Annotated in this window: 51 protein-coding genes and 1 rRNA gene (1 of these 52 cut by a window edge); 35 read left to right on the forward strand and 17 right to left on the reverse strand. The window is 70.5% G+C overall.

From position 1 onward, the window contains the following. Positions 1-144: 144 nt before the first annotated feature. From rrf to ABD785_RS10925, 4 genes are all read left to right on the forward strand, one after another. Positions 145-261, forward strand: a 5S ribosomal RNA gene (rrf, locus tag ABD785_RS10910). Positions 262-480: 219 nt separating this feature from the next. After that, positions 481-1701, forward strand: coding sequence for a CmpA/NrtA family ABC transporter substrate-binding protein (locus ABD785_RS10915; RefSeq protein WP_344825655.1), 1221 nt, complete (start codon positions 481-483; stop codon positions 1699-1701). Next, complete coding sequence (gene ntrB / locus ABD785_RS10920) at positions 1698-2663, forward strand: nitrate ABC transporter permease (protein ID WP_344825657.1); 966 nt, start codon at positions 1698-1700, stop codon at positions 2661-2663. Before ABD785_RS10915 ends, ntrB begins: the two co-directional genes overlap by 4 nt. Further along, positions 2660-3436 carry an ABC transporter ATP-binding protein gene (locus ABD785_RS10925; protein ID WP_344825659.1) on the forward strand — a complete coding sequence of 259 codons (777 nt, stop codon included), beginning with the start codon at positions 2660-2662 and terminating at the stop codon, positions 3434-3436. The genes ntrB and ABD785_RS10925 overlap by 4 nt, the downstream gene beginning before the upstream one ends. A 23-nt stretch (positions 3437-3459) precedes the next feature. Here the strand turns inward: ABD785_RS10925 and ABD785_RS10930 are convergent, their stop codons facing one another. Further along, positions 3460-5511 (reverse strand): serine/threonine-protein kinase, encoded by a 2052-nt coding sequence (locus tag ABD785_RS10930; protein WP_344827070.1) that lies wholly within the window; start codon positions 5509-5511, stop codon positions 3460-3462. Between the two features lie 31 nt (positions 5512-5542). Beyond that, positions 5543-6106 carry a DoxX family protein gene (locus ABD785_RS10935; RefSeq protein ID WP_344825662.1) on the reverse strand — a complete coding sequence of 188 codons (564 nt, stop codon included), beginning with the start codon at positions 6104-6106 and terminating at the stop codon, positions 5543-5545. Between the two features lie 138 nt (positions 6107-6244). Here ABD785_RS10935 and ABD785_RS10940 point away from each other — a divergent pair, with 138 nt between their 5' ends. The 5 genes from ABD785_RS10940 to ABD785_RS10960 all read left to right on the forward strand — a co-directional run bounded on the left by ABD785_RS10940 (position 6245) and on the right by ABD785_RS10960 (position 12131). After that, the gene (locus ABD785_RS10940) at positions 6245-8665 is read left to right on the forward strand and encodes a glycoside hydrolase family 2 protein (protein WP_344825665.1); all 2421 of its coding nucleotides are present in this window, start codon (positions 6245-6247) and stop codon (positions 8663-8665) included. Continuing rightward, complete coding sequence (locus ABD785_RS10945; RefSeq protein WP_344825668.1) at positions 8662-9711, forward strand: LacI family DNA-binding transcriptional regulator; 1050 nt, start codon at positions 8662-8664, stop codon at positions 9709-9711. Before ABD785_RS10940 ends, ABD785_RS10945 begins: the two co-directional genes overlap by 4 nt. Positions 9712-9832: 121 nt before the next feature. Then, positions 9833-10477: a formylglycine-generating enzyme family protein gene (locus ABD785_RS10950; protein WP_344825671.1), complete on the forward strand. Its 645-nt coding sequence runs from the start codon at positions 9833-9835 to the stop codon at positions 10475-10477. 2 nt (positions 10478-10479) lie between these two features. Beyond that, positions 10480-10971: a DUF1877 family protein gene (locus tag ABD785_RS10955; RefSeq protein WP_344827074.1), complete on the forward strand. Its 492-nt coding sequence runs from the start codon at positions 10480-10482 to the stop codon at positions 10969-10971. Then, positions 10971-12131, forward strand: a complete 1161-nt coding sequence (locus ABD785_RS10960) for a damage-control phosphatase ARMT1 family protein (RefSeq protein ID WP_344825673.1) — start codon at positions 10971-10973, stop codon at positions 12129-12131. The genes ABD785_RS10955 and ABD785_RS10960 overlap by 1 nt, the downstream gene beginning before the upstream one ends. Before the next feature lie 7 nt (positions 12132-12138). On the opposite strand, the gene ABD785_RS10965 is transcribed toward ABD785_RS10960, so the two are convergent. The 6 genes from ABD785_RS10965 to ABD785_RS10990 all read right to left on the reverse strand — a co-directional run bounded on the left by ABD785_RS10965 (position 12139) and on the right by ABD785_RS10990 (position 16790). After that, positions 12139-12720, reverse strand: coding sequence for a suppressor of fused domain protein (locus tag ABD785_RS10965; protein ID WP_344825676.1), 582 nt, complete (start codon positions 12718-12720; stop codon positions 12139-12141). Between the two features lie 120 nt (positions 12721-12840). Then, positions 12841-13233 carry a SigE family RNA polymerase sigma factor gene (locus tag ABD785_RS10970; protein ID WP_344825679.1) on the reverse strand — a complete coding sequence of 131 codons (393 nt, stop codon included), beginning with the start codon at positions 13231-13233 and terminating at the stop codon, positions 12841-12843. Positions 13234-13267: 34 nt separating this feature from the next. Then, entirely contained in the window at positions 13268-14512 is a 1245-nt protein-coding gene (locus tag ABD785_RS10975) for an MFS transporter (RefSeq protein ID WP_344825682.1), read from the reverse strand. A gap of 31 nt (positions 14513-14543) precedes the next feature. Beyond that, positions 14544-15491, reverse strand: coding sequence for an AIM24 family protein (locus ABD785_RS10980; RefSeq protein WP_344825685.1), 948 nt, complete (start codon positions 15489-15491; stop codon positions 14544-14546). A gap of 1 nt (position 15492) precedes the next feature. After that, complete coding sequence (locus ABD785_RS10985; protein ID WP_344825688.1) at positions 15493-16143, reverse strand: AIM24 family protein; 651 nt, start codon at positions 16141-16143, stop codon at positions 15493-15495. Positions 16144-16145: 2 nt separating this feature from the next. After that, a complete protein-coding gene (locus ABD785_RS10990; protein WP_344825691.1) occupies positions 16146-16790 on the reverse strand; it encodes an AIM24 family protein in 645 nt (214 codons plus the stop codon). A gap of 117 nt (positions 16791-16907) precedes the next feature. Here ABD785_RS10990 and ABD785_RS10995 point away from each other — a divergent pair, with 117 nt between their 5' ends. Then, positions 16908-17300, forward strand: a complete 393-nt coding sequence (locus ABD785_RS10995) for an ABC transporter permease (RefSeq protein ID WP_344825694.1) — start codon at positions 16908-16910, stop codon at positions 17298-17300. A gap of 85 nt (positions 17301-17385) precedes the next feature. Further along, a complete protein-coding gene (locus ABD785_RS11000) occupies positions 17386-18522 on the forward strand; it encodes an EAL domain-containing protein (protein WP_344825697.1) in 1137 nt (378 codons plus the stop codon). Positions 18523-18546: 24 nt separating this feature from the next. Here ABD785_RS11000 and ABD785_RS11005 read toward each other — a convergent pair whose 3' ends face one another. Continuing rightward, positions 18547-19326: a VOC family protein gene (locus tag ABD785_RS11005; protein WP_344825700.1), complete on the reverse strand. Its 780-nt coding sequence runs from the start codon at positions 19324-19326 to the stop codon at positions 18547-18549. 191 nt (positions 19327-19517) lie between these two features. Between ABD785_RS11005 and ABD785_RS11010 the strand changes: the two genes are divergently transcribed. From ABD785_RS11010 to ABD785_RS11035, 6 genes are all read left to right on the forward strand, one after another. Beyond that, positions 19518-21116, forward strand: a complete 1599-nt coding sequence (locus ABD785_RS11010) for an ABC-F family ATP-binding cassette domain-containing protein (protein ID WP_344825703.1) — start codon at positions 19518-19520, stop codon at positions 21114-21116. Between the two features lie 115 nt (positions 21117-21231). Further along, a complete protein-coding gene (locus tag ABD785_RS11015; protein WP_012852589.1) occupies positions 21232-21444 on the forward strand; it encodes a helix-turn-helix domain-containing protein in 213 nt (70 codons plus the stop codon). Between the two features lie 142 nt (positions 21445-21586). Further along, positions 21587-22348 (forward strand): enoyl-CoA hydratase/isomerase family protein, encoded by a 762-nt coding sequence (locus ABD785_RS11020; protein WP_344825706.1) that lies wholly within the window; start codon positions 21587-21589, stop codon positions 22346-22348. An 87-nt stretch (positions 22349-22435) separates the two neighbouring features. Beyond that, positions 22436-24322: an ABC transporter ATP-binding protein gene (locus ABD785_RS11025; RefSeq protein ID WP_344827077.1), complete on the forward strand. Its 1887-nt coding sequence runs from the start codon at positions 22436-22438 to the stop codon at positions 24320-24322. A gap of 65 nt (positions 24323-24387) precedes the next feature. Next, positions 24388-24822, forward strand: coding sequence for a hypothetical protein (locus ABD785_RS11030; RefSeq protein WP_344825709.1), 435 nt, complete (start codon positions 24388-24390; stop codon positions 24820-24822). A gap of 117 nt (positions 24823-24939) precedes the next feature. After that, a complete protein-coding gene (locus tag ABD785_RS11035; protein ID WP_344825712.1) occupies positions 24940-25068 on the forward strand; it encodes a hypothetical protein in 129 nt (42 codons plus the stop codon). On the opposite strand, the gene ABD785_RS11040 is transcribed toward ABD785_RS11035, so the two are convergent. Next, positions 25050-26009 (reverse strand): sulfotransferase family protein, encoded by a 960-nt coding sequence (locus tag ABD785_RS11040; protein ID WP_344825715.1) that lies wholly within the window; start codon positions 26007-26009, stop codon positions 25050-25052. The genes ABD785_RS11035 and ABD785_RS11040 overlap by 19 nt on opposite strands. 88 nt (positions 26010-26097) lie before the next feature. Between ABD785_RS11040 and ABD785_RS11045 the strand changes: the two genes are divergently transcribed. The 3 genes from ABD785_RS11045 (at position 26098) to yczE (ending at position 28151) form a co-directional block, all read left to right on the forward strand. Continuing rightward, the gene (locus ABD785_RS11045) at positions 26098-26958 is read left to right on the forward strand and encodes a DUF1444 domain-containing protein (protein WP_344825718.1); all 861 of its coding nucleotides are present in this window, start codon (positions 26098-26100) and stop codon (positions 26956-26958) included. Positions 26959-27031: 73 nt separating this feature from the next. Then, the gene (locus ABD785_RS11050; protein ID WP_344825721.1) at positions 27032-27460 is read left to right on the forward strand and encodes a CBS domain-containing protein; all 429 of its coding nucleotides are present in this window, start codon (positions 27032-27034) and stop codon (positions 27458-27460) included. Positions 27461-27518: 58 nt separating this feature from the next. After that, positions 27519-28151, forward strand: coding sequence for a membrane protein YczE (yczE, locus tag ABD785_RS11055; RefSeq protein ID WP_344825724.1), 633 nt, complete (start codon positions 27519-27521; stop codon positions 28149-28151). A gap of 8 nt (positions 28152-28159) precedes the next feature. Here yczE and ABD785_RS11060 read toward each other — a convergent pair whose 3' ends face one another. The 5 genes from ABD785_RS11060 to ABD785_RS11080 all read right to left on the reverse strand — a co-directional run bounded on the left by ABD785_RS11060 (position 28160) and on the right by ABD785_RS11080 (position 34270). Next, complete coding sequence (locus tag ABD785_RS11060; protein ID WP_344825727.1) at positions 28160-29929, reverse strand: SDR family oxidoreductase; 1770 nt, start codon at positions 29927-29929, stop codon at positions 28160-28162. 168 nt (positions 29930-30097) lie between these two features. Next, positions 30098-31012, reverse strand: coding sequence for an SDR family oxidoreductase (locus ABD785_RS11065; RefSeq protein ID WP_344825730.1), 915 nt, complete (start codon positions 31010-31012; stop codon positions 30098-30100). Next, on the reverse strand, positions 31009-31593 hold the full coding sequence (locus ABD785_RS11070) for a TetR/AcrR family transcriptional regulator (protein WP_344825733.1): 585 nt from the start codon (positions 31591-31593) through the stop codon (positions 31009-31011). The genes ABD785_RS11065 and ABD785_RS11070 overlap by 4 nt, the downstream gene beginning before the upstream one ends. Before the next feature lie 115 nt (positions 31594-31708). Beyond that, positions 31709-32617: a metal-dependent hydrolase gene (locus tag ABD785_RS11075; protein ID WP_344825736.1), complete on the reverse strand. Its 909-nt coding sequence runs from the start codon at positions 32615-32617 to the stop codon at positions 31709-31711. A 144-nt stretch (positions 32618-32761) separates the two neighbouring features. Continuing rightward, positions 32762-34270 (reverse strand): peptide MFS transporter, encoded by a 1509-nt coding sequence (locus ABD785_RS11080; RefSeq protein ID WP_344825739.1) that lies wholly within the window; start codon positions 34268-34270, stop codon positions 32762-32764. A 184-nt stretch (positions 34271-34454) separates the two neighbouring features. Here ABD785_RS11080 and ABD785_RS11085 point away from each other — a divergent pair, with 184 nt between their 5' ends. Next, the gene (locus ABD785_RS11085) at positions 34455-36284 is read left to right on the forward strand and encodes an AMP-dependent synthetase/ligase (protein WP_344825742.1); all 1830 of its coding nucleotides are present in this window, start codon (positions 34455-34457) and stop codon (positions 36282-36284) included. Positions 36285-36369: 85 nt separating this feature from the next. On the opposite strand, the gene ABD785_RS11090 is transcribed toward ABD785_RS11085, so the two are convergent. After that, positions 36370-36891 (reverse strand): DM13 domain-containing protein, encoded by a 522-nt coding sequence (locus tag ABD785_RS11090; RefSeq protein ID WP_344825745.1) that lies wholly within the window; start codon positions 36889-36891, stop codon positions 36370-36372. 79 nt (positions 36892-36970) lie between these two features. On the opposite strand from ABD785_RS11090, the gene ABD785_RS11095 reads away from it, so the two are divergent. From ABD785_RS11095 to ABD785_RS11130, 8 genes are all read left to right on the forward strand, one after another. Next, the gene (locus tag ABD785_RS11095) at positions 36971-37600 is read left to right on the forward strand and encodes a trimeric intracellular cation channel family protein (protein ID WP_344825748.1); all 630 of its coding nucleotides are present in this window, start codon (positions 36971-36973) and stop codon (positions 37598-37600) included. Between the two features lie 108 nt (positions 37601-37708). Then, a complete protein-coding gene (locus ABD785_RS11100; RefSeq protein WP_344825751.1) occupies positions 37709-37981 on the forward strand; it encodes a GlsB/YeaQ/YmgE family stress response membrane protein in 273 nt (90 codons plus the stop codon). Between the two features lie 138 nt (positions 37982-38119). Next, positions 38120-38764, forward strand: coding sequence for a VC0807 family protein (locus ABD785_RS11105; protein WP_344825754.1), 645 nt, complete (start codon positions 38120-38122; stop codon positions 38762-38764). 59 nt (positions 38765-38823) lie between these two features. Further along, entirely contained in the window at positions 38824-39972 is a 1149-nt protein-coding gene (locus tag ABD785_RS11110; RefSeq protein ID WP_344825757.1) for a L,D-transpeptidase, read from the forward strand. 192 nt (positions 39973-40164) lie between these two features. Further along, positions 40165-41469, forward strand: a complete 1305-nt coding sequence (locus ABD785_RS11115; RefSeq protein ID WP_344825760.1) for a L,D-transpeptidase — start codon at positions 40165-40167, stop codon at positions 41467-41469. Next, positions 41466-42818, forward strand: coding sequence for a L,D-transpeptidase (locus tag ABD785_RS11120; protein WP_344825763.1), 1353 nt, complete (start codon positions 41466-41468; stop codon positions 42816-42818). The genes ABD785_RS11115 and ABD785_RS11120 overlap by 4 nt, the downstream gene beginning before the upstream one ends. Before the next feature lie 288 nt (positions 42819-43106). Next, the gene (locus ABD785_RS11125; protein ID WP_344825766.1) at positions 43107-44060 is read left to right on the forward strand and encodes a GNAT family N-acetyltransferase; all 954 of its coding nucleotides are present in this window, start codon (positions 43107-43109) and stop codon (positions 44058-44060) included. A 32-nt stretch (positions 44061-44092) separates the two neighbouring features. Then, positions 44093-47320 carry a S41 family peptidase gene (locus ABD785_RS11130; protein ID WP_344825769.1) on the forward strand — a complete coding sequence of 1076 codons (3228 nt, stop codon included), beginning with the start codon at positions 44093-44095 and terminating at the stop codon, positions 47318-47320. A gap of 160 nt (positions 47321-47480) precedes the next feature. Here the strand turns inward: ABD785_RS11130 and ABD785_RS11135 are convergent, their stop codons facing one another. Next, positions 47481-48644, reverse strand: coding sequence for an ROK family transcriptional regulator (locus tag ABD785_RS11135; protein WP_344825772.1), 1164 nt, complete (start codon positions 48642-48644; stop codon positions 47481-47483). A gap of 232 nt (positions 48645-48876) precedes the next feature. On the opposite strand from ABD785_RS11135, the gene ABD785_RS11140 reads away from it, so the two are divergent. The 6 genes from ABD785_RS11140 to ABD785_RS11165 all read left to right on the forward strand — a co-directional run. Continuing rightward, positions 48877-50193 (forward strand): ABC transporter substrate-binding protein, encoded by a 1317-nt coding sequence (locus ABD785_RS11140; RefSeq protein WP_344825775.1) that lies wholly within the window; start codon positions 48877-48879, stop codon positions 50191-50193. A gap of 5 nt (positions 50194-50198) precedes the next feature. After that, positions 50199-51155, forward strand: a complete 957-nt coding sequence (locus ABD785_RS11145; RefSeq protein ID WP_344825777.1) for a carbohydrate ABC transporter permease — start codon at positions 50199-50201, stop codon at positions 51153-51155. Beyond that, the gene (locus ABD785_RS11150) at positions 51148-51987 is read left to right on the forward strand and encodes a carbohydrate ABC transporter permease (RefSeq protein ID WP_344825779.1); all 840 of its coding nucleotides are present in this window, start codon (positions 51148-51150) and stop codon (positions 51985-51987) included. The genes ABD785_RS11145 and ABD785_RS11150 overlap by 8 nt, the downstream gene beginning before the upstream one ends. A 58-nt stretch (positions 51988-52045) precedes the next feature. Continuing rightward, a complete protein-coding gene (locus ABD785_RS11155; protein WP_344825781.1) occupies positions 52046-53386 on the forward strand; it encodes a GH1 family beta-glucosidase in 1341 nt (446 codons plus the stop codon). A gap of 58 nt (positions 53387-53444) precedes the next feature. Next, positions 53445-56003, forward strand: coding sequence for a discoidin domain-containing protein (locus tag ABD785_RS11160; protein WP_344825784.1), 2559 nt, complete (start codon positions 53445-53447; stop codon positions 56001-56003). Positions 56004-56082: 79 nt separating this feature from the next. Beyond that, on the forward strand, positions 56083-57472 hold the 5' portion of the coding sequence (locus tag ABD785_RS11165; protein ID WP_344825787.1) for a discoidin domain-containing protein. The gene runs 740 nt beyond the window's last position; 1390 of the gene's 2130 nt are visible here — the first part of the coding sequence; it begins with the start codon at positions 56083-56085; the stop codon falls past the right edge of the window.

Here is a 57472-nt window from a genome sequence, read left to right on the forward strand (position 1 = left end):
AATAGGCCGAGCGACTTAACCTCACACATCCCAACCTAGTCTTGCTTGTGTGCTCGCGTCCCTGTGCGGTTCCCAGAAAACAGCTGGCAACCGTCACAACAAATAACTGAATTCCGCGTTATCGCGTCGAGTTCCCCTGGAACTTGCGGCGGTTTTGGCGGAGGGGAGACACCCGGTCCCATCTCGAACCCGGAAGTTAAGCCCTCCAGCGCCGATGGTACTGCACGGGAGACTGTGTGGGAGAGTAGGACACCGCCGCAATCAACATGCTGAAAGGCCCCGGACAAATGTCCGGGGCCTTTCGCATTTCTGGTGTGTTGCCGCTGTGTGGCGGGTGTGTGTCGCGGGGCCGGGTTCGTGGGCGGCGAAGTGGTGCGCAGGAGGCCGCGCGAATGTCATTTGGAAGGAATGCGCAAGTGGTGACGAGGCGTTGACGGCCCCGCAACGGCGGCGTCTCTGCGGCTTCCTATCTTCCTCGGCATGGACATCGAATTCGGACGCAGGTCGTTCCTGCGGGTGAGTGGCGGCGCGACGATCGCTGCTGGTCTTGCGGGCACCCTCACGGCTTGTGGTGGCGAGTCCGGCGTGACCGCTGACGCGCTGCCGAAGGTCAAGCTCGGTTTCATCGCCCTGACGGACTGCGCTCCCCTGGTCATCGCCAAGGAGCAGGGGTTCTTCAAGGAGAAGGGCCTGGACGTCGAGCTGATCAAACAGGCGAACTGGGCGGCGACACGGGACAATCTGCTGAACGGCCAGATCGACGGAGCGCACTGCCTGTTCAGCATGCCGTTGTCGGTGGCGGCGGGCGTGGCGGGAGCGGGAACCACCGATCTGAAGATCGCAATGGTGCTGAGCAACAACGGCCAGGCGATCACGCTCAAGAAGGAGTTCGCCTCCGCCGGCTACAACGATCTCGCGAAGGCGAAGGCTCTGCTCGACGGGAAGCCGACGACCCTGGCGATGACGTTCCCCGGCGGTACCCACGACGTGTGGCTGCGGTACTGGTTGAAGGCGACCGGAGCCGACACCTCCAAGGCGAAGATCATCACGATTCCGCCTCCGCAGATGGTGCAGAACATGACCGTCGGCAACATGGAGGGGTACTGCGTCGGTGAGCCTTGGGGCGCCGTCGCCGTCCAGAAGGGCATCGGCTTCACGACGATCGCCACGCAGGACATCTGGGACAACCATCCGGAGAAGGCCCTGGTCGTCGGGAAGACGTTCGCGGCCGATGCGAAGCTCGAGAAGGTCGTCGCTGCGATCCTCAAGGCGCAGAAATGGCTGGACGACCCGGGGAACCGCGTCAAGGCCGCTGAGATCATCGGAGCGCCCGGCTATGTCAGTGCCCCGGCGAAGGAGATCGAGGGCAGGCTGACCGGCAAGTACGAGCTGGGTGCGGGGCTTCCGGCGAAGGATTTCGCCGGACACCAGATGCAGTTCTTCCGTGAGGGCGAGACGCCGTTCCCGCGCAAGGCGCACGGCCTGTGGTTCCTCGCCCAGTACAAGCGGTTCGGCCTGATCCCCGCGGAGGCCGACTACACGAAGATCGTGGACGCGATCTTCCTCCAGGACCTCTACACCAAGGTCGCCAAGGCCGAGGGCGTCTCCGTCCCCGACGACGACATGAAGCCGTTCAAGGTGCAGCTCGACGACAGCGAGTTCGATCCGGCGAACCCGTCCAAGGAGGCAGTGCGCGCATGACCAAGATCGCTTCCACGTCCGGTGGCGCCGCGCCGCCGGAGACGGAGGCGGCCGTCCCCGTGGCCGGCCTGGACGATGTCCAGGCCGCTCCGGCGGCCCCCTCCGGCACGTCAGAGTCCCCGTCCGCCGTGGTGACCGCCCGGGCGGAGAGGGCGGGTGCCGCGGGGCGGCGCCGGATGCTCCGTGTGCTCGGCTCCACCGCCAGGACCCTGGGATACGCGCTCGCCGGGCTGCTGATCTTCGGGATCGGCTGGCACTTCGCCTCGGCGTCCTCGGAGCTGCCGGGGCCGAAGGATGGGCTGGGCGCGTTGAAGACGCTGCTCTCCGACCCGTTCTACGATCTGGGCCCCAATGACAAGGGCGTCGGGCTGCGCGTCTACATCTCGCTGAAGTCGGTGTTCACCGGCTTCCTCCTCGCGGCGCTGGTGGGCGTCCCGTTCGGGATGGCGCTCGGTTCGAGCAAGGTGGCGTGGCAGACCTTCAATCCGCTGGTGCAGGTGCTGCGGCCGGTCTCGCCGCTGGCGTGGTACCCGATCTGGCTGACGATCCTGAAGGACACCCCGCACGCGGTCGTCACCGTCATCTTCATCACCGCGCTGTGGCCGATCATCCTCAACACCGCCTCCGGGGTCGCCGAGGTGCCGCACGACCAGAAGAACGTCGCGCTGGTCTTCCGGTTCAGCCGGCTCACCTACGTGCGGCATGTGCTGCTGCCGAACGCGATGCCCTCGATCGTGTCGGGGTTGCGGCTTTCGATGGGCGTGGCGTGGATGGTGCTGGTCGCGGTCGAGATGCTCTCGGCCCAGCCGGGCATCGGCGGGTTCGCCTGGGAGTCCTACAACACCGGCAACCTGCACGACACCGAGGCTGCGATCATCCTGATCGGCGTGGTCGGCCTGCTGCTCGACACGGTGCTGCTCCGCCTGGCGCGGCGGGCGGCCGTCCAGGAGGTGCGCACATGAGCTCCATCACGATCACGGGAGTCAGGAAGACCTTCGCGGCGCAGAGCGTGCTGCGCGGGATCGATCTGGAGATCGGGGACGGCGAGTTCGTCTCGTTCATCGGCCACTCGGGCTGCGGGAAGTCGACGCTGCTCAACGTCGTCGGTGGGCTGCTCGCCGCCGACGAGGGGACGGTCCTCCTGGACGGGGTCCCGGTCACCGGTCCCGGGCCCGACCGGGCGATGGTCTTCCAGAACTACTCGCTGCTGCCGCGGCTGAGCCTGCGGGCCAACGTCCGGGAGGCCGTCAGGTCGGCGCGGAGGGACTGGGACCGTGCGACGGTCGACGAGCACGTCGAGCGCTACCTGACGGCCGTCGGGCTGTGGCCGCACCGGGACAAGCGGCCCCACCAGGTCTCCGGCGGCATGGCCCAGCGGTGCGCAGTCGCCCGCGCCTTCGCCGTCGGGCCGAAGACGATGCTCCTGGACGAGCCGTTCGGCGCCCTGGACGCGCTGACCCGGGCCCGTCTCCAGGAGCAGCTCGTCCATCTGTGGGAGAGCGAGTCCGAGACCGAGACCATCCTCATGGTCACCCACGGGCTCGACGAGGCGATCCTGCTGTCCGACCGGATCGTGGTCATGGCGAATCCGCCGGGACCGTCGATCAGGGAGATCATCGACGTTCCGATCGCGCGTCCCCGGGACCGGGCGTCGATCGTCAAGGATCCGGTGTACGCGGAGATCCAGGCCAGGCTGGAGGCGCTGCTCGCGCACGACCGGGTCTCGGTCAGCTGACCGTCGTCGCGGCGTCCCGTCGCTCAGCAGGCGGGGATCGGGACGCCGCCGTCGGCGTAGGCCTCGTCGTCGCCGTGGTCCTTGAGGAAGTAGGCGGAGAAGTAGCCCTCGGCGCCGTCCTCGGTCGTGGTGCGGAGCCACCAGTGGTTGTGGGCCTCCCCGACGCGGACCTCGGGGCCCTCGACCTTGCAGAGGACGTCGTGGCGGCCGGCCTTGTAGGAGGCGAGCCGCCGGGCACCGGGCGCGGGCCGTTCCCGGACGGGCGCCTCGCCGAAGGTCGTGACGCGCAGCCGGGCCGTCGGAGGGGGAGGGGTGGCCGCGGTGCCGCCGGCCGCGGGGGCGGTACCGGTGACGAGGGCGAGGACGCCGGGGGAGAGGAGGTCCGCCACCCGGTCGAGCGGAACGGTCACGAGCTTCTTGGTCTGTTCGGCGCCCTCCGCCCCCTGGTTGCTGTGCCAGCCGATGAGCAGCTCGGCCGGGGTGAAGGCGAGCTGGAGCCCGGCTTCGAGCAGGGGCTTGCGGGCCAGGCCCTGGTGTTCGAGGGTCTCCCAGCCGAGGAACGGCTCGTCCCGGGGACCGCGCAGTTTCCCGGGGGCGGGGACGCGCCGGGACAGCTCGGCGACGCCGGACGTGGGGAAGAACGTCTCCTGGTCGAGGAGCCGCCCGGTGGCGAGGTCGACGTTGACGGAGCGGTAGAGGCTGGAGACGGCGCCGAGCTGGAGGATCGCCGGGGTGGTGAGGTCGTACATGACCGAGACGATCCGCGGCCCGCGTGAGGCGATCCGTGCCTTCATGCGCAGGGGACGGTCCTCGGCGAGGGTCGTCAGCCAGTTGTTCCTGACCTCCCGGCTCCGCTCGTCCTCGAACGCGGCCCGCCAGAAGGCGAGGGCCTCGTCGACGGGGGAGCGCAGCGCCTGGTTGACCCGCTCCTGGACGGCCGGATCGGGGAGCCCGCTGACCCTGACGATCTCGACGGCGTCCTCTCTGAATCCGATCTCCGGGTACTCGGTGGACTCCGGGGCCAGCGCGACCTGGACGGCCGCGGGAGCCGTCCGCACGGCGGGCTTCCGGGGAGCGTCGTCGCGGGCGACGTAGACGCCGGCCGTCCCGGCGACCAGGACCGAGGCGCCCGCGACGATCGCCACGCCCGTTCCGCCGATCTTGGCCAGCACGCCCGTCTTGACCGCGGTCGAGGCGAGCTGGGTGGTGGCGGCCGGGGCGAGCGCGGCCCCACCGGCCCCGCCGCCCGCCGCGAGCAGCGACGCCATCGGGGCCGCCGCGGAGAACACCGCGAGCGCGGCGATCCCGCGGTCCTCCCAGGCACCGCCGTAGGCGCTCGCGGCCAGGGTCTCGAGCTCGCCGACGAAGGCCGCCGCGTCGCCGGGACGTTCGGCGGGGTCCTTGGCGAGCCCCGCGACGATCAGGGGCCGGAGTTCCTCGGGGACGTCGTCGAGCGGAGGCTCCGCTGAGAGATGGGCGGACTCGTCGCCGCCGAAGGGAGTCCGGCCCGTCAGGCACTCGAAGAACACGCACGTCGCCGCGTAGACGTCGGCGGCGGGCCCCGCGGGCTCGCGCCGCCACTGCTCGGGCGACATGTAGGCGGGGGTGCCGACGCGGCCCGCCGCTCCCGTCCACGCCGCCACCCCGAAGTCGATCAGCTTGCCCTCGCCGGTGGGCGGCACCATGACGTTCGCGGGCTTGTAGTCGCGGTGGGTGACCCCGGCCGCGTGCGCGGCGCCGAGGCCGAGCAGCGATCCCTTGAGCACCGTGAGCGCGCCGACCGGGCCGAGCCCCTGGGCGCGGCCGTCGAGCACCCGCCGCAGGGTGACGCCCTGGACGTACTCCAGGACGAGCGCCGCACGGCCCTCGTCCTCGACGACCCGCTCGAGCCGCACCACATGGGGGTCGTCGAGCAGCGACAGGAGTTCGGCCTCGCGCCGGAACAGCTCCAGGCCCCGCTCGTCGAGGGCGGACAGGTACTTCACCGCGACCTCGCGGCCGCCGGTGTCGCGGGCCAGCACCACCCGGCCCTGGGCGCCCGTTCCCAGCACGCCGAGTTCCTCGTAGCCGGGCAGCGTCTAGTCGCTCATGGAGGCGACAATACGGTCATTCCTTGTCGTCGAGGGGGCGTCCGGCCACGACCACGTCGGACGGCAGTTCCTTCGCCGGGGGCTCCTCGGGGAAGCGGGTCTCGTCGTCGTCGGCGGGCGGGAAGGGCTCGTCGTCCTCGGGCGGGAGGAACGGCTTGTCGTCGGGCTCCTCCTCGCGGCGGCGCGGGAACAGGGCGCGGTCGAGGGTGTAGCGGCCACCGCCGCCCGCGGCGAACAGCAGGCTCGCGAACCCGAGGACGAGCACGAGCTCGAAGCCGTCGGGGGCGGTCAGGCCCTGGTCGTAGCTGACGAAGGCGAAGGCCCCCGCCATGTCGAGGAACAGCAGGGTCCCGGCGACGGGGAGCCCGAGGCCGATGATGATCGCGATACCGCCGAGGAGCTCGGTGAAGGTCGCGTAGGTCGCCGCGGCCGCGGGGAGCGGAACGCCCAGGGCGTCGAAGGAGTCGCCGGTGGCGGTGAGACCGTCCTGGATCTTCAGCCAGCCGTGGGCGACGAACACGACGCCGACCGCTGTCCGGGCGAGCAACGCGATCACGTCGTAGAGGGGCCGTCTTCGCATGGGTGTGATCCTTCCCCGGACATCTCGGTCGGAACGCATTATCGCGGACCGGGGTCGAGGGCGGTCCACTGTCTGGTTTAGGGTATTTTCTAAACGTTTAGTGGTTTCACTGAAGTGATCGAGCCGGGGGACAGCGGGTTGACGAAGCAGAGCACGCCGATGAGCGAGGGCTGGACCCTCGGAACCGCCTCCGGCCCGATTCCCGCGCAAGTGCCGGGGTGCGTCCACGTGGATCTCCTGGCCGCGGGGCTGATCGAAGATCCCTATCTGGACGCCAACGAGCTCGGCGTCGCCTGGGTGGGGCGCGAGGACTGGCGGTACACGACGGTCCTGCCCGCGCCGCCGGACGGGTTCGAGCGCACCGACCTCGTCTTCGACGGCCTCGACACCGTCGCGGCCGTCGAGCTGGACGGGGCGGTGCTCGGCCGGACCAGGAACATGCACCGCTCGTACCGCTTCGATGTGACGGGCCGGGCGGGCGCCGCGCTGTCGGTGCTGTTCACCTCGGCCTACACCGAGGCGGAGGGGCTGCGCGAGACCCTCGGTGCGCGTCCCAACGCCTATCCCGAGCCGTTCAACTTCATCCGGAAGATGGCGTGCTCCTTCGGCTGGGACTGGGGACCCACCCTGGTGACGGCCGGCCTGTGGCGCGAGGTCCGGCTGGAGAGCTGGAGCACCGCCCGTCTGGCGGCGGTCCGGCCGCTGGTGACTGTCGAGGGCACCACCGGGCGGGTGGAGGCGCACCTGGACCTGGAGCGGACGGAGTCCGGCGCCGGCCGCGAGCTGCTCGTCACCGTCGAGGTGGGAGGGCGTTCCTCGACCACCACGGCCACCGGCGCCGCGGCCGTCGCGGTCCTGGAGGTCCCCGGGCCCGCGCTCTGGTGGCCGCGCGGCTACGGGGAACAGCCGCTCCACACCTGCACGGTCACCCTGTCCGACGGCGGCACGGTCCTGGACCGCTGGGAACGCCGGATCGGCTTCCGCACGGTCGAACTCGACCAGGCGAAGGACGCCCACGGGACCGCGTTCACCCTGAAGGTCAACGGGACGCCGGTCTTCGCCCGCGGCGTCAACTGGATCCCCGACGACGCACTGCCCGTCCGGGTCACGCCCGAGCGGTACCGCCACCGGCTGACCCAGGCCGCCGACGCCGGGGTCGACCTCGTCAGGGTCTGGGGCGGCGGCATCTACGAGGACCGCGCCTTCTACGACGTCTGCGACGAACTGGGCCTGCTGGTCTGGCAGGACTTCCCGTTCGCCTGCGCCGCCTACCCCGAGGAGCGGCCGCTGCGAGGGGAGATCGAGGCCGAGGCGCGCGAGAACGTCGTCCGGCTCGCCCCGCACCCCAGCCTGGTCCTCTGGAACGGCAACAACGAGAACCTGTGGGGCTTCCGCGACTGGGACTGGGAGGAGGACCTGGCGGGCGACAGCTGGGGCGAGGGCTACTACCTCGGCCTGCTGCCGAGGATCGTCGCCGAGCTCGACCCGACGCGCCCCTACAGCCCGGGCAGCCCCTGGTCGGGCTCCTGGGACCACCACCCCAACGATCCCGCGCACGGCCCGTCCCACTCCTGGGACGTGTGGAACCGGCGCGACTACGACGCCTATCTGGAGGACGTCCCCCGGTTCGCGGCCGAGTTCGGCTGGCAGGCGCCGCCCGCGTTCGCCACCGTCCGGGCGTCGATCTCGGACGAGCCGCTGACGGCGTCCTCGCCGGGGATGCTGCACCATCAGAAGGCGGCCGACGGCAACGGCAAGCTCGACCGGGGCCTGGCCCACCACTTCACCGAGCCCGCCGCCTTCGACGACTGGCACTACCTGACCCAGGTCAACCAGGCCCGCGCGATCGCCACCGGCGTCGCGCACTGGCGTTCGCACTGGCCGGTCTGCGCGGGGACCGTGGTCTGGCAGCTCAACGACTGCTGGCCGGTCACCTCCTGGGCGGCGATCGACGGGAACGCCCGGCCCAAGCCCCTCTACTTCGAGCTCCGCCGCCTGTACGCCGACCGGCTGCTGACGTTCCAGACCCGCGACGGCGCCCGCGTCCTGGCCGTCGACAACCAGTCGCCCGAGCCCTGGGAGGGCACGGCGCTGGTGCGCAGGCTGCTCGCCGACGGCGCCGAAGCGGGCGCCGGGGAGCTGCCGTTCGCGGTGCCGCCCCGCTCGGTCGCGCTGCTGCCGCTCCCCGCCGGCCTGGCGACGATCAAGGATCCGGTCCGGGAGTTCCTGGTCGCCGACGCGGAAGGCCTGCGCGACGTGGTCCTCGGCTGCGAGGACAAGGACTTCGCCTACCCGCCCGCGGACCTGGCGTTCGCCTTGAAGCCCGGTGACGGCGCCCTCGAGATCGTGATCACCGCGGGCTCGTTCGTCCGTGACCTGCTCGTGCAGGCCGACCGCCTCGGCGAGCGGGCCGAAGCCGACCGGGGCCTGGCCACGCTGCTGCCGGGGGAGAGCGTGACGGTCACCGTGACGGGCCTCGGCGGGGCGGACGTCGACGAGGCCGCGGTGAGGTCCGCTGTGTTCAGCGTCAACGCGGCGGAAGGCGCCTCCCGGCCATGACCCCTCCCGACGTCCCCGGCCGTGCGCGTCCCGAGGGCAAGGTGACCATCGCCGAGGTCGCGGCGCGGGCCGGGGTGTCCAAGGGCGCGGTCTCCCTGGCCGTCAACGACCGGCCGGGGGTCTCGGACGCCACCCGGGAGAGGATCCTGGAGGTGGCCAGGGAGCTGGGCTGGCGGCCCGGACGGCCGGCGGGGCCGCGGTCGCCCGTCCTGGCCGGGAACGTCGGGCTGGTCATCGCCAGGCCCGCGCGGATGCTCGCCCTCGAGCCGTTCTACACGGAGTTCACGGCCGGGATCGAGAGCGTCCTGGCCGAGCGGTCCTTCTCGCTGCTGCTACGGCTGGTCGGTGCCGTGGACGAGGAGATCGCGGTCCACGACGGGTGGTGGCGGAGCGGGCAGACCCGCGGGTCGATCCTGGTGGACTTCACCGAGGACGACCCGCGGATCGGGGCGCTCCGGCCGCTCGGGATGCCGGTGATCGCGGTCGGGCATCCCGGGCTGACCGGCGGATTCCCCTCGGTGTGGACCGACGACGCGGCCGCGGTGACCGAGGCGGTGCGGTATCTGGCGGCGCTCGGCCACCGGCGGACGGCCAGGGTCGGCGGTCCCGCCGCGCTGGGGCACAGCGGGATCAGGACCAGGGCGTTCGACCGGGTCGTCGCGGAGCTGGACCTCGAACCGGCCCCGAGCCTGAGCACGGACTACTCGGGGGAGCAGGGGGCGCGGGCGACCCGGACCCTGCTGGCCTCGGCGCAGCGCCCGACGGCGATCCTCTACGACAACGACATCATGGCCGTCGCGGGCCTGTCGGTCGCCGCGGAGATGGGGGTGTCCGTCCCGGACGAGCTGTCGCTGATCGCCTGGGACGACTCCCAGCTGTGCGGGCTCACCCGCCCGTCCCTGTCGGCGATGAGCCACGACGTGTTCGCCTACGGCGCGGAGGCCGCCCGCCGCCTGATGGCCGCGATCGACGGCGGCCCCGAGTGCTCGGGACCGGTGCCCACCCCGGCCCTCGTCCCCCGTGGCAGCACGGCCAGGGCCCGTTGAGCCGCACGGCCGATCACCGATCCGTGAGGTCGCGGACGCGGCGGCCGGCAGGCCGTCATCGGCGGGCCGTCAAGCGCTTTCCGTGCCGCACGTCCCGGCGGCCTCTGCGACGATGGACGACATGATCGACATTCCCGCGGGGGAGCTCGTGCTGGACGGGAGGCGGACGCGGGTGGAGGGGTTCCTGCTCGCGGCGTTCCCGGTGACCAGGGAGCAGTACCTGTCGGTGTGCGGCGAGGTCCCGGCGGGGCCGCAGAAGCCGGGCGTCCCGGTCACCGAGGTATCGTGGCTGGACGCGGTCCGGTTCTGTGACGAGCTGTCCCGGGCGGAGGGGTTCACCCCCTGCTACACGCCCGGCACGAGCCCGGACGCCGAGGACACCGCCGCCGACGGGACGTCCGGCGGCTACCGGCTGCCCACCGAGGCGGAATGGGAGCACGCCTGCCGGGCAGGGACGTCCGGGGTCCGCTACGGCGACCTCGACGCGATCGCCTGGTACCGGGGGAACTCCGGCGGCGAGGTCCACGACGCCGGGACCAGAGAACCCAACGCGTGGGGCCTGCACGACATGATCGGCAACGTCTGGGAGTGGTGCTGGGACCTCTACGACCCGAAGGTCTACGGCCCCTACCGGGTCTTCCGCGGCGGTGGGGCCCATGACCGGTCGTGGAGCTGCCAGGCCTCCGCGCGGCGCAAGAGCCATCCGACGTTCCGCATCGACGACCTGGGCTTCCGCGTGGCCCGCTCGCATACCCTGGGCCGGTGAGCATGATCGGGGAGTATCTGCGCGTCACCGACGCCGAGCTGGCCAGGGCGATCAAGGAGCCCGAGTGGGCGCTGGACCTCATCGACGAGGTCGTCGACGCCCAGGAGGAGGCGGCCCCGCCGCCCGGCCGGGCCCGCCACCTGACCACCTACCAGGCCTGGCACCTGATCGCCTTCCTGCTGCACCGGGCGGACTTCCCCGTCGACGTGGTCTACGGCGAGCGCGACCTCACCGAGGAGGACTGGGGCTACGGCCCGGCCAAGTACCTCGACGCCGCCCAGGTCGCGACGGCCGCCGCGGCGCTGGCCCCGCTCACCTACGACGCCCTGGTCGAGGGCCTCGATCCGGCCGAGCTGACGGCCGCCGAGATCTACCCGATGACCTGGGACGATCCCGACCCCTTCGCCTGGGGCCGCACCTGGTTCGAGCCGCTCCCGCCGTTCTTCGCCGCCGCGGCCGCGGCGGGCGACTCGATGCTGGTCTGGCTCGCCTGATGCCGGACGGCTGCCTGCCTCCCCGGCTGCTCAACAGCGACCCGGAGGGCTTCGCCTGGGGCGTCTGGCACGACAGGACGCCCCGGCTCGTCGCGGGGATCCGCGACGCCCACCCCTACGGCCCGGAGCAGCGGGACGCCCTCGACGCCCTGCTCGAAGAGGTCGCGAGCGGGATGATGAGCCCGCTGCCGCGCGCGGCGCACGACCACGATCTGTGGGCGGGCTGGGGGCGGGAACGCTTCGGGCGTCCCTGGGCGGAGGCGCCGTTCCTGTGGTCGGAGTCGTACTTCTACCGGCGGCTGCTGGAGGCGGTGGGCTACTTCGGGACGGGTCCGTGGCGGGGCGTCGATCCGTTCGGGCATCTCAAGTCGGCCGAGCTCACCGATCCGGAGCTCGAGGCCGACCTCGCGGCCCCGGCCGATCAGGAGAAACTGCCCGCGGGTGAGCGGGGGGAGGCGAAGCTGCTGGCGTCGCTGTGGGGGAACCGGGCCGATCTCGGCTTCCGCATCGGGAGGGAGCGGAACGACGCCCGCGCCGAGGATCTCGTCAGCGACGACCGGGCCCGCCTCTGGCCGCTGCTGGGGCCGTCCGCACGGGTCGTCCTGGTCGCCGACAACGCGGGCCGTGAACTGCTGGCCGACCTCGTCCTCATCGACCACCTGCTGGAGCACGGCCTCGCCGCAGAGGTCCACCTCCACCTGAAGCCGCAGCCCTATATGGTCTCCGACGCCACCCCGTCCGACCTCGCGGCCTGCGTCCAGCGGCTGGCGTCCGTCCCGGGAACACCGGCGGACATCGCCGCCCGCCTGACCCGCGCCGCCGCCGGCACGCGCCTGAGGGTCTCCGCCCACCCCTTCTACTGCGCTCCGCAGCCCTACCGCGACACCCCCGCCGACCTGGCGGCGGAGTACGCCGCGTCCACCCTGACCCTCATGAAGGGCGACCTGAACTACCGGCGCCTCACCGGCGACCGCGCCTGGCCCGCCACCACGCCCTTCACGACCGCGATCGCTCCGTTTCCCGCACCGGTCGCGGCCCTGCGCACGCTCAAGTCCGACGTCCTCACCGGCGTCCCGGCCGCCACCCTGACGGCCCTCGACGCCACCGGCCCCGCCTGGCGCACCGCGGGAACCCACGCGCTCCTCCAGCTCTCCCCCTGAGAAGGTCTCACCCGGGGGACCGGACGACCGAGGCGCGCAGCGGGTCCGCGGGAGCGAGGGAGGCCTCGGCGAAGAGCGCCTCGAGGGCCTCGTGGCCGTTGGCCCGGCGGAAGACGAGCTCGTCCGGTGTCACCGGGAGGATGCGCAGCAGACGCGCGCGCCCGGCGGGAAGGGTGCAGTGCTCCAGCTCGGGCCCGTGCGGCCGAGGACGCGTGGTCAGAAGGTGGTCGCACCTTGATCCTTCGGTCCAGGGCATCCCGAGCGGCATGCTGTGGGCCAGCTCCAGCCGGTACGACGCGTGATAGTAGGCGATCATCGCGAGAAGCTCGGCGAACGCCTTCTCCCGTCCGGGCGCCGACAGCAGGAACTCCAGCCCGGGCTCCTGACCGGGCACCGAGGTGGAGCACCCCGCGGTGACATAGGTCCAGGTGTCAGCGAGAGGCCCGGGCGACACCGTGATGATCCGCAGCCCCGGAATCTTGTGCCGCCGGTTGTGCCCCAGATCGTAGGGCTCCGACGCGACCCCGTGGTCGGCGAAGTAGGCCTGGACATGCTCTTCCACCGCATCGATCGGCGCGCTCTCGGACATGCCCGCCATGCTTTCACGCCCATGGACCCGATGACCTTTCCCTGGGCAGGGGAGGTCAGGGGGCCCTGTAGACGGTCAGGGCCCAGGTGCCCTGGGGCGTCGCGTGGTTCGCCAGAGTGATCAGGTGGGCGGCGGTGTAGTCCTCTCCTCGAAGAACCGCAGCACGATCACGGCCCGCTGGACCTTCGGGAGCCGGCCGAGGGAGTCGAGCAGGGCGGCACGGGTGTCGAGATGCCGCAGCTCGTCCTCGCCCGGAAGCTCGGGAGGGGAGTCGGTCGGCACCTCGCGCCGCCACAGCTTGCGCGTCGACGACACGTGCGCGTTGACCAGGATCCGGTAGACGCAGGCGTCCGGGTCTCCCTCGATCCGCCGCCACGCCCGCCACGCCTTCACCAGGGTGATCTGCAGCAGGTCCTCGGCCTGGGCGGAGTTCCGGCAGAGCAGATAGGCGGTCCGGTAGAGGCGCGGCGAACGTTCCGCCGCGTACCGCGTGAACTCGGGACTCTCGCGCACCGATCCGTCCCTCCCTGGTCTGCGTCCAGGACTACTACACCGCGGCCCGTCCCGATGGTTGCCCGCCGGCGGCGACCGCCGCGCCGAGGACGATCGGCAGCAGCACGGCGAGCGCCGCGAGGGCGGGGCCGGGACCCCACCACGACCAGGCGGCGCCGAAGGCCAGCGAACACACGAACCGCGCCGCGGCCTGCGCGGTCTGGAGCACGGCCAGCCCGCCCGCCCTGCCGCCCTCGGGCAGCAGCGGCCCGGCGAGCGCCATGAGGACGCCGTCGGTGGCCGCGTAGAACGCGCCGTGGGCCAGCAGCACCGCCACGACCAGCGCCCCGCCGGTGACCGGCGACAGCAGCAGCCCGTAGACCAGCAGCAGCGCGGCATGACCGGCCAGGAAGACCCGGCGCCGCCCCCACCGGTCGGCCGCCCGCCCCAGCGGCACCGCCAGCACCAGGAAGGCGGCGGCGCTCCCCACCGGCAGCAGCGGGAACAGCCGCACCGGCAGGTCGAGCCGGTCCTGGAGCAGCAGGTAGACGAACGGATCGCTGAGGGTCACCGCGCCCAGCGCGAACGCGAGGACACCGATCCGGCCGAACCCCGGCGACCGCACCACCCCGCGGAACGACGGCCGGGGCAGCGCGCTCGCGCGGCCCCGCACCAGCAGCGCGAGCATCAGCACGGCGAAGACCGCGACACAGGCGCTGACCTGGAAGACCGCCGGATAGCCGCCCGGAGCCACGGCCAGGATCGCGAACGCCGCGAGCGGCCCGAGCAGCGCCCCGGCCGTGTCCATCGCCCGGTGCAGCCCGAACGCCGCGCCCTGGGCGCCTACCGGGCTGGACAGCGAGATCAGCGCGTCGCGCGGGGCGGTCCTGATCCCCTTGCCGGTCCGGTCGAGGGCCAGCACCGCGGCGATGCCGGGCACGGTCGCGACCGTGAGCAGCAGCGGCTTGCAGGCCGCCGACAGCCCGTACCCGAGCCCCGCGACGAGCTTGTGCCGCTGCCACCGGTCGGCGCCGAGCCCGGCGGCCAGCCGCACGAACGCGGTGACCCCGCCGTACAGGCCGTCCAGGAACCCGAACGCCAGCGGCGACAGCCCGAGCCCGGCCACCAGGTAGACCGGCAGCACCGCCGTGACCATCTCCGAGGAGACGTCGGTGACGAGGCTGACGGCCCCGAGCGCGACGACGTTTCCCACGACGACGTTTCCCACGACGGCGTTCCCGGCCACGAGCCCCCGGCCGTGCCCCGCGAGCCCCCTGAGGACCCCACGCCCGACGTACACCTACGGCCGAACCTCGGTCACGCCGAAGATGCTAGCGCTGCTGCTCGGCGGCGAGGCGCTGGGTGATGACCTGGTTGAGGCGCTGGAGGCCGCCGACACCCAGCATGCCGACCTGGCCCTCGAGCTCCCGGACGGTCGCCGCGGTCTCCATGACGGCCTCCGAGGACTGCATGAGGACCGTGCCCGCGCCGGAGAACTCGAACTGGTGCTCCTCGCCGGAGGACCCGCCGACCCCGAACATGTTGCGGGCCATGCCGAGAACGCCCCGCATGTAGGAGTGGTCGTAGTGGTGGCATGGCGACGGGCAGTCGGCCCAGCCCAGCAGGGCCTGCGGGTCGACCCGGATGGGCGGCTCGACGAAGTGGACCGGGCCGTTGGAGGCCGCGATGAACTTGCCGGTGCCCAGCAGGGTGAGGAAGCCCGGGATGATCGACTGCTTCAGTGTGAGGCCGGTGGAGAAGGCCAGGAGGTTGCCCGCCCTGATCGTGAGGTTGCCGTCCTCGAGGTCGAAGCTGTTGAGGTCGAAGCCCCGGTCACCGAGCAGGAGCTTGCCGTGCCCCTCGGCGATCACCCAGTCGTGGGCGTACAGCGGCGAGTGGAAGTGGCCCGCGACCAGCGCGTCCAGCGGCCCCGCCGACAGCGCCTCGAACTTGATCTGCCCGTAGTAGGCGATCATCTTGCCCTTCTGGATGAACCACTGGCCGTTCAGGCTCACCGAGAAGGCGTAGGGGTTGACGTTGTCGTCGTCCGGCAGCGTCTGGGCGTTGTAGGTCGCCACGGTGCTCGCCGGCGAGGAACCCTGCTGCGGGTATCCGCCCTGCGGGGGCACGTAACCGCCCTGCTGCGGCGGGTACCCCGGCTGCTGCGGGGGGTATCCGGGCTGCTGGGGCGGGTAGCCGCCCTGCTGCGGCGGATAGCCGGGCTGCGGGGGGTAGCCGGGCTGCTGGCCGTAGGGAGGCTGCTGCGGTGGGTAGCCCATCTCAGATCTTCCTCTCACTGGCCTGGACGTAGACGATGCCGTGGCCGGAGAGCTCCAGCTGGAAGGCCTCGCCCGAGCCACGGCCGATCATGTCGCGCAGACCGGCGGACATCTTCAGCTTGTTGGTGACCTGGCCGCGGTGGGCGACGTAGGCCTGCGGGTCGACGAACACCGAGCGTCCCGGCTGGATCGGCAGCTCGATGACGCCGCCGTGCGAGAGCACCGCGACCGAGCCGTGCCCGGTGACGGTCGTGGTGAACAGGCCCTGGCCGGTCATCTGGCCGCGGATCACACCGCTGAGGCCGCCCTGCTCGCCCATGAACATCGTGCCGGTCTGGAGGGCCGCGTCGTGCACGAGCAGCCGGTCGGCCTCGACGTACAGGGTGTCGCCCTGAAGGTCGATGACCTCGATGTGCAGGCCGCCGTGGCCGAACATCGCGCTGCCCTGCCCGGTGACGTGCATCATCGGCGAGTGCTCGCCCGCCATGGCCCGTCCGATGGCGCCGCCCATGCCGTGCCCCGCGGTGGCCGTCGGCGCGAAGTGCACCTGGCCGACGTAGGCGAGCATCGAGCCGCGCTTGGAGTAGAGCTCGTTCCCGGGGCCGACCGGCACCTGGATCATCTTCTTGTTGATCGCGCTGAAGCCGGGCATCTCTAGACCTCCGCCAGTCCGCCGCTGCGTTCGGCCGGCTGGATGTACACCAGGCCGTGTCCGTTGAACCGCAGCTGGAAGGTCTCCCCGGAGCCCTGGCCCAGCATGGTCCGCCAGTTCGCGTCCGTCACGAAGTCCTGCTGCAGCTGGCCGCGCGAGGCGACGAACGCCTGCGGGTCGACGCAGAGCGGCTGGCCCTGCGTCACCTCCAGCGCGATCGCCGGGCCGTCCGAGACGATCGCGACGGTGCCGTGTCCTTCGACCTTGGTGGTCGCCAGGCCCTGGCCGGTGGACATGCCGCGCAGCCCGCTGAACTGGACGCCCGTGCGGAGCTGGCCGTCGAGGGCGAGCAGGTTGCTGGACTCGACCAGAAGGGTGTCCCCCTGGAGGTGCACCAGGGTGATCTCGGTGGCCTCGCTGGCCAGGTAGACCGTGCCCTGGCCGGTGACCTCCATGAGCGTCACGTTCTCACCGGCGACGCGTCGCCGCACCGCGCCCATGAGACCGCCGTCGCCGCCGGTCATGCCCTGCCGCTTGAAGTTCATCTGGCCCTCGTAGGCCACCATCGACCCGTTGAGGGCGCGTACGGTCTCGCCCGCCAGATCGACGGCGAGCATCTTGGACCCGTTCATCCGAAACTGCGCCACGCAGGCACTTTAGCCACACCTTGGCGATGACCACACCTCTTCGTGAATCTTGAGGCCCCGGTGGAGCCTTCCGGGAAGATCTACTCTGACCGGGCGATCTGCGGGAGTATGGGGTCTATGTGGCTTGCTCCCGAACGGCGCGGACGCCGTGGATGGCTGGTTCCCGCGCTCGTGGCGTGCGCGGGGGTCGGCGTCGCCCTGTTGCTGACGACCCGTGACCAGGCGGGCGCGGGGGTGATCGCCGGAGCGGTCCTCGCGGGGTACGCGCTCCAGCTCCTCTACCGGAAGGACGAGCCGGGGCTGCCGATCAGCGAGTCCTACGGGCGGGGACGCCACGGACGCACCCATCTGCGCGCCGCGGCCATGACCGGGGACGTCCTCGCGGCCGGGATCGTCGCGGCGATCGTCGTGCAGGCGCTGCGCGGAGAGGACCTGGGCCCGCTGCCCTGGATCGCGGCCGCAGGAGGGCTGTCCTACCTCGCCTCCGCGGTCATCGCGGGTGAACTGTGACCCTCTTCACATCTCGGACGAATTCTTAGTGAACGTGCCCCGACAAGGCCTGTTTTCGCATTAACGCGCTGCGACGATTCCGATCGTGGCACTCCTGGACACACTGCCCCCGACCGGACTCTCGGGTGGCGCGCTCTTTCAGCCCGTGGTCGATCTCGACTCGGGCTCCGTGGTCGCCGTCGAGACCCATGTCGGACCCTCCTACGCCGATCCCGGCCCGGTCGACGCGGCGCAGGAGGACATCCGCCGCGCCGTCGACGGGGCCAGGGCCCTGGCCTCCCACTCCGCGCTGCTGCCCATGCAGATCATGGTCAGGGCCGAGACCGTGGCCCTCGGCCGGGCCGTCCTGACGGTCCTGCACCAGGGGCTGTACGACGCGGGCCGCCGCCCCCAAGAAGTGATCATCTGTGTGACGGGGGGTTTCGCACCGGCGCAGCGGGCGGCCCTCGCCGCGGGGGTCCAGGATCTGAGGCACGCGGGCTACCTCGTGGCCTTCGGCGGGCTCGGCACCACCCACGCCCCCCTCGACCTGCTGGTCGAGGGCACTCCCTATCTCGTCAAGCTCGATCCGGAGCTGGCCCGCAAGGCGATCTCCGACCAGCGGCGCTCCGCACTGGTCGAGGCGCTCGTGACCCTCGCCCACCGGGTCGGCACCCATGTCCTGGCGCCCGGCATCGACAGCGAGGACCAGCTGAAGAAGCTGCGCGGCCTCGGCGTCCGGCTCGTCCAGGGGCCGTTGCTCACCCCGCCGGACTGGCGGCCCGGGCAGCGCGTGCCGATCCCCGTGCCCGTCTCCCGCGACGAGCCGCCGACCGGCTCGATCGACCTCGGGCCACGCGTCTCGGAGTTCACCCTCCCCGCGATGACGATGCCGGACACGGTCACCGCGGGCGCGGTCCTGGACGCCCTGTCGGAGGAGCAGGGCACGACGAGCATCGTCCTGGTCGACGGCCAGCAGCGGCCCCGCCACACCGTCGACCGGGCCCGGTTCCTGCTGGCCCTGTCGGGCGCCTACGGGCACGCGCTGCACTCGACCAAGCCCGCCTCGCGGCTGGCCGACCCGCCCAGGATCGTTCCCAAGACGGTGCCGGCCATCGCCGCGCTGCGGGCCGCCGGCCGGGACGAGGAGCGCGTCTACGACGACCTGGTCGTGACCGACGAGATCGGCCGCTGTCTGGGCATCGTCCGGGTCAGCGACCTGATCCGCAACATGTCGCCCTGACGTGCCGGCGCCCGTCCCGGTGTCTCAGCCCTGGCCCTCGGGGATCCTGATGGCGGCGAACTCGGCGCCGAAGGGGTCCTTGAGGACCACCACGCGGCCGAAGGAGGAGTCGGCGGGCTCGCGGGTCACGGTGCCGCCCTGCGCGACCGCGATCCGCGCCGCCTCGTCGGCGTCGTCGACCGCGAAGTAGATCGTCCAGTGCGGGCCGGCGCCGCCCTCGGCGAGCTCCCGCTCCGGAACGCCGTAGACGCCGCAGACCGGACGGTCCCCGACGTTCAGCGTCTGGTAGTCCAGGCCCTCCTCGATCGGCGCCGCGGTGACGTCGAGGACGCCGGTGTAGAAGCGGGCGGCGGCGGCCGAGTCGGCGGTCACCAGCTCGTTCCAGGTGAACGACCCGGGCGCGTTGACCAGCTCGCTGCCGGCGAACTCCCCGGCCTGCCAGAGGCCGAACTGGGCGCCCTGGGCGTCCTGGAAGATCGCCATGCGGCCGAGCGGGCCCACGTCCATGGGGGCCGCGACCACGGAGCCGCCCGCGTCGGTGACCCGCTTGGCCGTGCCGTCGCAGTCGTCGGTGGCGAAATAGACGCCCCACCACGCCGAGGGGGCCTCCTGCACCCCCATCAGCCCGGCCACGGGATGGCCGTCCCTGGTCGCCACGACGTAACCGCCGTACTCCGAACCCTGGTCGTCGTACTCCCAGCCCAGCAGGGCGCGGTAGAACTCCTTCGCCCGGGTGATGTCGGGGATGCCCAGGTCCACCCAGTTGGGGGTGCCCGGAGCGGCGTTGCCCGTGAGCACTGCCATGATGAGGACTCCTCGCGTTGTATTCGTCACTTTCCGTGTCGATGGGATCATTCTGCCACCCGGGATCGCGTTCGCCGTGGCCGCAGTCGGCCCCTTACACTGATCGGGTGCTCCCGAGCTGACCCCGTACCTCCGCGCCCCTGCGCGTCGAGTGTCATGCCCGGATCCGTTACCTCGGGGAAGAACCCACTGTGATCATCGCGAACGACATCGAGCTGCGTGCCGGCTCCCGCCTGCTCATCGAGAAGGCCGCCTTCCGCGTCAACCCCGGCGACCGGGTGGGCCTGGTCGGCCGGAACGGCGCGGGCAAGACCACGCTGACCAAGGTCCTGTCGGGGGAGTCGCTGCCGTCGGCCGGGTCGGTGACCCGCTCGGGCACCCTCGGCTACCTGCCGCAGGATCCGCGCAGCGGTGACCTGGAGGTGCTGGCCCGCGACCGGATCCTGGCCGCCCGCGGCCTGGACGAGGTCTTCGCCCGGCTGCGCAAGTTCGAGACGCAGATGTCGGAGTTCGACGGCGCCGCCCGCGACAAGGCCGTCCGGCGCTACAGCCGCGCCGAGGACGAGCTGCACGTGCTCGGCGGGTACGCCGCCGAGTCCGAGGCCGCCGCCATCGCCTCCAGCCTCGGCCTGCCCGACCGGGTCCTGCACCAGCCGCTGCACACCCTGTCCGGCGGTCAGCGCCGCCGGGTCGAGCTGGCCAGGATCCTGTTCTCCAACGCCGACACCCTGCTGCTGGACGAGCCGACCAACCACCTGGACGCCGACTCGATCGTCTGGCTGCGCGACTACCTCAAGAGCCACCAGGGCGGCCTGATCATCATCAGCCACGACGTCGGCCTGCTCGAGGCGGTGGTGAACCGGGTCTTCCACCTGGACGCCAACCGCTGCGAGGTCGACATGTACAACGTGGGCTGGAAGAAGTACCTGGCCGCCCGCGAGACCGACGAGAAGCGCCGCAAGCGCGAGTACGCCAACGCCTCCCGGCAGGCCACCCAGCTCCAGTCGCAGGCCGACAAGATGCGGGCGAAGGCCACCAAGGCCAAGGCCGCCCAGCAGATGCTCAAGCGCGCCGACAGGCTGATGTCGGGCGTCGAGGGGGAGCGGCAGGCCGACCGCGTGGCCAAACTGCGCTTTCCGGATCCGGCTCCCTGCGGCAAAACCCCCCTGTTCGCGGAGGGTTTGTCCAAATCATACGGATCCTTGGAGATCTTCACAGATGTCGACCTCGCGATCGACCGGGGCAGCCGGGTGGTCGTGCTTGGACTGAACGGAGCGGGGAAGACGACCCTTCTCCGCATCCTCGGCGGCGTCGAAAAGGCCGATACCGGAAGCATTATCCCCGGTCATGGACTTCGTCTCGGGTACTACGCGCAGGAGCACGAAACGCTCGATCACGATCGTTCTGTACTTGAGAACATGCAGTCCTCCTCACCCGATCTCGCGGAGGTCGAGTGCCGGAAGATCCTCGGCTCGTTCCTGTTCACCGGAGACGATGTCGACAAGCCCGCGGGGGTCCTGTCGGGAGGGGAGAAAACCCGCCTGGCGCTGGCCACACTGGTGGTTTCCAAGGCGAACGTGCTGCTTCTGGACGAACCCACCAACAACCTCGACCCGGCGTCCCGAGAGGAGATCCTCGGGGCACTCCACACGTTCAAGGGCGCCATCGTCATGGTCACTCACGACGAAGGCGCGGTGCAGGCGTTGGAACCGGAAAGGGTGATTTTGCTCCCGGATGGTGTTGAAGACATCTGGAGTGACGAATTTGCCGATCTGGTGGCTCTTGCTTGACCTTCTCGGCAAGGAAGCAGATCTTTTCTGGCCTACCGGGTAGCCGATCTGGCGATGATGACTGATCATGGCTGTAGATAACGCAGCGGTCACCACATCACTACGGGAGGTACTCGTGGCCGAGACCCTGAAGAAGGGCACCCGCGTGACCGGTGCCGAGCGCGACAAGCTGGCGGCGGAGCTCAAGAAGAGGTACGACTCCGGCGAGAGCATCCGCGCTCTGGCAGCCGCCACCGGCCGGTCCTACGGCTTCATCCATCGCATCCTGACCGAGTCCGGCGTGAACCTGCGCGGCCGAGGTGGGGCCACGAGGGGCAAGAAGTCCTAAGTCCCCCGGGTATCCCCCCGGGACTTGAGAACACCGCCCGACCCGCCACCGCTACTACCGAGTAGGATTCGGTTTCGCGGTGGCGGGCAGGGTTCACCTTCCAGAGCCGGAAGGCCCTCCCCACGCTTGGAGGAGGCGCGGAATGGACCTGACGGCGGCTGGACTGGTACTCGAGCTCACCCACGACGGCGCGGTGGCCACGGTCACCCTCAACCGTCCCGAGCGGCGCAACGCGCAGTCGCCCGGCATGTGGGCGGGACTCGCGGAGATCGGGCGCACGCTGCCCGAATCCGTGCGGATCGTCGTGCTCAAGGGCGCCGGCGTGTCCTTCTCGGCCGGGCTGGACGTCCGGACCTTCACCCCCGAGGGCATCCCGGGCGAACCGCCCGCGATGCCGCCCGGCGTCTCCCACGCCGAGCTCGAGGAGCTCATCGCCCGGTACCAGGAGGGCTTCCTGTGGCTGCGCGATCCCCGCTTCACCTCGATCGCGGTCGTCCAGGGCCACGCCATCGGCGCCGGTTTCCAGCTCGCGCTCTCCTGTGACCTCCGGATCGCCGCCGAGGACGTCAAGTTCTGCATGAAGGAGTCCGCGCTCGGCCTGGTCCCCGACCTGACCGGCACCAAGCCCCTCGTGGACGTCGTGGGGCTGCCCCGCGCGCTCGACCTGTGCCTGACCGCCCGGACGGTCCTCGCCGACGAGGCCCGCGAGCTCCGCCTCGCCGAGAAGATCGTCAAGAACGACGAGCTCGACGCCGCGGCCGCCGACCTCGTCGAGTCGCTGCTCAAGATCGACGTCGGTGCCGCCCGGGCCACGAAGGCCCTGCTCCAGCAGGCCCCCGCGAACTCCCTCGCCGAGCAGACCGCCGCCGAGCGAAGGGCACAGAGCAAGCGCATTCTCGGTTAGCTGGAATTTTCGATCCGATTACATGATTACCTACTACGGAGGAAATCGGGTCGAAGGAGAACCGTGGACGGCAGCAGCAACTTCGCGATGATGGCGTCCTTCCGACGCGACCCCTCGGTGAAGCACGAGAAGCTGAAGCCGGGCACGGTCAGGCGGATCCTCGGCTACGCCACGCCCTACAAGCGCGATCTGGTCCTGTTCCTGCTGCTGAACGCCGTCGCCGCGGTCAGCGTGGTGGCGGGGCCGCTGCTGATCCAGGCGATCATCGACAAGGGCGTGGTGCCGGGGAACCGGGAGGTGGTCGTCTGGCTGGCCCTGGGGCTGGCCGGGCTGGCGCTCCTCGACGCGGTGCTGTCCCTCGCCCAGCGCTGGTACTCCGCGCGGATCGGCGAGGGCCTGATCTACGATCTGCGCACGCAGGTGTTCGACCACGTGCAGCGGATGCCGGTCGCGTTCTTCATGCGCACCCAGACCGGCTCCCTGGTGAGCCGCCTCAACAACGACGTCATCGGGGCCCAGCGCGCCCTCACCACCACGCTTTCCTCGGTGGTCTCCAACGTGATCAGCTTCGTCCTGGTGCTGATCGCGATGCTCTACCTGTCGTGGCTGGTCACCCTGATCGCGCTGGTGCTGCTGCCGGTCTTCGTGGTCCCGGCCAAGCTCGTCGGGCGCAAGCTGCAGCGGATCAGCCGCGAGCAGATGGTCCTGGACGCCGAGATGGGCTCGCTGATGACCGAGCGGTTCAACGTCTCGGGGGCGATGCTCGCCAAGCTCTACGGCCGTCCGGGGGAGGAGTCGGCGAAGTTCTCCCACCGGGCCTCCCGGGTCCGCGACATCGGGATCGTCGGCGCCATGTACGGGCGGGTGTTCTTCACCGCCCTGACCCTGGTCGCCTCCCTCGCCACCGCGATGGTCTACGGCGTCGGCGGGGTCCTCGCCGTCGGCGGGACCCTCCAGATCGGCACGCTCGTGGCGCTGGCCGCCCTGCTCGGCCGGATGTACGGGCCGCTGACGGCCCTGTCCAACGTCCAGGTGGACGTGATGACGGCGCTGGTCAGCTTCGACCGGGTCTTCGAGGTCCTCGATCTCGAGCCGATGGTCTCCGAGCGGGAGAAGGCCGTCCCGCTGAAGCGGACGGCCACCGCCCCGGGTGTCACCTTCGACGACGTCTCCTTCCGCTACCCGGCCGCCGACGAGGTCTCCCTGGCCTCGCTCGAGTCGATCGCCCGCAGCGACACCGCGCCCGGCAGGCCCGTCCTGCACGGGATCTCCTTCACCGCCGAGCCGGGGCAGCTCGTCGCCCTGGTCGGCCACTCCGGCGCGGGCAAGTCGACCATGACCCATCTGGTGTCGCGGCTGTACGACGTCAACGAGGGGGCCGTGCGGATCGGCGGCCAGGACGTCCGGGACCTGACGATGGAGTCGCTCGCCGGCTCCATCGGCGTGGTCACCCAGGACGCCCACCTCTTCCACGACTCGATCCGGGAGAACCTCGGCTACGCCCGTCCGGGCGCCACCGACGAGGAGCTGTGGGAGGCCCTCGAGGGCGCCCAGATCAGGGAGCTGGTCGAGGCCATGCCCGACGGGCTCGACACCGTCGTCGGCGACCGCGGCTACCGGCTGTCGGGCGGCGAGAAGCAGCGCATGGCCATCGCCCGGCTGCTGCTCAAGGAGCCCGCCGTGGTCGTCCTGGACGAGGCCACCGCCCATCTGGACTCCGAGTCCGAGGCGGCCGTCCAGCGGGCCCTCCAGACGGCGCTCGTCGGCCGGACCTCGCTGGTCATCGCGCACCGGCTCTCCACGATCCGCGAGGCCGACCAGATCCTGGTGATCGAGGACGGCCGGATCGCCGAGCGGGGACGGCACGAGGAACTCCTGGCCAAGGGCGGCCTCTACACCGAGCTCTACCGGGTCCAGTTCGCCCAGCAGGAGCAGCGGCTGCTGGTCGACGACCAGGGGGTCTACCTACCCTGACCCCGGCCCCCGATGATCACCGTGACACAATGCGATCAAATGATCACGGATCTTTCGGGGGAGAGATGCTGAAGACAGCAGGCCTGGTCGTGGCGGTCCTCGCGGCGGCGCTCACGGGATGCAGCACGGTCAACGACGGCGAGTCCAGCTCCGGTCCGTTCACCGCGACGCCGGCGAGCAGGGTCGAGACCGCGAGCCCGATGCCGAGCCCGACCGCCGTGCCGCTGCCCTCGCTCAACACGACCGTGAAGGTGGGCCGGTTCTGCGCCCTTCCCGGCACGGTCGCCCACACCTCCACGGGCGCCCAGACCCGCTGCTCGCGTCCCGCGGGGCAGGACAGGCCCCGCTGGGTCGTGGACGTCGGCGCGGAGCCCGGCGGCGAGGTCAGGCCCGGCGCGTACTGCCCCGAGCTCGGTGCCCGCGGGGTCGCCGGCGGGAAGGACTACAGCTGCACCCAGGAGATGGGCTCCTCCCAGGGCCGCTGGCGCGCGAACTCCTGACGCGAACTCCTGACGCGAACTCCTGACCGGGACGCGGCCGGCGGAGTTCCGGTGGCGGACATCCGGCCGTCATACGGGTGGGGGACCCTCGGAGGAGACCCCCGACCGGGAGACGCGATGCGAACCGTCCTGCTCCACCACAATCCCCTGCTCCGCTACGGCGCCCTGTTCCTCGGCCTCGGCGCGGCCGGGATGGCGATCGGCTGGATCGCCGACGACCTCAGCCCTCACTCCGGGATCGAATAGCCCAGCCGCTTCAGCTCACGGCCCGCCACCTTCTCCACCTGGACGATCTGGCGGGCCGTGAGCGCGTCCCGCCAGCCCCTGGACCGCTCCTCCTCGCCCTGCCGGGCGGGCAGCGGCCGTCGGCCGTCGGTGCGGTGCGGCTCCGTCGCCCCGGTCAGCGCGATCTTCGAGATCGGCCCGCCGAGGAAGTTCGACAGCTCGGTGGCCGTGGCCGCCGGATCGTTCACCATGTTCTCGTAGCGGAGGGTCAGCAGCTGCTCGGCCGGGATCTGGGCGCGCAGCCTGGCCGAGAGCCGGATCGAGCCGCGCCAGCGCAGCGCGCACTTCACCGCGGGCCCCGCCTGGGTCCACCGCGCCCGCTCACCGGGGTCGTCGACGCCGAGGAACGGGTTGGGGAAGACCTCGTCGAGGTTGATGAAGCCCGGCTTGAACCAGGTCATGCACCGGTCGTCGCCGAGCATCCGGGCCACCACGTCGCGGCCGTCCCTGATCACCTGGACGAGCTGGGCGTCGGGGAAGGCGTCGAGCAGCACGTCGGCGCTGTAGATCAGGTCGGGGGAGGCGTCGGCGAAGCGGTGGACGCCCTCGGGCGACATGCAGGTGCCGTCCGGTATCTGCTCGCCGGGGACGTAGCCGCTGAGCTCCCAGCACTCGGCCGGGCAGTCCGCGCAGGACAGGCCGCCGAACTGCCAGGACTCGGCGAAGGCGTCCCGCATCACCCGGGCGGCCCCCCGGCCCCGCTCGGTGGCGATCGAGGGGCGCCGCGCGAAGGCGTAGATCATCTTGACCACGGCCGGGCGGCCCAGGGTCAGATGGATTCCAGCGGAGTGCTTCAGGGCCCTGGCGACCAGGTCCTGACCGGAGTGGGGTGCGCCAACGACGAAGACCGGTCGGCGGACCTTGGTCCCGTTGACCACCAGAATGTGCGGCGTCGGTCTCATGACGACACCAGTCTTCCAGATGAGGGTCTTCCCGAGGACGTGCCTTAGCTGTCAAGCTTCAGCGGTGGCTTCCCGGAGGAGGGGCTTTATGGTCTCGGGATGGCGGGACGGCGATGATGCCGCGCTCGACTCCCTGGTCATCCTGGTGGCCGAGAGCCTGGGCTACTCCTGCACGCGCCTTCAGGGCGACGTCATGCTGCTTCAGGGCGCGTCCCGGCTGCATGTGGGGATGAAGAACCTCAGGCAGCTCGCGCGGCTGGTGCCCAGGGACGACTGGCCGGCCGTCGTGGCCGATCATGTGACGACGATCGTCACGGCGATCGAGGAGCCGCTGGACCTCAGCGACTTCGAGCTGGCCCGGCATCTGCTGCGCACGAGGATCTACCCGGCGGAGGCCGACAACGGGCTGCTGGCGGCCCGGCCGTTCGCGCCCGGCCTGATCGAGGTGGCCGTGGTGGACACCCCGACGACGGTCCGGACCATCACCCGCGAGGAGATGGCCGGCTGGCCGGTGTCGGGGGACGCCCTGTTCTCCCTCGGCCGCGCCAACGTCAGGTCCGACGGCCCGCTCCAGTGCGACGACCAGGACGGCGACGGCTTCCCGCTGACGGTCCTGCACGGCTGGACCTTCTACGCGGCCACCCATCTGGCCTGGCTGGACGAGTACCTGCCGATCGGGCCGCAGGGCGCACTGGTGGTCGCCCCGAGCCGGAGCCTGATCCTGGCCTTCGCGCTCTCGCCCGATCTGGGCCTCGACACGGTGGTCACGGCGGCGGCCCGGCTCCATGATCACGCCGAGATCGGATACGAGGAGGGACCCGGTTCGTTGAGCCCTCACCTGTTCTGGTGGCAGAACGGGGCGCTCGCCCTGCTGGAGACCCGATACGGACCCGAAGGCCTCACTTTGCCACGCGAGTTTCTCGCCGCGGTTTCACAAAGGCTCGCCTAAAGCCCTTTTCAGGCGCGGTCTGGCATGCGACCTTGTCCGAAAGGCCCGGCTAGCAGGCTTGGGAAGGCGGTCCATGCGTATATCCGACATTCTCCGCACAAAGGGCGGCGAGGTGGCCACGGTGCCACCCGGTGCCACGGTTCGCGAGCTTCTGGCGGTTCTGGCCGCCCGCAACATCGGCGCCGCGGTCGTCTCCGCCGACGGTGCCGCCATCGACGGGATCGTCTCGGAGCGGGACGTGGTCCGTCATCTCCACGAGCGCGGGGCGGGGCTGCTCGACGCCGCCGTCTCCACGATCATGACGGTGTCGGTCCGCACCGGTGCCCCGGGCGACAACGTCGACGGGCTGCGCAAGATCATGACCGAGCACCGGATCCGCCACCTGCCCGTCGTCGAGGAGGACCGGCTGGTCGGCATCGTCAGCATCGGCGACATCGTCAAGAGCGCCATCGACCTGCTGGAGACCGAGCGGGAGCAGCTGGTCGGATACATCCAAAGTTAGAGCCACTTTCCTGGATTGGCTCTTAACTCACGAGCCAATCCCACGGCACGATCGTCACATGGACAGGATCGTGCGCCGCGTCGCGCAGCTTTACGTGGGATTGGCCCTCTATGGCCTGGGTATCGCGCTCCAGGTGGCCTCGGGACTCGGCAACGACCCCTGGGACGTGTTCCACCAGGGCCTGTCGCGCCGCTACGGCCTGTCGATCGGGGCGTGGCTGATCCTCGCGGGAGCCGTGGTCATGCTGCTGTGGATCCCGCTGAGGCAGCGACCCGGCATCGGGACGATCAGCAACGTGATCTTCGTGGGCGTCTTCGCGGACCTGTTCCTGTGGGTCCTGCCCTCGCCGTCGGCCCTGCCCATGAAGATCGCATATCTGACCGTCGCGGTCGTCATGGGAGGCGTCGCGACCGCCTGCTACCTCGGGGCGGGCCTCGGCCCCGGGCCCCGGGACGGCCTCATGACCGGGTTCGCCGCGCGCAGCCGGTTCTCGATCCGGCTGATCCGGACGACCATCGAGGTCACCGTCCTGACCCTGGGCTGGCTGCTGGGAGGCACGGTCGGCGTCGGGACCGTCGCCTACGCCCTGGCGATCGGCCCGCTCACCCAGCTCTTCCTGCCCCGCCTCACCCTCACGAGGGCGGCCGAGCCCGTGGAGGCGGCCGGGGCCCCCGTCCCGGCCGCCTGCTGAGGGGCCGGTCAGCCGGTCGGGTCGATCCTGGCGGCCAGGCGCATCAGCCCGGGCGAGAGCCGCGAGAGGGCGTAGGACAGGTGCGCCTCCGGCGTGACGGGCTGCAGGGCCCGGTCCCGCCGGACGGCCGTCAGGATCCGCTCCGCGACCTTCTCGGGGCCGTAGCCGCGCAGGCCGTAGGCGCGGGCCGCCTTCAGCTGGGTCTTCAGCTCCTCCGACCGCGAGCGGCCCACGAAGTGCGACGTCCGGGTGATGTTGGTGTCGACGATGCCGGGGCAGATCGCCGAGACGCCGATGCCCAGGTGGGCGAGGTCGGCTCGCATGCACTCGCTCAGCATGAGGACCGCGGCCTTGCTGGTGGCGTAGGCCGACATCGACCGGGACGGGGTGAACGCCGCGGCCGAGGCCGTGTTGACGATGTGGCCTCCGGTCCCCCGCTCGGCCATCTGGCGGCCGAACAGCAGGGAGCCGTGGACGACACCCCACAGGTTGACGTCCAGGATCCGCCGCCAGTCCTCGGCGGTGTGGTCGAGAAAGGCCCCCGCCATCCCGATCCCGGCGTTGTTGACCACGACGTCGGGCACCCCGTGCTCCCGCCGGACGGTGGCCGCGAACTCCTCCATCGCGGCGGCGTCGGAGACGTCCACGGCGACGGCGTGCGCGACCGGGCCCTCCTTCTCCGCGCCGACCAGCCCGGCGAGTTCGGCCGTCCGACGGGCGGTCTCCAGGTCGCGGTCGGCCGCGATGACGGTCGCGCCCCGCTCGGTGAAGGCCAGCGCGGTGGCGCGGCCGATGCCGCTGCCCGCCCCGGTGACGACCACGAGATCGCCCTCGAAGGCCCGGCGGCCCGCGCCGACCCGCGCCCGGCGCAGTTCCCTCCGCTCGCCCGCGCCGAGCTCCCCTCCGGTGACCTCGGCGATGTGCTCGCGCACGAACCGGGCCACCAGGGCCGGGTGGGTGCGGGGGATCCAGTGACGGGCCGCGACGGGCCGCAGCTTGAGGTCGGGCACCCACTTCTGGAGGCCGCCGACGGTGTGCGGTGACACGTAGCGGTCCCCGGTGGGGACGATCACCTGGGTGGGGACATCGGTGCGGCGCTCGTTCGGCCGGGTCAGGCGGGGGAGCATGTTGGCCCGGTAGAGATCGACGCCGTACCGGCCCGCCTCGAGGTCGGGGGAGGCGCCCTCCAGCCGCCGGAGGACCTTGCCGATCATTTCTCCCGACCGGCCCGACCAGGACAGCTCCGGCAGGACCGGGGTCTGGAACACCGCGATGTACCAGGACCTGGCGGCCTGGCCCAGGGCCCGCAGATGGGCGGCGGGATCGGCCGAGGTCAGGCTGGAGCGGACCCAGTGGGCGACGTGGTCCAGGCAGGGGCCGCTCATCGAGGTGAAGGAGGCGAACCGCTCCGGCATGGTGGTGACGGCCTCCCACGCCTGGATGGACCCCCAGTCGTGCCCGACCAGGTGGACCTTCTCGTCCGGGCTGACGGCGTCCAGGACGGCCGTCATGTCCCGCATCAGCAGGTCGAAGGTGTAGAAGGCCCGGCCCCTGGGCTTCGTCGAGGCGCCCGCGCCCCGCACGTCGTAGGCGACGATGTGGAAGTCGCGCTCCAGCAGGGCGGCGACCTCGTCCCAGACGGCGTGGTCGTCGGGGTAGCCGTGCACCAGCAGGACGGTGGGCAGGCCGGCCTCGCCGCGCTCGTGAACGGCGAGCTCGACGCCCGCGCCCACGACCCGACGGGTCCGCACGGGTCCCGGTGCGGGGGAGGCGCTCACGCGGCCCACCTCTGGACGCCGCGGCGGGTCTTCCGCTCGGTCATCTTCCGGAACCGCTCCGGCTCGGCCGCGTCGTCGGTCCGAGCGAGCACCACGTTATTGGACACATTGTCAACCTAGTCCCCGGCCGCGGACCGGGACAAGTGCCACGCCGGTGTGACCCTCGGCTCACAGCGGGCCGAGTTCGGCCTCGAGCTCCGCCGCCCAGTGGGCGGCCCAGTCGGGCTGCGTGCCGTCGGCGTCGGTGAAGCCGTAGGTCTTGTAGAGGTCCCAGGTGGCCAGGGCGCGGCCGGTCCAGCGCATGACGTCCGGGTCGGCCGCCAGCGCCGCGACGGCCCTGCCGAGGTAGGCGGGGGTCTCGGAGAAGGCGAAGTTCGGGTCCTGCGCGGCGCCGTCGCGCCAGTTCTCCTCGGTGATGCCGAGGCCGTCCAGCATCGCCTCGGAGCGCAGGAACCCCGGGGTGATCGCGAGCGCCGTGACGCCGTGCGGCTTGAGCTCGGCGGACTGGGCGACCGCGAGGCGGATCACCGCGGCCTTGGCCAGGTCGTAGAAGACCGTGCCGCGGTAGCGCTCGGTGTTGCCGTCGGTGACCTCGACGACCAGCCCGGAGCCGCGGGCGACCAGGAGCGGCAGCGCGTGCCTGCTGGTGATGATGTGGGTGGCGACGGCGCGGCGCAGCAGCCGGAAGCCCTGGTCGAGATCCTGCTCCCAGAGCGGGTGCTCCCAGTCGGTGAGGGAGTCGCCGCCCCACACGCAGTTCACCAGGACGTCCAGCCGCCCGTCCTGTTCGGCGGCGATCCTGGCGGTCAGCGCCGCGACCTCCGCCGCGGACTCGTGGTCGGCCCGGACCGCGATCCCGTGGCCGCCGGCCTCGGTGACCAGCGCGGCCGTCTCCTCGACGGTCTCGGGCCTGTCGAGGTCGGAGCGGCCCGCCGCCGAGCTCCGCCCGCTGACGTAGACCGTCGCGCCCGCGGCTCCGAGCTCGACGGCGATGCCGCGGCCGCCGCCCCTGGTGCCCCCGGCGACCAGCGCCACCCTGCCCTCGAGCGTCCGGTTCCCGGACGCGCCTTCCCGTGTGCTCATGACGTCTCCCGATGGGGTGCGATGACCGCCTCGATCTGGGCGGTGAGTCTTGCGGCGAGGCCGGACCTGCGGTCCAGCGCCCAGGTGACGCCGGCGCCGACCGCGACCGCCTGGACGGTGGCCGCGAGCGCCGTGACGTCGGTGCCCGGGCACAGCTCGCCCTCGTCGAGCGCCTGGCCGAGGAGCCCGGCGATCGCCTCGCCCGTGGCCTCGTGGGCCGCGAGGGCGAAGCCGTGGAACTCCGGGTCGGTCAGGTCCATGCAGAGGAAGGCCAGATGGTGGGCGAACGCGACGGGGGTGTCCATGGGCGCCATCGACGCGATGATCCCGGCGGTGAGGGCCGCGAGGGCGCTTCCGCCGTCGCGGGGGAAGCGGACCGGGGCCCGCGCCCCGGCCCTGGCGATGGCCAGCAGCAGCCCGCGCTTGGATCCGAACCGCTGGACCAGGGTGCCGGGCACGACCCCGGCCTCCTTGGCGACGGCCCCCAGCGTCAGCGCGCCGGGGCCGTCGCGCCCGATCACCTCGACGGCGGCGCGCAGGATCGCCGCGTCGCCGACCGTCCGGGGTCGTCCCGGTCCCATCCGGCCTCCCATTAATAAATGCTCGTGCAGATATTAAATCACACCCGCGGGAACGCCGAACCCCCGGCGACACGGGCGGGTCGCCGGGGGTTCCGGAGGGCGGGCTTCTCGGTGGCTAGTAGGGCGTGTAGCCGCCGGCCTGCGCCGCGGGGGACTTCATCAGGTACTCCAGCGCCCGGGGGGTGGAGCAGACCTGGGAGGGGTGGTGACCGGGCTTGAGGTAGACGAGCCCCTCGATGATCAGCAGCCGGAAGACGCTCGGCACCAGGCCGGCCCTGGCCGCGCGCCGGTAGTCACGGAACATCGACAGCTTCGACGGCTTGCGCTCGATCGTCGGGTCGTTGCGCACCAGGAAGATCGCTCCGGCGATCAGCGCCCAGTACAGGAAGAACACCGAGGCCACCCAGCCGCCGACGCGGGTGAAGTAGCCGCCGCCGACCTTCTTGAACACGTCGAAGACGACCGAGCGGTGCTCGACCTCCTCGGCTCCGTGCCAGCGCAGGAGGTCGAGCATCGTGGGGTCGATGCCGGCCTTGTCGAGCCTGTCGTTCTCCATGATCCACTGGCCGAGGACCGCGGTGTAGTGCTCGATCGCCGACACGGCGGCCAGCTCGAAGCGGAGCATCCGCAGCCGGTTGCGCGGCTTCATCTTGGCGCGGTCGGCGGGCCGGGAGTCGTTGCCGGCCTTGGCCGCCTCGGTGATCTTCCGGTGGTCGACGCCGTGCCTGTCGAGCAGTTCGGTGAGGAAGCTGCCGTGCGCGCGGGCGTGGACCATCTCCTGGCCGATGAAGCCCTTGATCTCCTCGAGCAGCTTCTCGTCCTTGATCAGCGGCTTGGCGTCCTGGACGCACTGGATGAACCAGCGCTCGCCCTCGGGAAGCACGAGATGGAACGAGTTGATCATGTGGGTCGCGACGTAGTTGCCGGGGACCCAGTGCAGAGGCGTGTTCTCCCAGTCGAAGGCCACACGCCGAGCTTTGATCGGCGGGTGACGCTCGTCGACCTCGAACAACGGCAGGCCCACTGGTCCTCCTCGGCGGCGGCTGTCCCACAGGGATCTGGGGACTCCGCACTATGCCGAAGAGTTACCCGCGCGTACCACTACGTGCCGTGACAAACCGGGCGCAAAACCCCTAGCGTGCTTGACAAATTCGGGCGTCTGTCAAGCTCAGGGCCCCTCTTTGGCGATCAGGGCGGCGTCGTTCTCGTGGTGCTCGTTCATGAGCCTGCGCACCTTGGGCACGAACGCGAACAGCAGCGCGCCGACCGCGATGGCGAACAGCCCCGACCACAGGTAGTAGGCCGGGCTGGTGCCGCCGTCGGACAGCCGGGCGACCTGGCCGCCGATCGAGTCGCCCATCGCGGTCGCCAGGAACCACACGCCCAGCATCTGGGAGCTGAAGGCGGCCGGGGCCAGCCGGGTCGTCACCGACAGCCCGACGGGGCTGAGGCACAGCTCGCCGATGGTCTGGATCAGGTAGACCAGCACCAGCCAGAGGATCGAGACCTTGGTGCCGCCCTCCGCCACGCTCGCGGCCACCGACATCGCGACGAAGCTCAGGCCGGCCATGGTGAGGCCGATCGCGAACTTGAACGGAGTGCTGACCCGCGTGCCGGCCCGGGTCCAGATCCCGGCGAAGACCGGGGCGAGGACGATGATGAAGATCGGGTTGATGTTCTGGGTCCAGCTGGAGGGCATCTCCCAGCCGAAGATGCTCAGGTCGGTCTCGGTCGCCGCGAAGTTGGTGAGGGTCGTCGCGGCCTGGTCGTAGATCATCCAGAAGACCGCGGCCGCCAGGAACAGCCAGATGTAGGCCGTCATCTTCGAGCGCTCGTCGGGGGTGAGCCCGTGTTTTCCCTTGAGGATGTAGGCGAAGTAGGCGATCGGCACGACGATCGCGACGAGCGTCAGGAAGAACGTGACGGCGTCGAGGTCGAGCACGCCGAGGAGCCAGGCCGCCAGCGCGATGATCGCGAGGGCCGCCGCGGCCATGGCGAGCCACTGGAGCACGCGCCTCTTCTCGGCGGGGCTCAGCGGGTTCGACGGGTTGGCGCCGATGCCGCGCAGGTACTTGCCGCCCCACACGTACTGGATGAGGCCGATCGCCATGCCGAGCGCGGCGCAGGCGAACCCGAGGTGGTAGTTCACGTTCTGGCCGAGCCAGCCGACGATGAACGGCGCCAGCGAGCCGATGTTGATGCCCATGTAGAAGATGGAGAACCCGGCGTCGCGGCGGGACTCGGGCTCCCCGTCGTACAGGTGGCCGACCATCGCGGAGATGTTCGGCTTCAGCAGCCCGGTGCCGGCCACGATCAGGGCGAGACCGAGGTAGACGAAGCCCGCGCCGCCCGGGATCGCCATCGAGATGTGGCCCAGCATGATGATCACGCCACCGATGAAGATGGCCCTGCGCGGCCCGAACACGCGGTCGGCCAGCCATCCGCCGGGCAGCGCCGTCAGGTAGACCATGCCGAGGTAGACCCCGACGATCGCGTTGGCGGTGTCCTGGCTGAGCCCGAGCCCCCCGTCGGTGACCGAGTCCGCGAGGAACAGGGCCAGCAGCGCGCGCATGCCGTAGTAGCTGAAGCGCTCCCACAGCTCGGTCATGAACAGGGTGGAAAGGCCGCGCGGATGCCCGAAGAACGTCTTCTCCGGCTGAGGCTCGCTGGTCGTCACGCAGTGATCATTTCCCCGGCCCCCGCCTCCTGACGGCGGGGAAGGGGTAATCACTCGGTCATGGGACCGTTCCCGGAGGCCGGTGCGCCCAACTTTCGGCGCCGGGGACTTGCCCTCACCTGGCGGAACATGGTGCGATGTGGGCCGTAAGTGATCGCTGACTTTTTGCGGAGGCGCGCTCCCCATGGTTTCCACTCCCCAGGAACTCCGGGCCGAACTCGAGGCGGACATCGCCGGGAAGACCGTCTGCAGCGTGCTGCGGGACACCGCCGCCGAACACGGCGAACGGCCCGCCTACAGCGACCTCGGCGGATCCACGCTGACCTGGGCCGAGACCAGGCAGCGGACGCTGGAGATCGCCGCGGGCTTCGTCTCGCTGGGGATCAGGCCCGGCGAGGTCGTCGCGCTGATGATGCCGAACCGGTCGGAGCACGTCCTGGCCGACCTCGGCGCGGTCCACGCCGGCGCGGTGCCGAGCACGGTCTACGCGACGCTCGCCCCCGACCAGGTGCAGTTCATCGCCGAGAACTCCAAGGCCGTCTACGCGGTCCTCGACGGCCGCGACCAGCTCGGCCGCTGGCAGCCCGTCCTCGACCAGCTCCCCGACCTCCGCAAGGTCATCGTCATCGACGACTGCCCCGAGGGCGAGCCCTACCTGTCCTGGGCCGACTTCCTCGCCCTCGGCCGCGAGGCGCTGGCCGCCGACCCGTCCGAGGTCGACCGCCGCTGGCAGGCGGTCCTGCCGACCGACACCCTGACCGTGCTCTACACCTCGGGGACGACCGGCAACCCCAAGGGCGTGCTGATCACCCACCACATGGCCCTGTACGAGGCCCAGTGCTCCTCCCGGACGGCCGGGCTGCCCGACCACAACATCGGCGTCTCCTACCTGCCGTTCGCGCACATCGCCGACCGGGTCCTGTCGCTCTACCTGCCGATCGACCGGGCCGCCCACATCCACTTCTGCCCGGACCCGTCCCAGCTGACGACCGTCCTGCGGGAGGTGCGGCCGAACGCCTTCTTCGGGGTGCCGCGCGTCTGGGAGAAGATCATGGCCGGGATCCAGGCGTTCCTCGCCATGGAGACCGACGAGGCCAAGAAGGCGGCCGTCGAGGGCGCCATGGCCGTCGGCCGCGAGTACGTCGCGAGCCGCGAGTACGGCAACACCACCTCGCCCGAGCTCCAGGCGAGGTTCGAGGCCGTCGACTCGGCCGTCCTGTCGGTGATGCGCGGGCTGCTGGGCCTCGACCGGGTCGTCCACGCGATGAGCGCGGCGGCGCCGCTGCCCATCGAGGTCGCCCGGTTCTTCGCCGGCCTGGGCATCGCCATCCTGGACGTCTACGGCATGACCGAGACGACCGGCGCGGTCACCGCCAACCTGAGCGACTCGTTCAAGCTCGGGACCGTCGGGCGCCCCTTCCCCGGCTGCGAGCTCAAACTCGCCGAGGACGGCGAGATCCTCGTGCGCGGAGCCACCTGCACCGCCGGCTACCTGAACCGGCCCGAGGCCACCGCCGAGCTCCTCGACGCCGACGCCTGGGTGCACACCGGCGACATCGGCGAGCTCGACGCCGACGGCTTCCTCAAGGTCGTCGACCGCAAGAAGGAGATCATCATCACCGCGGGCGGCGAGAACATCGCCCCGTCGCTGATCGAGAACCACCTGAAGGAGCACCCGCTGGTCGGCCAGGCGCTGGCCTTCGGCGACCAGCGGCCCTACGTCGTCGCGCTGATCACCCTCGACGGCGAGGTCGCCCCGGTCTGGGCCGCGGCCCACGGCATCGAGCAGACCGACCTGGCGGCGCTGGCGGACAATCCGCTGGTGCTGGAGGAGATCTCCAAGGTCGTCGCGGACGCCAACACCCGGCTGGCCCGGGTGCAGCAGGTGAAGAAGTGGCACGTCCTGCCCGCCGAGTGGACCGCCGAGAGCGAGGAGCTCACCCCGACCCTCAAGCTCAAGCGCCGGGTCATCCACGGGAAGTACCTCGACTCCATCGACGCCCTCTACGGGTGATCTCCTTCGGAGCCGAGACGAGGCCCGGCCCCGTGCGGGGGCCGGGCCTCATCTCTCAGGCGACGGATCTTCAGGTGACGGATCTTCAGGTGATGGAGACGGCGGCGAAGACCGCGTCGAACCGCTTGCACCAGATGACGGCCGACTTGTACTTGGTGATGTCGGTCCCGGCGGGGATCGCGTAGTTCGAGCTGCCGGTGTTGCCCTTCAGCGTGGCCAGGGTGAGGTAGCCGGGGGGCAGCTGGCCGACCTGGTCGAAGGACTGCTCGGCCAGGACGACCTTCACGTCCGGGCCGTTGGAGGTCCGCAGGTCCTCCAGGCGCAGGAGGTGGCTGCCGTCCGGCTGCTTGTAGAGCTTGACGGTGCCGGTGGTCTCGCCGTGCGAGTACGACCGCCACTTTCCGCCCTCATAGACCTTCTCGGGTCCCTGCGGGGCCTGCTTCCCGTCGTCCTGGGGCTGTCCGGGGACCGCGGGCGCGACGGCCACGTCGGCGTCGTTCGCCCGGTCGTCCACCCACAGCTTCCACGGCTGGAAGGCCGCCATCGCGGCCACCAGGACCACCGCACCCACCGCGGCGACGAGCGCCGCCCATCCCTTTCGGCTCATGTCTCCATAGTCGCCCCGAACGGGCCGCGAGGGCGGGTCCCGCTGCTTACGACTCGGTGACGTCGGGCAGAATGCCACCATGATCGAGCTCGACTGGCTGCTGCCGCTGTTCGACTACGCGGGCATCGCCGTCTTCGCGATCACGGGCGCGCTGGCCGCCCTCCGCAAGCGCCTGGACATCGTGGGCGTCGTCGTCCTGGCCGCGATGACGGCCCTGGGCGGCGGCATCGTCCGCGACACGATGATCGGGACCCTGCCGCCCGCCGCCGCGACCAACATCGGCTACGTGATCATCCCGGTCGTCGCCGCGGTGATCGTCTACTTCTGGCATCCGCAGGTCAGCCGGATGCTGGGCGTCATCACCGTCCTGGACGCCGCCGGGCTCGGCCTGTTCTGCACGACCGGAGCCCAGAAGGCGCTGCTGCACGGCATCTCCCCGCTCCACGCGACGGTGCTCGGCGTCGTGACGGCGATCGGCGGCGGCATCATCCGCGACATGCTCAGCAACCAGGTCCCCGAGGTGCTCTCCGACCGGCAGCTGTACGCCGTCCCGGCGATCCTCGGCGCCGCGATCGTGGCGATCGCCTGGGCGCTGGACGTCAGGAACGGCTGGATCATCTTCGGCGCGACGCTCCTGGCCTTCACCCTGCGCATGATCGCCCTGCGCCGTTCGTGGCAGATCCCGGCGACCCCCGAGTTCACCACCTGAAGGTCAACAAAGCGCATGTATCGGGTGGAAAGCGGACACACCGGGTAGTTCTGGATCGAGGCGACTTCGCTCCCCGCGGGGTCCGCACCACGACGGGAGGAGGCGTTCATGACGATCTCAGGGATCATCAGCGCCATCGTCTTCGGCGCCATCATCGGCGCGCTCGGCCGCCTGGTGGTCCCGGGCCGCCAGAGCATGCCGATCTGGCTGACCACGGTGGTCGGCATCATCGCCGCGTTCGCGGGCACCGGTCTGGCCAGGATGTTCGACCTGAAGACCAGCGGCTTCAACTTCTGGGAGGTCCTCTTCCAGGTCGCCATCGCGGCGCTCGCCGTGTTCATCGTCGCGGCCCTCTGGCCGAAGAGCAGAGACGACTACTGATCGTCTCCTTCGATCCTGTCCATCCGTAGCCGCCGGGGCGCCCGCCCCGGCGGCTTTCGGCTGGTTCCGGGCGATTTTCATCGGATCATCGCGTACCGTGGGGGCTTCGTGTCGCCTGGGGACTCGGGGATCTTCTGTATGGAGCACGGCGCGTTCGAACTGCCGAGGATCGGTGTGCTGCTGAGGCACGCGCTGCCCCGGATCATCGAGGGCATCATCGCGCCCGTCGTCGTCTTCTACATCGCGCTCGTCGCGCTCGGGCAGACAGGGGCCGTCATCGTGGCCGTCGCCTGGGTGTTCGGCGCGATCGCCGTCCGGATGGCCCGTGGCCACGCGGTGCCGGGCGCCCTGATCCTCGCCGGGCTCGGCGTCACCGCCCGGGCCGCCCTGGCCTTCGGATCGGGCAACCCCAAGCTGTTCTTCCTCCAGCCGACCCTGGGCACGCTGCTCGTCAGCGGGACCTTCCTCGCCTCGGTCCCGCTCGGGCGGCCGATGGCCCAGAAGATCGCCACCGACATGATGCCGCTGCCCGAGGCCTTCCTCGCGCACGGCCGGGTCCGGCAGTTCTTCCTGCGCATCTCGCTGCTGTGGGCTCTGGTGTTCTTCGTCAACGCGACCTTCAGCCTCTGGCTGCTGTGGCACGAGTCGCTCGAGACCTTCCTGTGGCTGCGGACCAGTGTCGTCGCCCTGCTGTGGGTGGCGGCCTTCGGGGTGTCCCTGCACGGGTTCCAGCGGTGCCTTCGCCAGGTCAACGCCGAGAAGCGGCTGCCTGTCCTGGTTTGACCCTGGGAATCCGCTGAATACGGTGACTGTTACTTATTCAGGGGTTTCGGGGGGTTTTTGTGAGATTCGTCCGTCTAGTCGGGATCAGTGCCGTCTCCGGCGGCCTGCTGGCCGGCGCTGCCTGCGGCGGGGGAGGGACCGGCTCGCTGGTGGCCGAGAAGAAGGACGCCACGATCACCGTCTCCCCGGCCGACGGCACCGGCAAGGCCCGCCCCGACGCCCGCGTCCGGGTGACGGTCGCCGACGGTGAGCTGACCGACGTCAAGGTCACCGGCGGGGGCGAGGAGGTCGGGGGCACCTTCGACCGGGGCCGCGTGGCCTGGGTCGCCGAGGGCGGCCTCGCCCCGTCCACCGGTTACACGGTCACGGCCACCGCCGCGAACGGAGACGGCGAGAAGACCACCGTCACCACCGCCTTCACGACGCTGACCCCCGCGAAGCCGCTGAGCGTCACCGACGTCACGCCGGGGATCAAGGGCGAGACGGTCGGCGTGGGGATGCCGATCATCGTCACGCTCAACCGGGCCGTCACCGACCGCGACGCCGTCGTGCACGCCCTGAAGGTCACCGCGGAGAAGCCGGTCGAGGGGGCGTGGCGCTGGCTGAGCCCGACCCGGCTGGTCTACCGCACCCGGACCTACTGGCCCGCGCACCAGAAGGTCAGGCTCGACGCGGAGCTGACCGGGGTGAAGGCGGGCGCCGGCATCTACGGGGTCGCCGGGAGGAGCTGGTCCTTCGACGTGGGCGCCGCCCAGATCACGACGGTGGACGTCCGGCGGCACACCATGACCGTCAGGCGGGACGGCGAGGTCGTCAAGACCACGCCGATCAGCGCGGGCAACGGGACGACCCGCGAGTACACCACGACCAACGGCGTCCATCTGGTGATGGGCAAGTCCAATCCTGAGACGATGATCTCGCCGGGAAAGAAGCCGGGAGACCCCGGCTACTACAAGATCATCGCCAACTACGCGGTCCGTTTCTCGGCCTCCGGTGAATACGTCCACTCGGCCCCGTGGTCGGTCGGTTCACAGGGCCGCGCCAACGTCTCGCACGGCTGCGTCAACGCGAGCCCCGCCGCGGCGAAGTGGTTCTACGACCAGTCCCAGCGGGGCGACGTCATCAAGGTGACCGGCACGGACCGCGAGCTCGAGCCCGGAAACGGCTGGGGTTACTGGCAGATCCCCTTCTCGTCTTGGGCGAACTGAGCGGCGGGCTGAGCGGGTGAACTGACGGCGGCCGAGAGCGTTTGGACAACCGCTCATTGCGGGTACTTATCAATGTCTTGTGAATTCCGAACCCCGTGCCGTACCAGGTCGTCTCAACCGTTAATGTCTCCTGTACGTGCCTTTGCGGTCGGAGGGATCGCGGCATGTACGGGGTTAACGGAGGTTGAAGCGGTGCGTCGGGAAAAGCTGGGCTTGGTCGGAATCGTCAGTGTCGCCGCCCTGACGGCCGCCTGCAGCTCGGGGGGCGGCGGCGGAGGGACCGGCGGTCCCGGCGGATCGGCCAAGGAGCCCGCCGCTCCGGTCGTCACCATCACCCCCGCCGACGGCACGGGCAAGGCCAAGCCGGAGCAGGGCATCTCCGTGAAGACGGACATCGGGGCGCTGCAGAGCGTCAAGGTGCAGCTCAAGGGCAAGGACGTGCCCGGGGCCATGAACGCGGACAAGACCTCCTGGAAGTCGGCCTGGACCCTCCAGCCCAACGCCTCCTACACGGTCGAGGCGGTCGCGGCGGGGGAGCAGGGCAAGACCACCACTGCCACCAGCAGCTTCAAGACGCTCAAGCCCGCGAGCACGCTGGGCCTGGAGTACAACATCCCCTCGGGCGGCGACACGGTCGGCGTCGGGATGCCGGTCGTCCTCAACTTCGACCAGCCGGTCGTCGACAAGAAGGCCGTCGAGAAGTCCCTGGTCGTGGAGTCCAAGTACGCCAACGAGGGCGCCTGGTACTGGTACACCGACAAGCAGGTGATCTTCCGGACCAAGAAGTACTGGAAGGCCTACCAGACCATCAAGGTCACCGGGCACCTGGCGGGCGTCAAGGCCGCCAAGAACGTCTACGGCGCCAGTGACTTCACCCTGAAGTTCAAGATCGGCTCACAGAGCATCAGCACGGTGAACACCAAGACCCACCGCATGGTCGTGAAGGTCGACGGCAAGAAGAAGTGGGACGTCGGCATCTCGGCCGGCAAGGCCACCGAGCGCAAGTACACGACGACCAGCGGCATCCATCTCACGATGGACAAGAAGAACCCCGAAACGATGATCTCCCCGGGGATCAAGGAGGGCGAGCCCGGCTACTACAAGGAGATCGTCCCCTACGCGGTCCGCATCTCCTACAGCGGCGAGTACGTTCACTCGGCGCCGTGGTCGGTCGGCTCCCAGGGCCGGGCCAACGTCTCGCACGGCTGCGTGAACGCCCCGCCCTCGTTCGCCCGTGAGTACTACGGCACCTCCAAGTGGGGCGACATCGTCGACATCAAGGGCACCACCCGGGAGCTCGAGTTCGACAACGGCTACGGCTGGTGGCAGAAGCCGTGGAAGCAGTGGATCCTCGGCAGCGCCTTCGACAAGCCGGTCTCCACCGCGCCTCAGGGCGACCCCACGACGGCCCCCGACGCGACCACTCCGGCGACGGGCACGCCCACCACCCCGGGCACGACCACCCCCACGACTCCCGCTGAGAGCCCCGTCGCATGACACACCGTAAGACCGCCGCGCTGACCGGCGCGGCGCTGCTGCTGACCGCTGCCTGCTCCACCTCCAAGGGCGGCGACGACCCCGGCACGAACGAACAGGCCAAGCCCGAGGCCAGCGCGCCCCAGCTGACGATCAGCCCGGCGGACGGCACCGGCAAGGTCAAGCCGGAGAGCAAGATCACCGTGACGGCCGCCAACGGCTCGATCGAGACGGTCAAGGTCACGGTCGGCGGCAGGAAGGTCCCCGGCGAGATGTCCGCGGACAAGGCCTCCTGGAAGTCCGCCTGGACCCTCAAGCCCGGCGCGACCTACAAGGTCGAGGCCACCGCGGCCAACCCCGAGAACAAGAGCACCACGGCGAGCAGCACGTTCAAGACGCTCAAGGCGGCCGCGACCTTCGGGATCCTCGACATCACCCCGTCGGCGGGCGAGAAGGTCGGGGTCGGCATGCCGATCACGGTCACGTTCGACCGCGAGATCACCGACAGGAAGTCCGTGGAGCGGGCGCTGGAGGTGCGGTCCGACAAGGCCGCCACCGGCGCCTGGTACTGGACCGCCGGCAACCAGGCGATCTTCCGGACCAAGAACGGCAAGTACTGGGCGGCGAACCAGAACGTCCGGCTGATCGCCCACCTGACCGGGGCCAAGGCCGCCAAGGGTGTTTACGGCACCGCGGACAAGAGCCTCAAGTTCAAGATCGGCGACTCGCACATCAGCGTCGTCGACACCAAGAAGAAGCACATCACCGTCAGGATCAACGGCAAGAAGAAGAAGTACATCCCGATCAGCGCGGGCAAGGGCGGCCGGTTCGTCGGCGGCGTCGACACCTACCTGACGACCAGCGGCGTCCACCTGACCATGCAGAAGTACCTGGTCGAGACCATGACGTCGGCCTGGATGGGCGTCGACCCGAAGGACAAGAAGAACGGCGGCTACGAGGAGAAGATCCCCTACGCCGTCCGCATCTCCGACTCCGGCGAGTACGTGCACTCCATGGCCAGCCGCGTCTGGGGTATGGGCCGCTACAACCTCAGCCACGGCTGCGTGAACGCCCCGCCCGCCTTCGCCCAGTGGTTCTACGGCATCTTCCAGCGCGGTGACGTCGTCACCGTGACGGGCACCAAGCGCAAGCTGGCCTGGAACAACGGCTGGAGCTTCTACCAGATGCCCTGGAAGGAGTGGGTGAAGGGCGGCGCTCTCGACCGCGAGATCAGCACGGGGCCCGCCGCCGACGAGGAGGCCTCCCCCTCCCCGGCGCCCTCCACTCCGGCCTCGCCTTCCGTCTCGCCCTCCGCACCGGTCTCGCCTTCGACGCCGGTCTCTTCCACGCCTTCGGTGTCGGCTTCCTGACCGGCCCGTAATGGGTGACTAATTGCTTTAGTCCGTAAAATCCGTTTCATTGATTTCGCGGGCCGTCCCTGCTTCCTGAACAGGCTCCGAGGGCGACGTCCCTGGTCGGGAGCTTGTCCGGGAGGTCGGGGAAGGGCGTGATGGGCTCGTTGCGGGTGAGTTCATCGAAGTCGGCGGCGAAAAGGGGCGGGATCGGCCATGCTTCTAGCTCGCGAACGAATTTCAGGACTGATGTATTGAGGCATGGAGACGTTGCGGAACTCTGAGGGTGCCGGTAGAACTCCGAAGATGGACATCGTCGAGGTGATCGATCCGGCCGACGGGCAGCTCGACGCCTGGCATGACCTGGTGTCCGCCGCGCTCCGGCACGACCATCCGGGGGAGCCCGAGCCCGATCCGGCGCAGACCGTCGGCTGGCTGCTCGGCGGCCCGCGCGGACGGCTGTGGGCCGTCCCCCAGGGCGACGGGTTCGGCGCCGTGGCCGCGCTGCGGCTGCCGGGCACCCCCGCGACCAGGGCCGGGGAGATCGAGATCCATGTGCGCCCCGGGCTGCGGCGGCGGGGGCTCGGCACCGCGCTGCTGCGGGAGGCCGCGGCGGCGCTCCGGGCCGAGGGACGGCGCACCGCGATCGCGCAGGCGCTCGCCGGCACCCCCGCGGTCCCGTTCCTGGAGGGCAACGGGTTCCGGTGCGTGCTGACCACCCGCGGCATGGTGCTGCCGCTGGCCGCGGCCGAGCCCGCCGGGCTGGCCGCGCTGAACCCGCCCGGCTACCGGCTCGTGCGCTGGACCGGGCCCGTCCCCGACCGGCTGGCCGTCGCCTACGCCTACGCCAAGCGGGCCATGGCCGACCACACCGACGGCCGCGGCTCGGCCTGGAACGCCGACAAGGTCCGCGAGACCGGCGAGGCCGTGGCCAAGCGCGGCGACGACCTCTACACGGTCGCGGCGCTCTACGGCCCCCAGATGGCGGGCTTCACCGAGATCGTCGTGCCCGGCGACGCCCCCGAGCGGGCGTTCCAGTACGACACCGCGGTCGTGCCCGAGCACCGGGGTCGCCGCCTCGGCATCTGGCTGAAGGCCGTCATGCTCACCTGGCTGCGCGACGAGCGTCCCGAGGTGCTGGAGATCGAGACCGACAACGCCGACGACAACGCCCACATGCTGGCCGTCAACCGGGAGCTGGGGTTCCAGCCGCAGCGCGAGTACCGGGAGTACGAGGCGGCCGTGGCCGACCTGCCGTGATCGGCGGGGCGTGACGGATCTAGGATGGTCTGGTGACTTCGGGTGAATATCTGAGGTACCCGCACCTGCGCGGGGATCTGCTGACCTTCGTGGCCGAGGACGACGTCTGGCTGGCCTCCCTCGACGGGGGGCGGGCGTGGCGCCTGTCGGCGGACCGCTCGCCGGTCAGCCATCCCCGGCTGTCGGCCGACGGCTCCAAGGCCGCCTGGACGACCTGGCGGGACGGCGACCCCGAGGTCCATCTCGCCTCCGTCGACGGCGGCCCGAGCGAGCGCCTCACCCACTGGGGCTCGGCGACGACCCGGGTGCGGGGCTGGACCCCGTCGGGACGGGTGCTGGCGACCAGCTCGACCGGCCAGCCGTTCTCGCACTTCACCTGGGCCTACGCGGTCCCCATCGACGGCTCCACGGCGGCCAGGCTGCCGTACGGGATCGTCGAGGACATCAGCCTGGCCGGTGAGCACCGCTCCGAGCTGGCGGCCTTCATCACCGGCGGAGCCAGCGAGCCCGCCCGCTGGAAGCGGTACCGCGGCGGCGGCATGGGACGCCTGTGGACGGGCCCCGCGCTCGAACCCGCCGAGTACCGCACCGAGGCCGACGGCGAGCTGAGCGTCGGCGAGGGCCACTTCACCCGGATCCTGTCCGGCCTCGGCGGGCACGTCGACTCCATCATGATCGTCGGCGGCCGGGTGGCGTTCCTGTCCGACCACGAGGGGCTGGGCGCGCTCTACTCCTGCGGCTTCGACGGCGACGACCTGCGCAGGCACAGCGACAACGACGTCTTCTACGCCCGGCACGCCGCCACCGACGGCTCGCGCGTCGTCTACTCCTCGGCCGGGCGGATCTGGATCGTCGACGACCTCGACAGCCCGCCGCGCGCCCTGCCGATCAGGCTCGGCGGCTCCGGGACGGCCCGCAGGCCCCGCCTGATCACCGGCGAGGACGAGCTGGGCGGGTTCTCCTGCGACGACACCGGCCGGGCCAGCGCCGTCGAGGTCGCCGGCACCGTCCACTGGCTGACCCACCGGGACGGGCCCGCCCGCACCCTGGCCTCCGACCCGAAGTCGCGCGCCCGCAGGCCCACGGTCCTCGGCGCGGGCACCGGGGGAGTGGCCTGGCTGGTCGACGCGGGCACCGACCTGCCGGGAGACGCCCTCGAGGTGGCGCCCGCCGCCGGGATCGAGCCCGGCTCCACGCCGCGCCGCCTGGCCGCGGGCAAGCTCGGCTGGGCCGCCGACCTGGTCTCCGCCCCCGACGGGGTGCGGGTGGCCGTCACCACCAAGGACGGCCAGCTCCTGCTGGTGGAGATCGAGTCGGGGGAGACCTCCGAGCTGGCCTCGACCGGGAACGGCCGGATCGAGGACGTCGTGTTCTCGCCCGACTCCGAGTGGCTGGCCTGGTCGGAGCCCGAGATCTCTCCGCTGCGCAGGATCCGGCTGATGCGGCTCAACGACCGGACCGTCGTGGACGTCACCGACGGCCGGTTCGAGGACTCCTCGCCCTGCTTCACCCTCGACGGCAGGTTCCTGGCGTTCCTGTCGTGGCGCGGCTTCGACCCCGTCTACGACCAGCACGTGTTCGACCTGTCGTTCCCGTTCGGCTGCCGTCCCTATCTGCTGCCGCTGGCGGCCTCGACCCCGTCGCCGTTCGCGCCGTCGGTGGAGGGGCGTCCTGCCTCGGGGGACGAGGAGAAGAAGGACGAGGAGGACGGCAGGGCCGTCGTCGACCTCGAGGGGCTGCCGGCGCGGGTCGTGCCGTTCCCGGTCGAGGCCTCCCGCTACGCGGCGATGAGCGCGGTCAAGGGCGGCGTGGTCTGGATGAAGATCCCGCTGTCGGGCGAGCTCGGCGAGAGCGGCCCGACCCCCGACTCCTCGCCGCTGCGGCCCACGCTGGAGCGGTTCGACTTCGCCTCGCGCAAGTGCGAGGAGATCGTCGACCCGCTGGACTCCTACGCCGTCAGCGGCGACGGCGAGCGGCTGGTGATCCGCGACCGGGGCGCGCTGAAGGTCGTGCCGTCCGACCGGTCCGCCGACGGCGACGACGTCGTCAAGGTCGACCTGTCCAGGGCGCGCGCCACCTTCGATCCGCGCAGCAGGTGGGAGCTGGCCTTCGCCGAGGCGGGGCGGATCACGCGGCACGAGTTCTGGAAGGAGGGGGTCCTCGACCTCATCTCCTGGCACGACGTGCTGGAGCGGTACCGGCCGCTGCTGGACCGGGTCGCCACCCCTGACGACTTCGCCGACCTGCTCTGGGAGGTCCAGGGCGAGCTCGGCACGTCCCACGCCTACGTGGCCCGCGCCCGGTACGGCCGGGCGGGCGACTGGCTCGGGATGCTCGGCGCCGACCTGCACCGCGACGGCGACGTCTGGCGGATCATCCGGATCCTGCCCGGTGAGACCTCCGACCCACGCGCCCGCGCCCCGCTGGCCGGGCCCGGCATCGTGGTCAGGCCGGGCGACATCCTGCTGGAGATCGACGGCCGTCCCGTCGACGCGGTGACGGGCCCCGGGCCGCTGCTGGCGGGGATGGCCGACAGCCCGATCGAGCTGACGATCGGCCCGCGCGACGGGGGAACACCACGCAGAGTGGCGGTCGTCCCGCTCGTCGACGACGAGCGGCTGCGCTACCAGGACTGGGTGACCGAGCGACGCAGGCATGTGCGGGAGTCCAGTTCCGGCCGCCTCGGCTATCTTCACATCCCCGACATGGTGGGCTTCGGCTGGGCGCAGCTCCACCGCGACCTGCGGGTGGAGGCGGGGCTCGACGGCCTCATCGTGGACCTGCGCGGCAACCGCGGCGGCCACACCTCGCAGCTCATCGTCGAGAAGCTCTCACGGAAGATCATCGGCTGGGACGTCCCCCGCCACCGCAGGCCGTCGCCCTATCCCGACAACGCTCCGCGCGGCCCGATCGTGGCCGTCGTGGACGAGCGGGCGGGCTCGGACGGCGACATCATCGCGGCCGCGATCAAGACCCTCGGCCTGGGCAAGGTCGTCGGCACCCGCACCTGGGGCGGGGTCGTCGGCATCGACGGCTGGCACCGGCTGGCCGACGGCTCGTCGATCACGGTGCCCAAGTACGCCACCTGGTTCGACGCCTACGGATGGGACCTGGAGAACCACGGCGTCGACCCCGACATCGAGGTCGTCATGACGCCCGAGGACTGGGTGAAGTGCCGCGATCCCCAGCTCGACGCCGCCATCGGCCTCGCCCTGGAGGAGCTGGAGCAGCACCCGCCGGCCCGGCCGCCGTCCGGTTAGGGCCTGTCTCGAAGTCAACTGCCCTGCTGCGCGACGCCCAGGCACGCACCCTGGAGGCTTGTCGTCAGTCGCCAGCCACACCAGGCTGACTCCCTCCTCCGCACCACCAGGGCACGCACCTGAACGCCGCTCGCCACGGGCGCCGACTCCGAGACAGGCCCTAGCCGTTGAGGAAGCGCTCCAGGGGGAGGGTGGCCGCGCCCAGGGCGACGGCGTCGGGGCCGAGCCTGCACAGCTCGATCGAGGTGGTCGAGAACGGGTGGGTCAGGGAGTGGCGGCGGGCCGTCTCGCGGAGCGCCTCCAGGTAGCGTTCGCCGAGGAGCAGGCCCGCCCAGCCGCCGAGGATGATCCGCTCGGGGTTGAGCAGGTTGATCAGGCCGCCGAGGCTCGCGCCCAGGTAGAGGACCGTCTCGTCCATGATCTTCTGCCCGATGGTGCCGGGGGTCCCGGCCTCCAGGAGCATGGCCGCGAGGGCGGTCTCCTGGTCGCCCTGGGCGGGCACGCCGCCCGCCTCCTCGTAACGTTCCAGCATCGCCTCGGCGCCGACATAGGCCTCCAGGCAGCCCACGTTGCCGCAGCGGCAGGTCCGCCCGCCGACGATCACGGGCGTGTGCCCCCACTCGCCCGCGCTGGCGGTGGAACCCCGGTCGGCGCTGCCGTGGCTGATGATCGCGGCCCCGACGCCGGAGCCGATCAGGCCGATGATCGCGTTCTGGGCGCCCCGGCCGGAGCCGAACCACAGCTCGGCCTGGCCCATGGTGTTCGCACCGTTGTCGATGCGCAGCGGCAGGTCGGTGCCCGCCCGCAGGAGCCGTTCCAGGGGCACGTCGCGCCATCCGAAGGTCTGGGCGTCGACGGAGACCTCGGGGTGCTGCTGCACCACGCCGGGCACGCCGACGCCGACCCCGAGGATCGATCCGGAGTGGACGCCGCTGTCGGTCAGCACGGTGGAGATCCCGGCCAGTATCGCGGCGACGACGGCCTCCGCGTCGTGCTGGCGCGGGTCGAGGGGGAAGTCGGCCTTGGCCCGCTCGGTCATGCCGAGGTCGAACAGCTCGACCTGCACCCGGGTCTCGCCCACGTCCACGCCGATCACGTAGCCGTACTCGGGATTGACCCGCAGGAGCACCCGGGGACGCCCGCCGTCGGAGTCGACGGAGCCGACCTCGGCCACTATCCCGTCGTCGATCAGCTCACGCATCACGTTGCTCACCGAGGCGGGGGACAGGCCCGTGGCGGTGCTCAGCTCCTGCCGGCTGCGGGCTCCGCCGAAGTACAGCGACCACAGCAGCACCGACCGGTTGTCCCGACGCAGATCGCGCACAGTGCCCCGTTTGCGCTCCGCCAACGTGGTCCCACCTTCCCGGTTCTTCGTTCCCACCTGCATCTTCCTCCACGTCGTGAAGGAAGTCATCTTCAGGGGTTGACGATGGCGTTTCTCAGCGCTTAAATCAAGCCCTGAAATAAGCCGTGTCTCAAGTCACAGTCTGTCATCTCCACTCCTCAGCTGCGAATAGGGTCACGGCCGAACGTCCTCCTACCCCCAAGGGACCCCCATGCGTATCGGAAAGATCGCTCCGGCGCTCGCACTGGCGCTCGTCGCCGCCACCACGGCGGCCTGCGGCGGCGGCGACGACAAGGGCGGCAGCGCCCCCAAGGAGCTCACTTACTGGGCCTCCAACCAGGGCACGAGCCTCGACAACGACAAGGCCGTCCTGCAGCCGGAGCTCGACAAGTTCGAGAAGCAGACCGGGATCAAGGTCAAGCTCGAAGTCGTCAGCTGGGACACGCTGCTCAACCGCATCCTCGCCGCCACCACCTCCGGCCAGGGCCCCGACGTTCTGAACATCGGCAACACCTGGTCCGCGTCGCTCCAGGCGACCGGCGCGTTCCTGCCCTTCGACGACCCCACCCTCGAGAAGATCGGTGGCAAGTCCCGCTTCCTCGGCCCGTCCCTCGCCGCCACCGGCGCGAACGGCCAGGCCCCGGTCGGCGTCCCGATCTACGGTCAGGCCTACGGCCTGTACTACAACAAGAAGCTGTTCAAGGCCGCGGGCATCGAGAAGCCCCCGGCGACCTGGGAAGAGCTGATCGCCGACGGCAAGAAGCTCACCGACCCGAAGAAGGGCCAGTGGGGGCTGTCCCTCCAGGCCGGCCAGGTCACCGAGAACGTCCACCACGCGGCGATCCTCGGCGCGCAGCACGGCGCGGAGTTCTTCGGCGCCGATGGCAAGCCGCAGATCGCCTCCGACCCGGCGGTGAACGCGGTCCAGCAGTTCATCGACCTGATGCAGACGCACAAGATCGTCAACCCGGCCAACGCGGAGTACACCGACACCGCCAAGTCCCTCAAGGACCTGTCGGACGGCAAGGCCGCCATGTTCATGAACCAGGCCTCCGCCGGCTCGTTCAAGAACATCGGGATGAACATGGACGACCTGGGCGTCGCGCCGATCCCGCTGCCCGGCACCCCGCCCGCCAACAGCCGGAAGGTGACCAGCTTCGTCGCCGGCATCAACATGTCCGTGTTCAAGAACACCAAGAACAAGGACGCCGCCCTCGAGTTCGTCAAGTTCATGACGTCCGCCCCCGAGCAGGCGCTGCTGAACAAGACCTACGGCTCGCTGCCGACCGTCCAGGACGCCTACAGCGACCCGGCCTTCCAGACCGACGACGTCAAGGTGTTCCAGAACGTCCTCGGCACCACGGCCGAGCCGATGCCGCAGGTCCCGCAGGAGAGCCAGTTCGAGACCCTCGTGGGCACCGCCATGAAGACGATGTTCGCGGACGTCGCGGCCGGCAAGACGGTCGACGCCAAGACGATCAAGGACCAGCTGACCCAGGCGGACCAGCAGATCGCGGCCGGTAGCTAATCCCTATGGCCACCGCTGTGAAGCACGCCCCGGCCGCGAAGGCGGCCGGGGCCCCCCGACCCCGGAGCCCGTGGGTGAAGCGCCGACGGCTGGCGCTGCCCTATCTCCTCCTGCTCCCGGCCCTGCTGCTGGAGCTGCTCATCCACCTCATCCCGATGCTGGTCGGGATCGGGATGAGCTTCCTCAAGCTGACCCAGTTCTACATCCGCAACTGGTCCGCGGCGCCGAACGCGAAGTTCGACAACTACAAGTTCGTCCTGGACTTCGACGCCGCCGCCGGCAAGTCCCTGCTCCACTCGTTCTGGGTCACCTGCGAGTACACGGTGCTCTCGGTGGGCCTGTCCTGGCTCTTCGGCACCGCCGCGGCGGTGCTCATGCAGCGCCGGTTCCGCGGCAGGGACATGCTGCGGACCCTGTTCCTCATCCCGTACGCGCTGCCGATGTACGCCGCGGTCATCACCTGGTCGTTCATGTTCCAGCGCGACACCGGCATGGTGAACAGCATCCTGGGCGGCCAGACCTTCTGGCTGATCGGCGACAACAGCTTCTGGGCGCTGCTGACCGTCTCGGTCTGGCGGTCCTGGCCGTTCGCCTTCCTCATCGTCATGGCCGGGCTGCAGAACATCCCGGGCGACCTCTACGAGGCGGCGGCCATCGACGGGGCGGGCTGGTGGCGCCAGCTGCGGGCCATCACCCAGCCGATGCTCCGCCCGGTCAACCAGGTCCTGTTCCTGGTGCTGTTCCTGTGGACCTTCAACGACTTCAACACCCCGTACGTCCTGTTCGGCGCGTCCGCGCCGCGCGAGGCGTCGCTGATCTCGATCCACATCTACCAGAGCTCGTTCGTGACCTGGAACTTCGGACTCGGCTCGGCCATGTCGGTGCTGCTGCTGCTGTTCCTGCTGCTGGTCACCGCCGTGTACCTGGGAATCACGTCCCGCAGGAGGAAAGCGCATGTCTGAGCCCCGCTGGGTCGGCTGGGCCCGCCGCATCGTCCTCGGCTTCCTCGCGCTGTTCACGCTGCTGCCGCTCTACGCGATGATCTCGTCGTCGCTGAAGCCGCTCGGCGACGTGCAGGGCGACTGGCACTGGATCCCGACGTCGATCACGCTCCGTCCGTTCATCGACATCTGGAAGACCGTCCCGCTCGCCAAGTACTTCATGAACAGCCTGATCATCTCGGGCTCGGCGACCGTCTGCTCCGTGATCATCGCGATCTTCGCCGCCTACTCCATCAGCCGGTTCAAGTTCCGCGGCCGCGGGATCTTCTCCGTGACCGTCCTGTCGACCCAGATGTTCCCCGGCATCCTGTTCCTGCTGCCCCTGTTCATCATCTTCGTCAACATCGGCAACACCACCGGGATCGTCCTGTACGGCTCCCGGCTCGGATTGATCGTCACCTACCTGACCTTCTCGCTGCCCTTCGCGATCTGGATGCTCGCGGGCTACTTCGACTCGATCCCGAAGGAGCTCGACGAGGCCGCCATGGTCGACGGCAACGGCCCGATCGGGGCGCTGCTGCGGGTGGTCATCCCGGCCGCCATGCCCGGCATCGTCGCGGTCAGCATCTACTCCTTCATGACCGCCTGGGGCGAGGTCCTCTTCGCCTCCGTGATGACCGACTCCGACACCCGGACGCTCGCCGTCGGGCTCCAGGAGTACTCGACCCAGGTCCAGGTCTACTGGAACCAGGTCATGGCCGCGTCGTTGATCGTCTCCGTTCCCATCGTCATCGGATTCCTGCTGCTCCAGCGCTTCCTCGTCGCGGGCCTGACCGCCGGCGCCGTCAAGTAACGCCCTTAAGCACCGCAGCTCACATCCCTTTTCGCCACTTCCTTAGGTGAGGTCTGCCTTGAACACCCCCCTGCCGAAAGACTTTCTCTGGGGCGCGGCGACGGCCGCGTACCAGATCGAGGGCGCGGTCGACGTCGACGGACGCCTCCCCTCCATCTGGGACGACTTCTGCCGCGTCCCCGGCGCCATCGACAACGGCGACGACGGCGACGTGGTCTGCGACCACTACCGCCGCTGGCCCGAAGACCTAGCGATCATGAAGTCGCTGGGCCTGGACGCCTACCGCTTCTCCGTCGCCTGGCCGCGCGTGATCCCGACCGGACGCGGCGAGATCAACCCGCTCGGCATCGACTTCTACGACCGCCTGGTCGACGCGGTGCTCGAGGCCGGGATCCGGCCGTTCGTGACGCTCTACCACTGGGACCTGCCCTCGGCCCTCCAGGACCGGGGCGGCTGGCCCGCCCGCGACACCGCCTACGCCTTCGCCGAGTACGCGGCCGTCGTCGCGGCCAGGCTCGGTGACCGGGTCGCCGACTGGAACACCCTCAACGAGCCGCTGTGCTCGGGCTGGATCGGCCACCTCGAGGGCCGGTTCGCGCCGGGGGTCAAGGACCTCAAGCAGGCCGTGGACGCCTCGCACCACCTGCTGCTCGCCCACGGGCTCGGCGTCCAGGCGATTCGCGCCAACGCCGAACTGCCCGCGAACATCGGGCTGGTCACCAACCTCAGCGGCATCGAGGCCGCCTCGGACCGCGACGAGGACGTCCAGGCGGCCCGGCGGATGGACGGTCACGTCAACCGGTGGTGGCTCGACCCGTCCAACGGGCGCGGCTACCCCGCCGACATGGTCGAGGTCTACGGGGTCGAGCCCCCCGTGATCGGGAACGACCTCGAAGTCATCTCGGCCCCGTGCGATTACCACGGCCTGAACTACTACTTCCGCCAGATCATCGAGAACGACCCGGCGGGCCCCGCGCCCTTCGCCCGGCAGGTGCCGGTGGAGGGCGCGGCCACCACCGCGATGGGCTGGGAGATCTACGGCCAGGGCCTCGCCGACCTGATCCACCGGCTCACCGACGACTACGGCGCCCAGGCGATCTACATCACCGAGAGCGGGGCGGCCTTCGACGACAAGGTCGCCGAGGACGGGTCCGTCCAGGACCTCGACCGCATCGCCTATCTGGAGGAGCACCTCTCGGCGGTCGCGGGGGCGGTCGAGGACGGCGCCCCGGTCAAGGGCTACTTCGCCTGGTCGCTGCTCGACAACTTCGAGTGGGCCAACGGCCTCGACAAGCGGTTCGGGCTCGTCCGGGTCGACTACGAGACCCAGGCCCGCACGATCAAGGCGAGCGGGCACCGCTACGCCGACATCATCGCCGAGCACAGGAGCCGCGCCTGATCCTTCCGGTTCTTTCGCTTCACCCACCCCCCATTACTCCATTGATGGAGCGAAAAGCATGAGAGTCACATCGCTGGGGATCGCGCTCGCCACCACGGCGGCGCTGGTCACCATCCCCTCCCAGCTGCCCGCCGCGGCGGCCGAGACCCTGCTGTCGCAGGGCAAGGCCGCCTCGGCGTCCAGCATCGAGAACGGCGGCACGACCGCCGCCCTCGCCGTGGACGGCAACCTGACCGGCACCCGCTGGTCGTCGGCCGCGTCCGACCCGCAGTGGTTCCAGGTCGACCTCGGGGCCTCGGCCGCGATCAGCAAGGTCGTCCTCACCTGGGAGGCCGCCTACGGTAAGGACTACAAGATCCAGGTCTCCGACAACGGGACCTCCTGGACCGACCTGAAGACCGTCACCGGCGGCGACGGCGGCTCCGACAGCCTCGACGTAGCCGGTAACGGCCGCTACGTCAGGATGTCGGGCACCGCCCGGGGCACCGGGTACGGCTACTCGCTCTGGGAGTTCCAGGTCTACGGTGGCGGCGACGTCCCGCCCGCCACCTGCGACTCCGCCAACGCCGCCCAGGGCAGGCCCGCCTCGGCGTCCAGCATCGAGAACGGCGGAACGCCCGCCGCGGGCGCCTTCGACGGCGACCCCGGCACCCGCTGGTCCAGCGCGCACAGCGACCCGCAGTGGGTCCAGGTCGACCTCGGGTCCGCGAAGGACATCTGCAAGGTCGACCTGAACTGGGAGGGCGCCTACGGCAAGGACTTCAAGATCCAGGCCTCGGCCGACGGGAACTCCTGGACCGACCTCAAGACCGTCACCGGGGGCACCGGCGGTCAGGCGTCCTACGACGTCGCGGGGTCGGGCCGGTACGTGCGCGTCCACGGCACGGCCCGCGGCACCGGCTGGGGCTACTCGCTGTGGGAGGTGGCCGTGCACACCGGTGGTGGAACCACACAGCCGCCGATCCAGGGCGGGGGAGACCTCGGCCCGAACGTCATCGTGGTGGACCCCTCCACCCCGAACCTCCAGGCCAAGTTCGACCAGGTCTTCGCCCAGCAGGAGCGGGCGCAGTTCGGTCCCGGCCGCTACCAGTTCCTGATGAAGCCCGGCACCTACAACGGCATCAACGCCCAGGTCGGTTTCTACACCTCGATCTCCGGTCTCGGCCTCAACCCCGACGACACCACGATCAACGGTGACATCACCGTCGACGCGGGCTGGTTCAACGGCAACGCCACCCAGAACTTCTGGCGCTCCGCCGAGAACCTCGCGCTCAACCCGGTCAGCGGCACCGACCGGTGGGCCGTCGCCCAGGCCGCCCCGTTCCGCCGCATCCACGTCAAGGGCGGGCTGAACCTCGCGCCGGCGTCCTACGGCTGGGCCTCGGGCGGCTACATCGCCGACAGCAAGATCGACGGCACCGTCGGCAACTACTCCCAGCAGCAGTGGTACACCCGGGAGAGCTCGATCGGCGGCTGGTCCAACGGCGTCTGGAACCAGGTGTTCTCCGGTGTCCAGGGAGCGCCCGCGACCAACTTCCAGGGCGGTCCGAACGACGCCTACACCACCCTCGAGAACACCCCGATCTCGCGGGAGAAGCCGTTCCTGTACCTGGACGGCAACGCCTACAAGGTGTGGGTGCCCGCCAAGCGCACCAACGCGCGCAACGTGAGCTGGCCGGCCAACGCGGGCGGCAGCTCGATCCCCCTCGAGCAGTTCTACGTGGTCAAGGCCGGAGCCACGGCCGCGACGATCAACGCCGCGCTCGCCCAGGGGCTCAACCTCCTGTTCACGCCCGGCGTCTACCACCTGAACGAGACGATCAACGTGAACCGGGCCGACACCGTGGTGCTCGGTCTCGGCCTGGCGACGATCATCCCGGACAACGGCGTCGACGCCATGCACGTCGCGGACGTCGACGGCGTGAAGCTCGCGGGCTTCCTCATCGACGCCGGCGCCCAGAAGTCGGACACCCTCCTGCAGATCGGCCCGGGCGGCTCCTCGGCCGACCACAGCGGCAACCCCACGAGCATGCAGGACGTCTTCGTGCGGATCGGCGGTGCGGGCCCCGGCCTGGCCACCAATTCCGTCGTGGTCAACAGCGACGACGCGATCATCGACCACACCTGGCTCTGGCGGGCCGACCACGGCGACGCCGGGGTGGGCTGGGAGACCAACCGCGCCGACTACGGCCTCGTGGTCAACGGTGACGACGTGCTGGCCACCGGCCTGTTCGTCGAGCACTACAACAAGTACAACGTCGTCTGGAACGGAGAGCGCGGACGGACGATCTTCTTCCAGAACGAGATCGCCTACGACGTGCCCAACGCCGCCGCCATCACCCATGACGGCATCGTCGGCTACGCCGCCTACAAGGTGGCCGACTCCGTGAACACCCACGAGGCGTGGGGTCTCGGCTCGTACTGCAACTTCACCGCGGATCCCTCGATCGTGCAGGCGCACGGCTTCCAGGTCCCGGTGAAGACCGGGATCAAGCTGCACGACTTCCTCGTGATCTCGCTCGGCGGGATGGGCCAGTACGCCCATGTCGTCAACAGCACGGGCGCACCGACGTCGGGTACCTCCACGATCCCGTCGAAGATCGTCCAGTTCCCCTAGTCCGCCATCCCACCCCCCACAGGGGCCGCCGTCTCCCACCGGAGGCGGCGGTCCCGCCTCGGCGTGCCCAGGAGCACCAGTGAAGGCAAGAACCCTGGGGACCGCGATCGCGGTCGCCTCCTCCCTTTTCGTCCTTCCCACCGCCGCGCACGCGGCCGAGCATCTGCTGTCGCAGGGGCGTCCGGTGACGGCCTCCTCCAGCCAGCCGGGGCCGTTCTCCGCGGCGCAGGCCGTGGACGGCGACCCCGCGACGCGCTGGGCCAGCGACTGGAGCGACGCCCAGTGGCTCCAGGTCGACCTCGGCTCCACGTCGAAGGTCCGCCGGATCGTCCTGAGCTGGGAGGCCGCCTACGCCTCCGGCTACAAGATCCAGATCTCCTCCGACGCGCTCACCTGGACCGACCTGGCCACCGTCGCGGACGGCGACGGCGGCAGCGACTCCCTCGAGGTCTCCGGATCCGGCCGCTACGTCCGCCTCCTCGGCCAGGCCCGTGCGACGCCCTACGGCTACTCGCTGTTCGAGTTCCAGGTCCTCGGCAAGGCCTCCGGCGACGCGGGACCGGTCGGCGGCGGCGATCTCGGCCCGAACGTCCTGGTCTTCGATCCCTCGATGCCGGCGGCGGACGTCCAGGCCAGGCTCGACGCCGTCTTCACCGCCCAGGAGTCCGCCCAGTTCGGCGAGGGCCGCTACGCCGCGCTGTTCCGGCCGGGCAGCTACGACGTGGACGCGAAGGTCGGCTTCTACACCTCGGTCCACGGGCTCGGGAAGTCGCCCGACGACGTGACGCTCAAGGGTGTCAGCGTCGACGCGCAGTGGTTCGGCGGCAACGCCACCCAGAACTTCTGGCGCTCCACCGAGAACCTGTCGGTGGCCCCGCCGTCCGGCACGAACCGGTGGGCCGTCGCCCAGGCCGCGCCGTTCCGCCGCATGCACATCAAGGGCGGCCTCAACCTGGCGCCGTCCTCCTACGGCTGGGCCTCGGGCGGCTACATCGCCGACAGCAAGGTCGACGGCCTGGTCGGCACCTACTCTCAGCAGCAGTGGTACACCCGCGACAGCTCCATCGGCTCCATGTCGAACGCGGTCTGGAACATGGTGTTCTCCGGCGTCCAGGGCGCGCCCGCGCAGTCCTTCCCCGACCCGCCGTACACGACCCTCGACACGACGCCCGTCTCCCGCGAGAAGCCCTACCTCTACGCCGAGGCGGACGGGTCGCTGCGGGTGTTCGTCCCGGCCAAGCGGAGGCTGGCGCGCGGGACGAGCTGGGGGAACGGTCCCGAGGCCGGTGGCTCACTGTCCCTCGACAGGTTCTTCGTCGCCCGTCCGGGGGTCTCGGCCGCGACGATCAACGCCGCGCTCGCCAAGGGCCTGCACCTGCTGTTCACGCCCGGCATCTACCACCTGGACTCCACGATCCAGGTGAACGACCCCGACACGGTCGTGCTGGGCCTCGGCCTCGCCACGCTCG

Origin of the sequence: Actinocorallia longicatena, assembly GCF_039534125.1 — a bacterium.
In the GTDB taxonomy this organism is placed as follows: Bacteria; Actinomycetota; Actinomycetes; order Streptosporangiales; family Streptosporangiaceae; genus Actinocorallia; species Actinocorallia longicatena.

Excerpts from the sequence above, each read along its gene's own strand:
- ABD785_RS10915 (WP_344825655.1), top strand. The coding sequence starts at position 481 with ATGGACATCGAATTCGGACGCAGGTCGTTCCTGCGGGTGAGTGGCGGC.
- ntrB (WP_344825657.1), top strand. The coding sequence starts at position 1,698 with ATGACCAAGATCGCTTCCACGTCCGGTGGCGCCGCGCCGCCGGAGACG.
- ABD785_RS10925 (WP_344825659.1), top strand. The coding sequence starts at position 2,660 with ATGAGCTCCATCACGATCACGGGAGTCAGGAAGACCTTCGCGGCGCAG.
- ABD785_RS10935 (WP_344825662.1), bottom strand. The coding sequence starts at position 6,106 with ATGCGAAGACGGCCCCTCTACGACGTGATCGCGTTGCTCGCCCGGACA.
- ABD785_RS10945 (WP_344825668.1), top strand. The coding sequence starts at position 8,662 with ATGACCCCTCCCGACGTCCCCGGCCGTGCGCGTCCCGAGGGCAAGGTG.
- ABD785_RS10950 (WP_344825671.1), top strand. The coding sequence starts at position 9,833 with ATGATCGACATTCCCGCGGGGGAGCTCGTGCTGGACGGGAGGCGGACG.
- ABD785_RS10955 (WP_344827074.1), top strand. The coding sequence starts at position 10,480 with ATGATCGGGGAGTATCTGCGCGTCACCGACGCCGAGCTGGCCAGGGCG.
- ABD785_RS10960 (WP_344825673.1), top strand. The coding sequence starts at position 10,971 with ATGCCGGACGGCTGCCTGCCTCCCCGGCTGCTCAACAGCGACCCGGAG.
- ABD785_RS10965 (WP_344825676.1), bottom strand. The coding sequence starts at position 12,720 with ATGTCCGAGAGCGCGCCGATCGATGCGGTGGAAGAGCATGTCCAGGCC.
- ABD785_RS10980 (WP_344825685.1), bottom strand. The coding sequence starts at position 15,491 with ATGGGCTACCCACCGCAGCAGCCTCCCTACGGCCAGCAGCCCGGCTAC.
- ABD785_RS10985 (WP_344825688.1), bottom strand. The coding sequence starts at position 16,143 with ATGCCCGGCTTCAGCGCGATCAACAAGAAGATGATCCAGGTGCCGGTC.
- ABD785_RS10995 (WP_344825694.1), top strand. The coding sequence starts at position 16,908 with ATGTGGCTTGCTCCCGAACGGCGCGGACGCCGTGGATGGCTGGTTCCC.
- ABD785_RS11005 (WP_344825700.1), bottom strand. The coding sequence starts at position 19,326 with ATGGCAGTGCTCACGGGCAACGCCGCTCCGGGCACCCCCAACTGGGTG.
- ABD785_RS11020 (WP_344825706.1), top strand. The coding sequence starts at position 21,587 with ATGGACCTGACGGCGGCTGGACTGGTACTCGAGCTCACCCACGACGGC.
- ABD785_RS11025 (WP_344827077.1), top strand. The coding sequence starts at position 22,436 with ATGATGGCGTCCTTCCGACGCGACCCCTCGGTGAAGCACGAGAAGCTG.
- ABD785_RS11030 (WP_344825709.1), top strand. The coding sequence starts at position 24,388 with ATGCTGAAGACAGCAGGCCTGGTCGTGGCGGTCCTCGCGGCGGCGCTC.
- ABD785_RS11035 (WP_344825712.1), top strand. The coding sequence starts at position 24,940 with ATGCGAACCGTCCTGCTCCACCACAATCCCCTGCTCCGCTACGGCGCC.
- ABD785_RS11040 (WP_344825715.1), bottom strand. The coding sequence starts at position 26,009 with ATGAGACCGACGCCGCACATTCTGGTGGTCAACGGGACCAAGGTCCGC.
- ABD785_RS11045 (WP_344825718.1), top strand. The coding sequence starts at position 26,098 with ATGGTCTCGGGATGGCGGGACGGCGATGATGCCGCGCTCGACTCCCTG.
- ABD785_RS11050 (WP_344825721.1), top strand. The coding sequence starts at position 27,032 with ATGCGTATATCCGACATTCTCCGCACAAAGGGCGGCGAGGTGGCCACG.
- yczE (WP_344825724.1), top strand. The coding sequence starts at position 27,519 with ATGGACAGGATCGTGCGCCGCGTCGCGCAGCTTTACGTGGGATTGGCC.
- ABD785_RS11065 (WP_344825730.1), bottom strand. The coding sequence starts at position 31,012 with ATGAGCACACGGGAAGGCGCGTCCGGGAACCGGACGCTCGAGGGCAGG.
- ABD785_RS11070 (WP_344825733.1), bottom strand. The coding sequence starts at position 31,593 with ATGGGACCGGGACGACCCCGGACGGTCGGCGACGCGGCGATCCTGCGC.
- ABD785_RS11085 (WP_344825742.1), top strand. The coding sequence starts at position 34,455 with ATGGTTTCCACTCCCCAGGAACTCCGGGCCGAACTCGAGGCGGACATC.
- ABD785_RS11090 (WP_344825745.1), bottom strand. The coding sequence starts at position 36,891 with ATGAGCCGAAAGGGATGGGCGGCGCTCGTCGCCGCGGTGGGTGCGGTG.
- ABD785_RS11095 (WP_344825748.1), top strand. The coding sequence starts at position 36,971 with ATGATCGAGCTCGACTGGCTGCTGCCGCTGTTCGACTACGCGGGCATC.
- ABD785_RS11100 (WP_344825751.1), top strand. The coding sequence starts at position 37,709 with ATGACGATCTCAGGGATCATCAGCGCCATCGTCTTCGGCGCCATCATC.
- ABD785_RS11105 (WP_344825754.1), top strand. The coding sequence starts at position 38,120 with ATGGAGCACGGCGCGTTCGAACTGCCGAGGATCGGTGTGCTGCTGAGG.
- ABD785_RS11120 (WP_344825763.1), top strand. The coding sequence starts at position 41,466 with ATGACACACCGTAAGACCGCCGCGCTGACCGGCGCGGCGCTGCTGCTG.
- ABD785_RS11125 (WP_344825766.1), top strand. The coding sequence starts at position 43,107 with ATGGACATCGTCGAGGTGATCGATCCGGCCGACGGGCAGCTCGACGCC.
- ABD785_RS11140 (WP_344825775.1), top strand. The coding sequence starts at position 48,877 with ATGCGTATCGGAAAGATCGCTCCGGCGCTCGCACTGGCGCTCGTCGCC.
- ABD785_RS11145 (WP_344825777.1), top strand. The coding sequence starts at position 50,199 with ATGGCCACCGCTGTGAAGCACGCCCCGGCCGCGAAGGCGGCCGGGGCC.
- ABD785_RS11150 (WP_344825779.1), top strand. The coding sequence starts at position 51,148 with ATGTCTGAGCCCCGCTGGGTCGGCTGGGCCCGCCGCATCGTCCTCGGC.
- ABD785_RS11160 (WP_344825784.1), top strand. The coding sequence starts at position 53,445 with ATGAGAGTCACATCGCTGGGGATCGCGCTCGCCACCACGGCGGCGCTG.